At 72.0% G+C, this 57671-nt stretch carries 41 protein-coding genes and 3 pseudogenes; 28 read left to right on the top strand and 16 right to left on the bottom strand.

Annotated features, from left to right (window positions below; all coding sequences use genetic code 11):
• Nucleotides 1–70 precede the first annotated feature (70 nt).
• From ACFY8O_RS18560 to ACFY8O_RS18530, 7 genes and pseudogenes are all read left to right on the top strand, one after another.
• Nucleotides 71–793, top strand: coding sequence for a FadR/GntR family transcriptional regulator (locus ACFY8O_RS18560; protein ID WP_387903610.1), 723 nt, complete (start codon nt 71–73; stop codon nt 791–793).
• Nucleotides 794–1261: 468 nt separating this feature from the next.
• Entirely contained in the window at nt 1262–2068 is an 807-nt protein-coding gene (locus ACFY8O_RS18555) for a GTP pyrophosphokinase (protein WP_387903608.1), read from the top strand.
• A 608-nt stretch (nt 2069–2676) separates the two neighbouring features.
• A complete protein-coding gene (locus ACFY8O_RS18550; protein WP_387903606.1) occupies nt 2677–3306 on the top strand; it encodes a hypothetical protein in 630 nt (209 codons plus the stop codon).
• A 322-nt stretch (nt 3307–3628) separates the two neighbouring features.
• Complete coding sequence (locus tag ACFY8O_RS18545; RefSeq protein WP_387903603.1) at nt 3629–3979, top strand: hypothetical protein; 351 nt, start codon at nt 3629–3631, stop codon at nt 3977–3979.
• Between the two features lie 334 nt (nt 3980–4313).
• Complete coding sequence (locus ACFY8O_RS18540; RefSeq protein WP_387903739.1) at nt 4314–5303, top strand: endonuclease/exonuclease/phosphatase family protein; 990 nt, start codon at nt 4314–4316, stop codon at nt 5301–5303.
• A gap of 35 nt (nt 5304–5338) precedes the next feature.
• Nucleotides 5339–5563: pseudogene (locus ACFY8O_RS18535) on the top strand (dihydrofolate reductase family protein); the annotation flags it as partial.
• Between the two features lie 261 nt (nt 5564–5824).
• Complete coding sequence (locus ACFY8O_RS18530) at nt 5825–6988, top strand: TetR/AcrR family transcriptional regulator (protein ID WP_387903601.1); 1164 nt, start codon at nt 5825–5827, stop codon at nt 6986–6988.
• A gap of 88 nt (nt 6989–7076) precedes the next feature.
• On the opposite strand, the gene ACFY8O_RS18525 is transcribed toward ACFY8O_RS18530, so the two are convergent.
• Both ACFY8O_RS18525 and ACFY8O_RS18520 read right to left on the bottom strand, forming a co-directional pair.
• The gene (locus ACFY8O_RS18525; RefSeq protein WP_387903599.1) at nt 7077–8282 is read right to left on the bottom strand and encodes an oxygenase MpaB family protein; all 1206 of its coding nucleotides are present in this window, start codon (nt 8280–8282) and stop codon (nt 7077–7079) included.
• A gap of 665 nt (nt 8283–8947) precedes the next feature.
• Nucleotides 8948–9637 (bottom strand): SMI1/KNR4 family protein, encoded by a 690-nt coding sequence (locus ACFY8O_RS18520; protein WP_387903596.1) that lies wholly within the window; start codon nt 9635–9637, stop codon nt 8948–8950.
• 280 nt (nt 9638–9917) lie between these two features.
• On the opposite strand from ACFY8O_RS18520, the pseudogene ACFY8O_RS18515 reads away from it, so the two are divergent.
• Nucleotides 9918–12926, top strand: a pseudogene (locus ACFY8O_RS18515) (family 16 glycoside hydrolase).
• A 65-nt stretch (nt 12927–12991) separates the two neighbouring features.
• Here the strand turns inward: ACFY8O_RS18515 and ACFY8O_RS18510 are convergent.
• The 3 genes from ACFY8O_RS18510 to ACFY8O_RS18500 form a co-directional block, all read right to left on the bottom strand.
• Nucleotides 12992–13807: a hypothetical protein gene (locus ACFY8O_RS18510; RefSeq protein ID WP_387903593.1), complete on the bottom strand. Its 816-nt coding sequence runs from the start codon at nt 13805–13807 to the stop codon at nt 12992–12994.
• A gap of 251 nt (nt 13808–14058) precedes the next feature.
• Nucleotides 14059–14763 carry an NUDIX domain-containing protein gene (locus ACFY8O_RS18505; protein ID WP_387903590.1) on the bottom strand — a complete coding sequence of 235 codons (705 nt, stop codon included), beginning with the start codon at nt 14761–14763 and terminating at the stop codon, nt 14059–14061.
• On the bottom strand, nt 14760–15143 hold the full coding sequence (locus tag ACFY8O_RS18500; protein WP_167526264.1) for a DUF4406 domain-containing protein: 384 nt from the start codon (nt 15141–15143) through the stop codon (nt 14760–14762). Before ACFY8O_RS18500 ends, ACFY8O_RS18505 begins: the two co-directional genes overlap by 4 nt.
• A 49-nt stretch (nt 15144–15192) precedes the next feature.
• On the opposite strand from ACFY8O_RS18500, the gene ACFY8O_RS18495 reads away from it, so the two are divergent.
• The 3 genes from ACFY8O_RS18495 (at nt 15193) to ACFY8O_RS18485 (ending at nt 18716) form a co-directional block, all read left to right on the top strand.
• Entirely contained in the window at nt 15193–15948 is a 756-nt protein-coding gene (locus ACFY8O_RS18495) for a DeoR/GlpR family DNA-binding transcription regulator (RefSeq protein WP_387903588.1), read from the top strand.
• Nucleotides 15949–16316: 368 nt separating this feature from the next.
• The gene (locus ACFY8O_RS18490) at nt 16317–17204 is read left to right on the top strand and encodes an SAM-dependent methyltransferase (protein WP_387903585.1); all 888 of its coding nucleotides are present in this window, start codon (nt 16317–16319) and stop codon (nt 17202–17204) included.
• A gap of 234 nt (nt 17205–17438) precedes the next feature.
• Nucleotides 17439–18716 carry a lectin gene (locus ACFY8O_RS18485; RefSeq protein WP_387903582.1) on the top strand — a complete coding sequence of 426 codons (1278 nt, stop codon included), beginning with the start codon at nt 17439–17441 and terminating at the stop codon, nt 18714–18716.
• A gap of 410 nt (nt 18717–19126) precedes the next feature.
• Here ACFY8O_RS18485 and ACFY8O_RS18480 read toward each other — a convergent pair whose 3' ends face one another.
• Together ACFY8O_RS18480 and ACFY8O_RS18475 are read right to left on the bottom strand one after the other, a co-directional pair.
• A complete protein-coding gene (locus ACFY8O_RS18480) occupies nt 19127–19552 on the bottom strand; it encodes a DUF5959 family protein (protein WP_387903580.1) in 426 nt (141 codons plus the stop codon).
• 363 nt (nt 19553–19915) lie between these two features.
• On the bottom strand, nt 19916–22414 hold the full coding sequence (locus tag ACFY8O_RS18475; protein ID WP_387903578.1) for a hypothetical protein: 2499 nt from the start codon (nt 22412–22414) through the stop codon (nt 19916–19918).
• Between the two features lie 217 nt (nt 22415–22631).
• Between ACFY8O_RS18475 and ACFY8O_RS18470 the strand changes: the two genes are divergently transcribed.
• Nucleotides 22632–24416, top strand: a complete 1785-nt coding sequence (locus tag ACFY8O_RS18470) for a cholesterol oxidase substrate-binding domain-containing protein (protein WP_387903576.1) — start codon at nt 22632–22634, stop codon at nt 24414–24416.
• 33 nt (nt 24417–24449) lie between these two features.
• On the opposite strand, the gene ACFY8O_RS18465 is transcribed toward ACFY8O_RS18470, so the two are convergent.
• The 4 genes from ACFY8O_RS18465 to ACFY8O_RS18450 form a co-directional block, all read right to left on the bottom strand.
• Nucleotides 24450–25517 (bottom strand): polyprenyl synthetase family protein, encoded by a 1068-nt coding sequence (locus ACFY8O_RS18465; RefSeq protein WP_387903573.1) that lies wholly within the window; start codon nt 25515–25517, stop codon nt 24450–24452.
• Nucleotides 25514–26611 (bottom strand): tetratricopeptide repeat protein, encoded by a 1098-nt coding sequence (locus ACFY8O_RS18460; RefSeq protein WP_387903571.1) that lies wholly within the window; start codon nt 26609–26611, stop codon nt 25514–25516. The genes ACFY8O_RS18465 and ACFY8O_RS18460 overlap by 4 nt, the downstream gene beginning before the upstream one ends.
• Nucleotides 26612–26948: 337 nt before the next feature.
• Nucleotides 26949–30959 (bottom strand): hypothetical protein, encoded by a 4011-nt coding sequence (locus ACFY8O_RS18455; protein WP_387903569.1) that lies wholly within the window; start codon nt 30957–30959, stop codon nt 26949–26951.
• 57 nt (nt 30960–31016) lie between these two features.
• On the bottom strand, nt 31017–33893 hold the full coding sequence (locus tag ACFY8O_RS18450) for a hypothetical protein (protein WP_387903566.1): 2877 nt from the start codon (nt 33891–33893) through the stop codon (nt 31017–31019).
• A 60-nt stretch (nt 33894–33953) separates the two neighbouring features.
• On the opposite strand from ACFY8O_RS18450, the gene ACFY8O_RS18445 reads away from it, so the two are divergent.
• Complete coding sequence (locus ACFY8O_RS18445) at nt 33954–34319, top strand: hypothetical protein (protein WP_387903564.1); 366 nt, start codon at nt 33954–33956, stop codon at nt 34317–34319.
• 155 nt (nt 34320–34474) lie between these two features.
• Here ACFY8O_RS18445 and ACFY8O_RS18440 read toward each other — a convergent pair whose 3' ends face one another.
• Nucleotides 34475–35701 carry a hypothetical protein gene (locus tag ACFY8O_RS18440; protein WP_387903562.1) on the bottom strand — a complete coding sequence of 409 codons (1227 nt, stop codon included), beginning with the start codon at nt 35699–35701 and terminating at the stop codon, nt 34475–34477.
• Between the two features lie 69 nt (nt 35702–35770).
• On the bottom strand, nt 35771–36553 hold the full coding sequence (locus ACFY8O_RS18435; RefSeq protein WP_387903559.1) for a peptidoglycan-binding protein: 783 nt from the start codon (nt 36551–36553) through the stop codon (nt 35771–35773).
• Nucleotides 36554–37073: 520 nt separating this feature from the next.
• Between ACFY8O_RS18435 and ACFY8O_RS18430 the strand changes: the two genes are divergently transcribed.
• The 3 genes and pseudogenes from ACFY8O_RS18430 to ACFY8O_RS18420 form a co-directional block, all read left to right on the top strand.
• Complete coding sequence (locus ACFY8O_RS18430; RefSeq protein ID WP_387903557.1) at nt 37074–37772, top strand: peptidoglycan DD-metalloendopeptidase family protein; 699 nt, start codon at nt 37074–37076, stop codon at nt 37770–37772.
• 38 nt (nt 37773–37810) lie between these two features.
• A complete protein-coding gene (locus tag ACFY8O_RS18425) occupies nt 37811–38704 on the top strand; it encodes an AfsR/SARP family transcriptional regulator (RefSeq protein WP_387903555.1) in 894 nt (297 codons plus the stop codon).
• A gap of 15 nt (nt 38705–38719) precedes the next feature.
• A pseudogene (locus ACFY8O_RS18420) lies at nt 38720–39316 on the top strand (N-acetylmuramoyl-L-alanine amidase); the annotation flags it as partial.
• 86 nt (nt 39317–39402) lie between these two features.
• Here ACFY8O_RS18420 and ACFY8O_RS18415 read toward each other — a convergent pair.
• Nucleotides 39403–40278: a peptidoglycan-binding domain-containing protein gene (locus ACFY8O_RS18415; RefSeq protein ID WP_387903552.1), complete on the bottom strand. Its 876-nt coding sequence runs from the start codon at nt 40276–40278 to the stop codon at nt 39403–39405.
• A gap of 725 nt (nt 40279–41003) precedes the next feature.
• Here ACFY8O_RS18415 and ACFY8O_RS18410 point away from each other — a divergent pair.
• From ACFY8O_RS18410 to ACFY8O_RS18380, 7 genes are all read left to right on the top strand, one after another.
• Nucleotides 41004–42053 carry a PP2C family protein-serine/threonine phosphatase gene (locus ACFY8O_RS18410; protein WP_387903737.1) on the top strand — a complete coding sequence of 350 codons (1050 nt, stop codon included), beginning with the start codon at nt 41004–41006 and terminating at the stop codon, nt 42051–42053.
• A 160-nt stretch (nt 42054–42213) separates the two neighbouring features.
• Nucleotides 42214–43875, top strand: coding sequence for an ABC transporter substrate-binding protein (locus ACFY8O_RS18405; protein WP_387903549.1), 1662 nt, complete (start codon nt 42214–42216; stop codon nt 43873–43875).
• Between the two features lie 130 nt (nt 43876–44005).
• A complete protein-coding gene (locus tag ACFY8O_RS18400; RefSeq protein ID WP_387903546.1) occupies nt 44006–46135 on the top strand; it encodes an alpha/beta hydrolase family protein in 2130 nt (709 codons plus the stop codon).
• Nucleotides 46132–47205, top strand: a complete 1074-nt coding sequence (locus tag ACFY8O_RS18395) for an ABC transporter permease (RefSeq protein ID WP_387903543.1) — start codon at nt 46132–46134, stop codon at nt 47203–47205. The genes ACFY8O_RS18400 and ACFY8O_RS18395 overlap by 4 nt, the downstream gene beginning before the upstream one ends.
• Nucleotides 47202–48032, top strand: coding sequence for an ABC transporter permease (locus ACFY8O_RS18390; protein ID WP_387903541.1), 831 nt, complete (start codon nt 47202–47204; stop codon nt 48030–48032). The genes ACFY8O_RS18395 and ACFY8O_RS18390 overlap by 4 nt, the downstream gene beginning before the upstream one ends.
• Nucleotides 48032–49981 (top strand): ABC transporter ATP-binding protein, encoded by a 1950-nt coding sequence (locus ACFY8O_RS18385; RefSeq protein ID WP_387903539.1) that lies wholly within the window; start codon nt 48032–48034, stop codon nt 49979–49981. The genes ACFY8O_RS18390 and ACFY8O_RS18385 overlap by 1 nt, the downstream gene beginning before the upstream one ends.
• Before the next feature lie 73 nt (nt 49982–50054).
• Nucleotides 50055–50663, top strand: coding sequence for a helix-turn-helix domain-containing protein (locus ACFY8O_RS18380; RefSeq protein WP_387903536.1), 609 nt, complete (start codon nt 50055–50057; stop codon nt 50661–50663).
• Nucleotides 50664–50729: 66 nt separating this feature from the next.
• Here ACFY8O_RS18380 and ACFY8O_RS18375 read toward each other — a convergent pair whose 3' ends face one another.
• Both ACFY8O_RS18375 and ACFY8O_RS18370 read right to left on the bottom strand, forming a co-directional pair.
• The gene (locus ACFY8O_RS18375; protein ID WP_387903534.1) at nt 50730–51752 is read right to left on the bottom strand and encodes a bile acid:sodium symporter family protein; all 1023 of its coding nucleotides are present in this window, start codon (nt 51750–51752) and stop codon (nt 50730–50732) included.
• A gap of 105 nt (nt 51753–51857) precedes the next feature.
• Nucleotides 51858–52490: a DUF4232 domain-containing protein gene (locus tag ACFY8O_RS18370; RefSeq protein WP_387903531.1), complete on the bottom strand. Its 633-nt coding sequence runs from the start codon at nt 52488–52490 to the stop codon at nt 51858–51860.
• A 234-nt stretch (nt 52491–52724) separates the two neighbouring features.
• Here ACFY8O_RS18370 and ACFY8O_RS18365 point away from each other — a divergent pair, with 234 nt between their 5' ends.
• The 5 genes from ACFY8O_RS18365 to ACFY8O_RS18345 all read left to right on the top strand — a co-directional run bounded on the left by ACFY8O_RS18365 (nt 52725) and on the right by ACFY8O_RS18345 (nt 57539).
• Nucleotides 52725–53279: an NUDIX hydrolase gene (locus ACFY8O_RS18365; RefSeq protein WP_387903528.1), complete on the top strand. Its 555-nt coding sequence runs from the start codon at nt 52725–52727 to the stop codon at nt 53277–53279.
• 153 nt (nt 53280–53432) lie between these two features.
• The gene (gene manD, locus ACFY8O_RS18360; protein WP_387903526.1) at nt 53433–54647 is read left to right on the top strand and encodes a D-mannonate dehydratase ManD; all 1215 of its coding nucleotides are present in this window, start codon (nt 53433–53435) and stop codon (nt 54645–54647) included.
• A 99-nt stretch (nt 54648–54746) separates the two neighbouring features.
• Nucleotides 54747–55313 carry a PadR family transcriptional regulator gene (locus ACFY8O_RS18355; protein WP_387903523.1) on the top strand — a complete coding sequence of 189 codons (567 nt, stop codon included), beginning with the start codon at nt 54747–54749 and terminating at the stop codon, nt 55311–55313.
• A gap of 47 nt (nt 55314–55360) precedes the next feature.
• Nucleotides 55361–57079 (top strand): acyl-CoA dehydrogenase family protein, encoded by a 1719-nt coding sequence (locus ACFY8O_RS18350; protein WP_387903520.1) that lies wholly within the window; start codon nt 55361–55363, stop codon nt 57077–57079.
• Between the two features lie 103 nt (nt 57080–57182).
• Nucleotides 57183–57539: a hypothetical protein gene (locus tag ACFY8O_RS18345; RefSeq protein WP_387903517.1), complete on the top strand. Its 357-nt coding sequence runs from the start codon at nt 57183–57185 to the stop codon at nt 57537–57539.
• Nucleotides 57540–57671: the final 132 nt, after the last annotated feature.

The raw sequence follows: 57671 nt of genomic DNA, 5'->3' as shown, positions 1-57671 counted from the left end.
TCATAATTAATAACTGCGGCTACGATGGGCCCGGCAAGGGACGACCGCACGCAATCCACGGAGGACCTGTATGGCGGCCTACACCGGCAGAGGCGTGCACGGACAGGTCGTCCATGCGCTCGGTAGCCGCATCGTGGGGGGCGAGCTCCCTGAAGGGACCACCCTTGACCTGCGCGCCCTGGGTGAGGACCTGGATGTCAGCCTCACCGTGATGCGCGAGTCCATGAAGGTCCTGGCCGGCAAGGGCCTGATCGACGCGCGCCAGAAGCGGGGAACGTTCGTCCGCGAACGCACGTACTGGAACCTCCTCGACGCCGACATCATCCGCTGGCAGGTCGACAGTGGCGCTGGGCAGCGCCTCATGCGTGACCTGGCCGACGTGCGCTCCATCGTCGAACCCGCCGCGGCCCACCGGGCGGCGCTGCACCGTACCGACCAGGACCTGGAGGCGCTGCAGAGTGCCCTGGACGCGATGGCCCGCGCGCACATGCACTCGCCCGCCGACGCCGCCGAGGCCGACGCGGCGTTCCACCGCGCCCTGCTCAACGCCACCGGAAACGAGATGCTGGCGCGCATGGACCTGCTCCTCGAACCGGGACTGCGCGAACGTGACCGCATGGTGCACTCCCACGACCGGACCGACGACCCCGTCCCCAGCCACCAGGTGGTTCTGGACGCCGTCCGCGACCAGGACCCGACCCGTGCCGAGCTGGCCATGCTCGACCTGCTGGCCAAGGCCGTCCACGACCTCGACCAGGTGACGCACGTACCGGACTCGCCCCGGGAGCCCTGAGGGCGGAGGCGCGGTCCGGCTGCTCGGGGCGGTCGCGCGGGACCTCGCCGGCGCGCCGGCTGCCCTCCTTGCGCAGGGTCCAGCAGGTGCACCGTGGGGTCATCTCGACCGGGCGCTCCCGGCCCTCGGGGCCGAGGAGGCCACCTGCGCAGGCCCGGGCCGTCACCGTCGACAGCCGCGAGAGCAGCGTACCGACGGCGGCCGGTCCGCTGCGCCGGCTCCCCTTCGGGCCGGGACGCGCACCCGTCCGGAGGCCCGCGTATGCGTCCCCGCCGCCGAGGCGGGAGGCGCCCGCCGCAGACCGCCGCCGCATCCGCCGACATGGAACGGCACCACCGTGTCCCCGCGGCGCACGACCCTGGGATGCGGAGGCCGCGTCGCCGGTGCGAGCATGGGAGTGCGTCCGCCTCAGCAGCGCGTCAGGCGGACGCCGGAACACGCCTCCCGACCCGGGACAGGAGTACCGCCGTGGCCGACCCGGCTCAGGCACCCGCGGACCGCGGCGACGGGGAGTCGCCCCCACCGGCGGACGTGGCCTTCGTACGCCGGATTCGCAAGGACTTCCAGCGCATCCAGATGGAGCACGAGTTCGCCGTCGACGAGGTGCTGACCAAGGTGTCGATCCTGCGCAAGGAGTTCCTGCACCTGCACCGGTACAACCCGATCGAGCACGTCGGTTCCCGGGTCAAGTCCCCCACGAGCATCCTGCAGAAGGTGGCACGGCTCGGCATCGAGCCCACCCCGGAGGCGATCCGGGCGTCCATCCACGACATCGCCGGCGTACGCATCACGTGCAGCTTCATCGCCGACACCTACCGGGTCCTCGAAGCCCTCACCTTCCAGACCGACGTGCGGGTGATCCGGATCAAGGACTACATCACCCATCCCAAGCCCAACGGGTACAAGAGCCTGCACGCGCTGATCGAGATCCCGGTGTTCCTCAGTACCGGCCCGGTTCCCGTGACCGTCGAGGTGCAGGTCCGGACGATCGCCATGGATTTCTGGGCCAGCCTGGAGCACAAGATCTACTACAAGTACGACGGCGCCGTGCCCGCCGGCCTCGTCGCCAGCCTGACCGAGGCGGCGCAACTCGCCGAACTGCTCGATCAGCGGATGGAGGAGCTGCACACCGAGGTGCGGGGCACCGGGTGGGAGAGCGCCGAGGACACCGCGCCGGACGTGGAGGAGCAGATGCTGATACGGCTGTGGAACAGCGCGCGGGCGGGCGCCGAGGCCGAGGACGACGGTGGCGACGCCGGGGGACCGGAGGACTGACCGCCGCGCCGGCCGGTCCCCGCGCCGCGGCGTGGGTGTCCGTGGGCCGGGCGGTCGGCTCACGGGACGGCCGGCCCACGGGCACCGAAGGCTCAGCCCGGGGGATCCACGTTCCACGTCGCCGGCAGACCGCTGCAGCAGAACACGCACACGAAGTCGTCCTCGCGCACGAGGGAGTGCTCCTGGCAGAACGGGCACCGCCGGAACGCCACCGCGTGGGTGAAACCGGAGGGCCGCCCGACCCCCGCATGGTCCGGCGCGTGAGCGACTTCCGGCCGGGAGACCAGGTCGGGGCAAAGCCGGTGGACCGAATGCCGACCTCACTCACCGCTCACCGGCCCGGCTCGCGTACGAAGGTGATCGCGCCGGCCCCGAGGACATCGGCTCCGCCGGCACAGGCCACGTCCTCGCTGCGCCGCGAAGCCGGCCGCAGCACCCGGTCGGTTCCGGCCACGAAGGTGTACGGCTCGGCGAGTTCGGCCGTCGCCCGAGGGTGAGCGAAGCCGCGTCCATGGCCGCAGGACGAGGGGCCTCTCCGGAAACAGGCGTGCTCCTGAGGGGCGCGGGATGAGAGGGTACGGTTCGGCCCGGCGGAGGGGGGAGATCGGATGGGGCTCGCCTACGGCTACGACATCCACCTGCCTCCCGAGAACGTCGCCGGGGCGCTGGTGCATCTGGCCCGGCTGGCGCCACCGGGCCGTGACACTCCGCCACTCGAACTCACCCTGCCCGGCGGCGCCCTGCTCGCCCTCCCCTTCACGTCCGACTTCAGGAGCGGGCCGGTCGACTGCTCCACGAGCAGCACCGTCGATCTCGACCTGTCCCTCATGTTCGGCGTCGACGAGGCGGTGCGCGACTACGCGGAGGCCTACGGTCATGAGATCGAGGAGGACGGGCGCGTCAGGATCGGATACGTCTACCTGACGATCCGGTTCGAGTCCCTGCTGCACCCGCGGTACGCGGCACTGGAGTTCTGGGCGGCGACCTCGACGATGAGCCGCTTGTTCGCACGGTCGGCCCGTGTCAGGGAGGTGTTCACCGGCCTCACGGCCGCCAGTGGCGGAGTGTGCTGCGTGTTCGACATCGGCGACGGCAGCTTCGGGCCGGTGTGCTGGCGCGGCGGGGAGACGGTCCAGCCGACGGACTCCGACGCCGCTTTCCCGGATCGTGAGGCACTCGTGGCGAGTTGGCCCGACCCCGGCGCCGGCCGCGACCCCGGCTCCGGCTTCGGCCACTGAGCGAGCCCGGCGTGCGGAGCCGGAGCCCGCAGGCTGCGACCGAACGAGCCGCGGGACGAACGCTTCCGACGCGCGCCGCCGGGACCACGGGGACGGTGCCGTCCGCGCTCTCCCGGTTGCCTCCCCCGTGGTGGCGGAGCCTGTCTCGGGGTGGACAGTGAAGGCGGGCCACCGAGCCCGGTGGCCTCTCCGGGTGGGCGAATTCGTTCGATACGCAGGCGAGACCCTGGCACCATGAACCGCATGACGACGAACCGAAAGGTCCATGCCGCGTAGACGGCCAGGACAGATCCGTGCCGGCGCCCTGGGCGGCCACCGGTCAGTGGGTACGGATACGAGGCCGGTCATCGACGGCCTCTCCTCGCGAGCGCAGTCCGAGATCACCCGACTCGAGCGCACCCGCACCCATCTTCGCCCTGGCGATGTCGCCGACGCTGTAGGTCTGTGGAAGAACTACGTCCGCAGGTCCGTGCGGCAGCTGTGGCGCGACGACGAGCAGGGCGACGCGCATGAGTACTGCTGCGGCAGCCCTCTCGAAGCCCGGTCCCTGCTCGACAGCGTGATGCGGGCCCTGTCACCCCGGAGCGCCCGGGAACTGCGCACACTCGTCAGCCGGTCGGACGCCATGTGGAAGGTGCCGATCCCGCCCCGTGACCCGGACGGACGACGCTGAACACGCCGGTGGGAACGCCTGCCGGACCGGCCTCGCCGCGCAGGGAGGTTTTCGATACGCCGACGATATGCGCGGGCCCCTAGCCTCGGAACCATGCACGCAGCGATCGTCGAGAGCCCACCGCGCCGGCGCGACGGGTCCGTTCAACCGCCCCTGTCCTGGGCGGACGTCACGAAGCGGGAACTGCTCGGTGAGTAGACCGGCGCAGGGATCGACGGACGCGCCGCAGGGGGCCGTGGCGGAGCGCCCAGGGAACGTCGGAGCCGGGCCCGGGCCGGATGATGACGCCGGACGCCGGGGTGCCGGTGACCGGCGTGCGCGAATCCGCGGTGCGATCCGGGCCGCCTGCCGCCCGGGTCCCTGGAAGCGCGGTCCGGTGCTCGCGACGACGGCCCTGCTGCTCGGTCTGCTCATGCTGCTGCACGCGGAGATCACGGACCTCGGAGGTCTCGGCAGTCTGGTGGAGACCTTCCTGCCGTGGTTCGGCCTGCTCGTCCCGCTGCTCCTCGTCGGGGCTCTGTGGCGTCGTTCCGCATCCGCCGTCGTGGCGCTGCTGCTGCCCGGCCTGGTGTGGCTCGACCTCTTCGGAGGGCTGCTCGGCGGCACGTCCCACCAGGGCGCCGACCTCACCGTGGTCAGCCACAACGTCGGCGCGGGGAACCCCGATCCCGCCGGGGCCGCCCGCGCCCTGGCCGCTTCCGGGGCGGATGTGCTGGCCTTGGTGGAGATCACCCCGCAGGCCGGGGCCACGTACGCGAAGGAGCTCGCGCAGCGGTACCCCCACCACACGGTCCGGGGCACGGTGGGGCTGTGGAGCAAGCTGCCCCTCTCGGACACCCGGACGGTCGACGTCGCGATGCAGGGCATGGCCGGGCCGTTGGCGCGGCATCTGTCGGCCGAGGAGAGGAAGCCGACGCCCCGGGCGCTGCGCACCACCGTGACCACGGACCACGGGCCGATCGCGGTGTACGTCGCCCACCTGGGATCCGTACGGCTGATGCCCCGGGGCGGCTACCGGACCGAGCAGCGGGACGCCGGGGCGAAGGCACTCGGCAAGGCCGTCGCCGCCGAGCGGAACGAGCGGGTGGTGCTCCTGGGCGACCTGAACGGCACCATGGACGACCGCGCGTTCGCCGGTCTCACCTCGCGGCTCCGCTCGGTGCAGGAAGCGGCCGGTGACGGCTTCGGCTTCAGCTGGCCGGCGGCGTTCCCCGTGGCGCGGATCGACCAGATCCTGGTCCGCGGTTTGGAGCCGAAGAGCTCCTGGGTGCTGCCGGCGACCGGCAGCGATCACCTGCCCGTGGCGGCCGGAATCAGCTGGTGAACACTGCGGGAGCGGCCTGAGGGACGGTCCACGGGAGCGCCCGGCTGGCCCGGTCCCTGCTGGCCGCCGGGCTGATCGACGAACTGCGCCTGGCGATCGCCCCGGTGGTGGTGGGCGAGGGACGCCGTCTGTTCCCGGACGGCGGCGCCCCGGCCGCTCTGCGGCTCATGAGCAACGAGACCACACCGGGCGGGCTGACCGTGCAGGTGTACGAGTCGGCGGGGGCCCCGGAGTACGGGACGTACGGGGCCGGCGCGTAGGCCGCCGCGCGCCCGGCCCCGCAGATCCCCGGAACCGCGGGACGGTCGCCGTCGCGCCGATCAGGCCCGGCGGCGCCGAACCGCCCTGGGAGGGCCTCCCGTACCGCCCCGGAGGCCCGTCGGGTTCCGGGCCTCGCCGCCGAGCGCACCCGTCGGCCGGATTCGTGTCCCGTGCAGCCGCGCCGGGAGTACCCCGGACCGCCGGACGACGTGTGATTGACTGATCCGCATGGCCCCGTCTCCACACCCGCGCGTTCGGCCGTGACCGCCGATCCGACCGCGGCCACTCGGCCCCGCAACCGCAAGCAGCTCATCGTCGAGGCGGCCGGCCGGGTCTTCAGTGAGCGCGGCTATCACGCTGCGTCCATGGAGGAGATCGCCGCCGGGGTGGGCATCACCGCCGCGGCCCTGTACCGGCACTTCCCGAACAAGTACGCCCTGTTCGCCGAGTGCGCCGACGTGATGGCGGACCGGCTCGTCGCCGCGATCGACGAGGTGCCGTCCGGGGCGGCCCTGGCGGATGTGCTCACCGCCGTCAGCCGGGTCACCGTCGCGCATCGAGCGTCGGGCGGGGTGTATCGATGGGAGGCCCGGTTCCTCAACCACGACGACCGCCGGCTCCTCACGGCGAAGTTCGGGCACGTCGTGGGACGGGTCGACGAGGCGGTCCAGCGCGCCCACCCCCTGCCCGACGGGCGTCTGCGGGCGGCGGCGGCCCTCGGAGCGATCGGGTCCGTCACCATGCATCACACCTCGATCGCCCAACGCCGGGCCGAGGAAATCCTGTCGGCGTCTGCCCTGCGTGTCGCGGCGACCGATCCCGGCACCGCGCGGAGCGGAGCCCGCCCCGTCAAGCTGCCCGCCCAGCCGGTGCCGCGTACCCGCCGTGCGGAGATCCTCGCTGCCGCCATCCCGCTCTTCGCCCGGGACGGGTTCGCCAGCGTCACCAACGGGCAGATCGCCGAGGCGGTGGGACTGGCGCCCTCCGCCCTCTACCGTCATTACCCCGGCAAGGTGGACATCCTCCAGGCGGCGTGCCTCCAGGCCGCAGGACTGCTCGCCCAAGGTGTGGAGCAGAGTCTCCACGAGGTGACCGGTCCGCGCGACGCCATCGTCGCGCTGGCGTCGACGTACGTCGCCTACAGCTTCGAGTACACGGCCCTCAACAGCGTCGCCGAAGCCGAACTCGCCGGTCTGCCCTCCGATCTGCGGCGGTCCCTCGTTCTCGCCCAGCGTGAGCACATCGCGGTCTGGGAACAGCAGCTGAGACTGGCCCGGCCTGAGCTCGATCCGCGTCAGGCCCGGCTGCTGGTGCACGCGGGCTTCGGCGTGGCGGTCGAGGCAGGACGTGTCCTGCGGTGGCGCGACAGCCCTGCGAACCGCGATTCGGTGACGGCTCTGGTCGTGGGCGCCCTGGGCGTCTGAACGGGGGCCGGTACGGCGCACGCCGCTGCGGCGCGGAAGCCCGTTCCCCGGCGCGGGCGCCGGGGAACGGGGCTGCGGTGCCGGTGGCTCAGCCGGGCCTGTTCCCGGTCGGGATGGTGATCGGGGTGGTGGTCGTGGAGGAGCCCTTGTTGAGAAAGGCCATGGCCACGCCGCGCAGGAACTGGTCGAAGACGTAGAAGGCGCCGGGCGCGATGGGCGAAAGTCCTTCACGGAAGAGGATGAAGGCCGGCCACACGGTACGGACCAGGGTCGCCGCGGCGTAGTCGCGCGGCAGTTTCAGCCAGTCACCGACCTGATCGCTGAGTGCGTAGCGTACGAACTCGTTCAGGAAGCCACGCGTCACACCGAGGTCGATCTCCGCGGTCAGGCCGAGCAGGACCTCAGCCAGGTCCAGCCCCTCGGGCGTGGGGGCGAGGATCGGGGTGAGTACCTGCGCCGACTGCGCCTCGGCGGCCGCCCAGGTCTGCGGGATGTACTCGGCCGGCACGCCGAGCAGGTAGATGGCCACCTGCCAGGAGTGCAGGAACGCCTCCTCGTCCGCCCTCGACATCGGGATCTTCCAGTCCAGCATCTTGCGGTGCACGTAGGTGCCCAGGCTGTGGAAGGTGACCAGGATGTCGGCGACGCTGATCGGGATGGTCTGGTCGGCGCCCGCCTGCCAGTGCGGCGACTGCGGCAGCAGGTGGCGCACCGCACCGTGCACCAGACGTGTCTTGTTGGCGGTGACGATGAACTGCCCGGTCGGCTTGAAGGCGTCCAGCTGGGACAGGTCGTAGCCGAACGTGAAGGTCTTGGCGGCCCGGTCCTTCATGTCGGCGCCCCCGACGGACCAGTACACGCTGCGGGCCTCGCGCGGGATCACGGTGCTCATGATCCCGCTCCCGAGGCCGTACAGCATGAACAGGTAGGTGTCCTTGCGCCGGTTGAAGTCGGCGGCGCGCGCGAGCTTGACGGGGTCGGCCCACGAGGGCAGCTTGTTGTACGTCGCCAGATGCGCCCTGAGTTCGGCCGGCAGACTGCTGGGCAGGGCGTCGTTGTTGTTCACCCACGAGGCCATCGCGGTGTTGACCGCGGGAACCTGGCCGTTCTCCAGCAGCGAGACCATCAAGGGGTCCGTCGCACTGTCCCAGATGTACTCGGGGTCGGCGCCCGTCCCAGTTCCGGCGACCGAATTCGTGGGTGCCCACGCCCACGCCTTGGAGGGAGCCGCCACGCCCACGAGGCCGAGCGCCACGCCCAGGGACAAGGCCTTCCGCCTGCTGAGATTCTCCATTGACTTACCCGCTTCCCTGAGGACCAGATGGCGCTGTGCGCCGTTTTCTGGCGCGCCAGTTGCGTGAACATGGCGAGTCGGAACGTGCTGAGCCATGTGATTTTCAATTAACATAGCGGGGTGTCTCGCCGTCGGCAATGGTGGTGACCGACGTCAGATTCCCGGTTGCCGCCCGTCGCCCTCCGCGGCGCTCCCGGTGCGATCCCCGGGGCGGGAACGGGACGGAACCGAGGTGTCCGTGGATGGGCCGGTCAGCACCTGGAGGAATCCCGCCCCGTGTGGTGCGTGAGATCCGGGAGAGCGCGGCCCGAGGCTGTAGGGGGTTTGGCGGACCAAGCGGCTGTGCAGGGCGGACGCGGTGTACCGGGGGAGCGCGGCCCGAGGCCGTGGGTGACGGCAACCATGAACGTGTCTAGGTGAACTGGCGTGCCGTCAAGAAGCCGGTGTCCGGAAACAGTCGGTTCAAGGTCCGCCCGCTGCGCGGCCGACAGCAACTCCTCGAGCTGCCCGCCCTGTCGTCGCGGACGCTCTCGGCCACCACCGCAGGACGGGAGCCCGGCCGGACGTGGAGCCGATCCGCCACTGGTGAGCACAGGGGGTCACCAGCGGGGCGGGTTCCTCCGAACGGGCAAGCCCTGGGCGACGTGCTGTCCGCCCTGCGCTGTTCAGCCACCCGCCGGTGCTGAAAGCGCCTGGCGCTCGCTCTCATCAAGCCAGGTCAGATACCACCGGGAAAAGGTCATCGGCTCCCCCCGCTCGTCCAGCAGCGGGGCCAGATCCTCGTCGTCCACCCGGTTGTCGGACCAGATCCGTCCGCGCTCGGGCCCGCTGAGGATCAGCCACTGGCGAGCGGCACAGCCGATGTGCGAGATCACGACGGCGCCCACCGTGCGGCCCGGGGAGAACATGACGGGCTCCCACCGCTCGTCCCACGCCTCCATGGCGTCATCGAAATCCTCGATCTCCTCGAAGTGCTCCTCCTCCGGGCGTTCTTCCAGCAGCCGCCTCACCTGCTCAGGATCAGGGCCCTGCTGAGGGAAGGGCTCAGCCAGCCTGGACAGGTCCGCGAGGTCGGCGCCGTCCCCCTCCCAGCGCCAGCGTCCCTGGACGCGCCGGACCGGGAAGACGCCGTACGACGGGCCGGCGCCGCCGGCCCCCACCCGGAGAAGGAATTCTCGGTACTCCTCGGGCAGGACAACGCCCACCTGGGCCTCAAGGTCGGCTATTTCCTCCGAGGTCAGCGGCTCGTCCAGAAGGAATCGGTGCCCCATCGAGCCGAACACACCCGCGCTGCCGGGATCAGCCCCCAGTGCGTGCGTACGTTCCCTCACGCCGGCCCACATCGAGTTCTCCATGGGCGGAGCCTACGAGGCACCCCTGACACCTCGGGTGACCAGACCGGGAACGAGTCCGGAGGGTGGACGCCCCGCCCGTGTCGCCCCGGGCCGGCCCAGGCCGGCGCCTCCTCCCCGTCGCATGGGGGGGCTCGGGGTCCGGCCCGGCACTTTGAACTCAGAGATGACAAAGTATGGACTTCTCCAGCAGAAGCCCCCTAGCGTGGCGGCGCAACCGCAGGCGATCCCTGTTCGCGGACCAGTACAGCCCGTCCGGAGTGCCCCCGTTTCTGGAGGACCGATGCATCCACGGCTGTTTCCACGTGCCCGAAGACACCTCACCACCCTGCTCGTCGGGAGCTTCCTCGCCGGAGGGGTCTGGGCCGGGCCCCCGGCCGCCGCCGCACCCGACGACATCCCGCCCCAGGAGCCCGGTGTCACTCTGCGGGTGTTCGACACGCAGGTGACCCTCAGCAAGCTGTGTGCGCTCAAGCCGGGGCAGACGCCCAACCACGACAAGCTGATGCCCACCGTCGACTGGTCCACCGTCGAGGACTTCGGCGGCTACGCCGACAACTTCGTCGCGGAGGTGTCCGGTTACCTGGTCGTCCCGGCCGACGGCACCTACACCTTCCGCCTCGAGAGCGACGACGGCTCACGGCTCACGATCGACGGCCGGCAGGTCATCGACCACGACGGTCTGCACGGCGCGGAGCCGAAGGACGGATCCGTCCAACTCGCCGCGGGATCCCATCCATTCCGTGTCGACTACTTCGAGCGTGGTGGAGAACAGCAGCTGAAGCTCGCGTGGAAGCCGCCGGGGGCGGGCGACTTCGGCATCGTCCCGAGTGAGGCCCTGAGCACCGACGCGGGGGTCGTCCGGGTCACGGCGCCGGGCCGCAAGGAGTGCGAATCGGGCGCCGACACCCCCGGCGACGGCCTGCCGCTCACCGGCGTACGCCCCGACCTCGACCTCACCGATCTGCGCCCGGAGGGATTCGAGCCGCAGGTCACGGGAATGGACTGGCTGCCCGACGGGCGCCTGGCGCTCTCCACCTGGGGCGGCTCCGGGACCACCGCAGGGGAGGTGTACCTCCTCGGCAACGTCACCGGTGAGACCAGCCGCGACAAGGTGACGGTGGAGAAGATCGCCGAGGGACTGCGCGAGCCGATGGGGATCGCGTACGTCGACGGTTCGCTGTACGTCTCGCAGAAGCATGAGCTGACACAACTCGTGGACGCCGACAAGGACTTCGTCACCGACGAGTACCGGACGGTCGCCACCTGGCCGTACGGGGGGAACTTCCACGAGTTCGCCTTCGGGCTCCTGTACCGCGACGGCTCCTTCTACGTGAACCTCTCCGTCGCCATCGACTACGGCGGCGCGACCACCACGCCGCAGCCCGCGGAGGGCCGCGGCACGACGTACAAGGTCAGCAAGAAGACAGGCAGGATCCAGGCCGTCGCGGGCGGCCTGCGGACACCGAACGGGATCGGCTGGGGGCCCGGGGGCTCCCTCTTCACCACCGACAACCAGGGCGGCTGGCTGCCCGCGTCGAAGCTGGTCCAGATCAAGCAGGACCGATTCTTCAACCACTACACCCAGCCGTCCGGTGCGTTCGACGACCGGGTGCCCACCCAGCCGGTGCTCTGGCTGCCGCAGAACGAGATCGCGAACTCCCCCAGCACACCGCTGTACCTGAAGGAGGGCCGGTTCGCCGGGCAGATGCTGTTCGGCGACGTCACCTACGGAGGACTCCAGCGTGCCTACCTGGAGAAGGTGAAGGGGCAGTACCAGGGTGCGGTGTTCCGTTACACACAAGGGCTCGAAGCTGGTGTCAACCGCATCACCATGGGGCCCGACGGTGCGATATACGCGGGCGGTCTCGGCGCCGACGGCAACTGGGGCCAGGAGGGCAAGCTGAAGTTCGGCCTGCAGAAACTCGCGCCGAACGGTGGCAACACCTTCGACATCAAGGAGATGCGGGCCGTCCCCGGCGGTTTCGACCTGGAGTACACCCAGCCGCTGTCGCAGGCCACCGCGGCGGAACTGGCCGCGCACTACCAGGCGGAGCAGTGGCGCTACACCCCCACCTCCGACTACGGCGGCCCGAAGATCGCCGAGGAGCGGCTCGCCGTGCGCTCGGCGACCCTCTCCGACGACAGCCGCACGGTGCGGCTGCGTCTCGACGGACTCGAGCCCGACCGGGTCGTCCACCTGCGCTCACCGCGCCCCTTCTCCTCCGCGTCCGGTGAGACGCTGTGGAGCACGGAGGCCTGGTACACGCTCAACGCCCTGCCCGGGAAGCAGCCGCCACCGGCCACGCTGTACGAGGCGGAGGAGGCGCGGCTCACCGGCACGGCCGGTGTCAACACCGACCACACCGGCTACTCGGGAAGCGGCTTCGTCGACCGCTACCACACGGAGAACGGGACCGGCACGACCTTCGACGTCACCGTGCCCAAGGCCGGGGACTACGACGTGAACCTGCGGTACTCCAACGGACCCAACCCCTTCCAGGGCACCAAGTCCCTCTCCCTCCACGTCAACGGGAAGAAGCTGAGACAGACGGAGCTGGCCTCCACCGGCACGTGGGACGCCTGGTCGACCCAGACCGAGCGGATCCGGCTGAAGGCGGGCCGGAACACCGTCTCGTACCGCTTCGACTCCGGTGACACCGGTCACGTCAACCTCGACCTGATCACCGTGCGGCCCCACGGCGCCCCCGTCCCCCTCTTCGACGGCACCACGGCCTCCCAGGAACAGTGGCAGCACACGGACGGGCGGCGCGTCGCATGGCCGCTCACCGACGAGCGGTCGATGGAGGTGTGCTGCGGCGACATCCGCACCAAGGACGCCTACCAGGACTTCTGACTCCGTATGGAGTTCCGGGTGCCGCTGCTGCCGGACGACGTGACCGGTCAGAACCGCGGCAACAGCGGCGTCTACCTCCAGGACCGTTACGAACTCCAGATCCTCGATTCGTTCGGTGACACCACCCTCGGCACCGACGAGGCGGGGGCGATCTACCAGAAGAAGGCTCCGGACATCAACGCGGCGACCGCTCCGGAGACCTGGCAGACGTACGACATCACCTTCCGTGCCGCCCGCTTCGACGGCAGCGGCCGGAAGACCGCGGACGCGCGCGTCACGGTGGTGTGGAACGGCAGGAAGGTCCACGACGACATCGCGATCGACGGACCGACCGGTGCGGGAGCGCCGGAGGGCCCGTCGGCCGGGGCGATCCGGCTCCAGGACCACGGGAACGCGGTGAGGTTCCGTGACATCCGCATCGAACCACTGAGCTGAGGCGCGGACTCCACCGTCGAGCGGGGCGCCTGCGGACCGCAGGCGCCCCGCTTCGGTGCGGCGCGTCAGTCCGGCGTTGTTCCTGACGCGCTCCAGGCGGAGCTGAGGCCTTCCAGCCACGCAGGTGGCAGCTCCGCCTGGTCCCACTCCGCCCGGAGTGCCGCAGGAGCGGTGGTGAGGCGTTCGAGCACCGCGATGCTGGTGGGGGAGTGCAGGAGGGAGTAGCGGCCGTGCAGGGAGATGTGACTGCGCGGCCCGTAGCGGGCGTACAACCGGACCATCCGCTCCCGGTGGGACGCGGTGAACTCCTCCAGCTGCCCGGCGTAGCCGACCCGTCCCACCACACCCATCGTGCCGAGCACCGCGGTGAGGACCTCGTCCGAGGCCTCCGGCTCCAGGTCCGAGACCTCGTTGAACGAGAGGTAGAGCGGCGTCACGGCGACCTTCGCGCGCTCCACGTCCACCCTCCCGACGGAGTGGTGAACCCCCGGGACGCCGTCCCCGCCGGAGCCGGCCGGCGCTGTGCCGATGGCCCGGCCGAGGGCCCGCTCCGCCATGCCGGCGAGCGCGTCGGTGACGGCCCGCGCGCCGTCGTGCCAGCCGGCGGCGTACGACTCTTCTGCCTCGCCCGGGGCGCGCTCCGCCTTCCCGGCCTCGCTGTGCGCGTCCGCGATCGCACCGGCCTCCACGAGCGCGATCAGCTCGTCGGCCTCGTCACGGAACACCCCTGCGCGGCCCAGGAGTTCGAGGAGGGTCTCCTTCGCGTTCAGGACGCTTGCGGAGTCCAGCGAGTGTCCGGTCTTCTCGGTGGTGTCGATCGTTTCCTCCTCGTCGGCCTCGGCCCGGTGCTCCTGCCGGACGTGGCGCTCCGTCGGGGCCACGTGCCTCGGCTGTGAGGCCTTCCGCCGGCAGCCGCCCCTTCCAGCATCTCAAGTCTCCACGACATGGCCGGTCACCGCCGCGTCCTGGGCGGATCCGGACCACCCGTGTCCGCACGTACACCTGCGGTACGGGTCCTGGCCGCCGTCGGGTCGGCTGTCCGCCGTCTGCGCGCCGTAGGCCGGGAGCGAGCGCGCACGGCGTCCCCCTCACCCCCGGGTGCCGGGGGTGAGGGGGACGCCGTGCGGTGAGGTCAGCGGTCGACGGCTCCGGGGGCGAACGGGCCGTCCAGAGCCGCCCACTGCAACAGCAGGACGGTCTTGCCGTCGACGATCCGGCCGTCGCGGGTCATGGCCAGGGCCTCGGTGAAGGGCACGTCGAGGACCTCGATGTCCTCGCCGTCCTCCTCCAGCCCGCCGCCCGCCCCGGTCCGGTCGGCAGGAGTGTAGGGAGCGGCGAAGAAGTGCAGCCGCTCGGTGACGGAGCCGGGACTCATGTAGGCGTCGAGGACGTGGGTGAGCGGACCGAGCGTCACGCCGAGCTCCTCGGCGCTCTCGCGCCGGATCGCTGCCGGCGGGTCGTCCGCGTCGAGCAGCCCCGCGGCGGCTTCGACGAGCATGCCGTCGGGGTGGTCGTTGACGTAGGCCGGGTAGCGGAACTGGCGGGTGAGCAGGACGTGGCCGCGCTCGGTGTCGTAGGGCAGGACGACGGCGCCGTTGCCCCGGTCGTACGTCTCGCGCTGCTGGGTGGTCCACCGGCCGTCGCGACGGCGGTAGTCGAACGTGGTGCGCCGCAGGACGTGCCAGCCCTGGGAGGTGAGTTCGACGTCCCGGATCACGACGTCGGCGTTGCGGTCCAGATCGCGCCCGGAGCGGTCGAGGCCGGTACGTCCGCGGTGGTCGGCGATCTCGATGCCGGGCCGGGGGCCCCCGGGCTCCACCGTGGGGCGAGGGCTCACGCCTGCTCCTGCGGGGCGAGGGAGGGGATCTGGTCGACGTCCTCGTACACGGGCAGGCCCCGGCGGCGGGCGGTGGCGACGTCCTGGTCCGCTCCTGCGGACTCACCGGGCAGGCGCAGCACGGCGTCGCAGTGGGCCAGCAGGCGGTCGGCGGCCGGGTACAGCACCTGGTCGGCGAGCGGGTCGGTGGGACCCGCGCCCGCCGAGCGCAGGACGGGCAGGGCGATCCACTCCCCGATCACCGGAAGGTGCCCCGCGGCGAAGATTGGCCAGGCGGCCTCTTCGAGGCGGGCGAGATTGGCGGCCATGGCCCGGGGGTCGCCGTCCGTGCCGGAGCGGTAAGGGCCGGCGATGAGTATGAGCATGGGCTTGTCGGTCATGTCGAGGTACGATACACGCAGAAACGTGCAAGAACATGGGAGAGTGTGGATGCTGGCTGCTGAACGACGCGACCACCTGCTGGGTCTGCTGGCGCGCGAGGGCAAGATCGTCGCCAAGGACGTCGCCGCCGAGCTGGGGATCTCCGAGGACAGCATCCGTCGTGACCTGCGCGACCTCGCGGGTGAGGGTCTGTGCCAGCGGGTCTACGGCGGCGCGCTGCCCGTGTCACCCGCCGTGGTGGACTACGGGGCCCGCCAGGCCGTGTCCCCGGACGGCAAGCGGAAGGTCGCCACGGTGGCCGCCGGGCTCGTCCGGCCGGGCGGCGCGCTGATCCTCGACGGCGGGACCACGGCCCTCGCGGTCGTCCACGCCCTCCCGAGGGACCTGGCCTGCACCGTGATCACCCACAGCCCGACGATCGCCGCCGCCCTGCTCGACCATCCGCAGGCGGAGGTCTTCCTGCTCGGTGGCCGCATCTTCAAGCACTCCGCGGTGGCCTGCGGTGCGGCGGCGGTCGAGGCGGCGCAGAACGTCTCCGCCGACCTCTGCCTCCTCGGCGTCACGGGCGTGCACCCGGACGAAGGGCTGACCACCGGTGACGCCGAGGAAGCCGCGATGAAGCGGGCCCTGGCGGCACGGGCCGCGGACACCTACGTCCTCGCCTCGTCCGAGAAGATCGGCACCGCTTCCCGGTTCCGTGTCCTGCCCTGGGAGGAGATCAGCGGCCTGATCACGGACGCCCCGCACCACCCCGTGATCGAGCAGCTCGCGGCGCGGGGCGTCGAGGTCCTGGCGGAGGGCTGAGGGCCACCGACGGTCCGCGGCCCTCCGGTCGCGGACCCGGTCCGCGTGCGGCGAAAAGCCTTTGCGCTCCGGCGGACACGTCCTTATCGTCGGCCTCGTGCGCCCGTGATCCCGACGTCCCCGTGCCAGGTGGTCCGCAGCTCCGCCGTGCCCCGTCACGGACATCCGTGAGCCGGACCGCCCGTTCGGTGCGTCCGCCGTCAGGCAGGCACCCGTCCCGCGACACGGCGCCGGGCACCCCCGAGCCGACGTCCCCGGGCATGCCGGCCGCCCTTCCCTGAACGCCGGGACCCTCGCTGACGCGGACCGACCGCTTCGCTACCGCGTGTGCGAGAGACCGGCTCCGTAGGACCGATGTGGAGATTCTCATGTTCGAGGAGCTTTCGGCTCTCCATGCCCGCCCCGCCCTCCACTCCGTGGTGACGACCCCGGCTCTGTGGACCGACACGCACATCTCGGAGCGCATGCTGGCCGCGCACCTGGACCCGCAGGTGGACCTTTCCTCCTACAGGGCGGAGTACCTCGAGAAGATCGCCGCCTGGATCATCGCCCGCTTCGACATCCGCGCGGGTCGGCGCATCGCCGACTTCGGCTGCGGCCCGGGGCTCTACACCACCCGCTTCGCCCGCACCGGGGCGCGCGTCACCGGGCTGGACCTCTCCGCGCGCTCACTCGCGCACGCCGAATCGCTCGCCCGGGAGGAGAGCCTGACCATCCGCCATCTGCGCCAGGACTACCTCTCCTACCGCGACGACGAACGGTACGACGTGATCGTCATGGTGATGCGTGACTACTGCGCGCTCACTCCCGACGGACGGCGCGCCCTGCTGGCGACCGTCCGCGAGCATCTCGACGCCGGTGGCCGTTTCGTCTTCGACGTCGACTCCGCCTCCGCCTTCGCGGGGGTGCGGGAGCAGGTGGTCCACGCCCGGGACCTCATGGACGGATTCTGGTCCGCCGACGCCTACTTCGGCTTCCACCACACCTACCGCTACGACGCCGAGCGCGTGTCCCTGGACACGTACGAGATCATCGAGGCGGAGCGGCACCGGACCTTTTTCAACTGGGTCCGGTACTTCACCCCGGACGAACTCGTCGGCGAACTGAACGACGCCGGATTCGACGAGGTCGACATCCTGGGCGATCTGACCGGAGCTCCCTACGACGCTGCGGCACCACACTTCGCCGCCGTCGCCTCGCGGCGCACCGCGTCCGGGGGTCACCCGACACCACCGTCGCCGTCCCTGGAGACGTGATCCCGCACGGTGGGCAGCGGTGCGTGCAAGAGATGTACGCGACTCCGGTCCAGACCAAAGTCTTGACAGGCCCGGCGTTCATTCCTTAAATCACGTACTGAAGTAAGTGCTTCCCCTCCTTCGCTTCCCCCGGCCGGTCGGCCGGGGTCCCGGGGGAGCGCTCCTGCGCCCCACTCGATCCCCTATGTGTCATGCGCGCGTCACCCCCCTCACGCTCCCCGAAGGGAGAAGGCAATGAGTTCCCCGCGCTTTCCCAGACGCCTGGTCCTGTCCCTCGTCATGGCGCTCGGCATCGCCTCACTGACCACCGGCCTGGCGCAGAACGCGCCCGCTGCGACAGCCGCACCCGCCTCCGAGACGACGACCGCCGCGGCGACGGCCGCCGTGGCCTTCGCCGACGAGTTCGACGGGCCTGCGGGCTCGGCGGTCGACGGTGGCAAGTGGCTGACGGAGACCGGTGACAATGTCAACAACCATGAGCGGCAGTACTACACGGCGGGTACGAGCAATGCGGCCCTGGACGGTCAGGGCAATCTGGTCATCACGGCGCGGAAGGAGAATCCGGGTAACTACCAGTGCTGGTACGGGAAGTGTGAGTACACCTCGTCGCGGCTGAACACCTCGGGCCGGTTCACGTCGACGTACGGGCACGTGGAGAGCCGGATGAAGATCCCGCGCGGGCAGGGGATCTGGCCGGCGTTCTGGATGCTGGGTGCCGACATCGGCAGTGTGGGCTGGCCCAACAGCGGCGAGATCGACATCATGGAGAACGTCGGTTTCGAGCCGGGTATGGTCCACGGGACCCTGCACGGGCCGGGATATTCGGGCTCGGGAGGTATCGGTGCGGGGTACTCGCTGCCGGGCGGGGCGGCTTTCGCGGACGCCTTCCACACCTTCGCGGTGGACTGGGCTCCGGGCTCCATCACCTGGTCGGTGGACGGCACCGTCTACCAGCGCCGGACACCGGCCGATCTGAACGGCAACCGGTGGGTGTTCGACAAGCCGTTCTTCCTCATCCTCAACCTCGCCGTGGGCGGCTACTGGCCCGGTGACCCGGACGGCAGCACCAGCTTCCCCCAGAAGCTGGTCGTCGACTACGTCCGCGTGACCACCGGCGAGGCCTCGTCGGGCGGCGGACCCATCACGGGGCTCGCGGGCAAGTGCGTGGACGTCGCGGGTGGCGCGGCGGCGAACGGCACGGCCGTGCAGCTGTACGACTGCAACGGGACCGCGGCGCAGAAGTGGACCGTCGGTTCCGACGGCACGATCCGTGCGCTGGGCAAGTGCCTGGACGTCGCCTCGGGCGGCACGGCGGACGGGTCTTTGGTGCAGTTGTACGACTGCAACGGGACCGCGGCGCAGAAGTGGGCGACCCCGGCGGCCAAGGACATCGTGAATCCGCAGGCGAACAAGTGCCTCGACGTGTCCGGCGGCAGCAGTGCCAACGGGGCTCGGTTGCAGATCTGGACCTGCACCGGTGCCGCCAACCAGAAGTGGACCGTGACCAGGTGACCAGGCGTCACGCGCCGGCCGGGAGACGATGACGGGGGCGCGCCCAAGGGCCCATCCGGTTGCGGGCTCCGTCCGCCGACCATGACCGGCCGTCCACCTGACGAGGACGCCCTCTCACCGCCCGCCTGCGGGCGGTGAGAGGGCGTCCTCGTCAGATCCAGTGCCTCCCCGCCCCTGTCGGAGCGGGGAGCCGGCGAGCATGCGTCGCGGGGTGATCCAGCGGTTCTCGGTGAGGGCCTCGATGTCCGCCTCGGCCCCGCCGTGGCGCGATCCGGTGCCCGATGCCCCGCCTCGCCGAGCGGCGTGTTCGCCCCTCGTTCCCGGTCCGGCGGTTGCCGTACGCGATGCCGACTGTCGTATCGCCGTGGCCGGCCCCGTGGCCAAGCCTGGCCGGATCGGGGCAGGCAGCTCTATGCGGACAGCAAAGGGACCCAGTGGTCCACCACCTGGCGAAGGCGACGCCGGTGCTCCGCGATCCAGTCGTCCGGGGGTACGAGCGGAACCCGCACGGTGACCATCGACGAGTCGTCCTCGACGACCACCTCCGGGCAGTCGCGCTCGCCCGTGAGCTGTATCCGGACGGAAGGCCCCCGGTCCCATTCCATCCAGGCGACGTCCTCGCCGGCTTCCAGTCCGTTCAGCGCCTCTGCCCAGGCGTTCAGCCTGGAGACCGACAGGACGAGGTCGGTACGGCCGGAGACGAACGGCGTCCGGACCACGATCTCGGCCCGCAGTCCGCCGCTCCACGCAGGGAGCCGCCCCAGGACCACGACGGCGACGCTGTTGCCCTCGTCATCCGCCAGGGAGACGAGCTCTTCCGGTACCGACGCGCTCACGACTGCCCTTTCCTCGGCGAGTACCGCGATCTTCCGCCCTCCGGAAGGGGGCTGCCACTCCCTTTCGGCTCGCGGGGCGCACTGTCAGGCGTGACCGAGGCTGCGGCAGCTCCCCGTGTACGCCGACCGCCGGACGCTCGGCATCCGTTCGTGCACGGGATTCCGCTTCCGGACGGGGTGGCCATGGCCCCGGCGTACGTACGACGGGAACCTGTAGCGCGATGGGGCAGCCGCATGCCGATGCCGCAGGCGCGAGGGCGACGGCCGAGGAGGCCGCCGCCCTGGCGGTGTCCCGTCTGCTCCGGCCGGTCGCTCAGCAGGAGTGCCCGGGGCGCAGCGGGTGAAGGGTCCTCCTCCGGGTGGTCATCGGCGCCTCCTGCGCGCCATGGCCAGCAGCAGGACGGTGCCCGCGACCACGCATCCCAGCGCGGTCAGCGCGAGCGGGGTGCTGCTGCCCGCACCGGTTTCCCCGAGGCCTCCGTCACCGTGGCCGCCGCCGTGGCCACCACCGGTGCCGCCGTCCCACGGGGGTTTCGTGGGGTGGGTGCCGGTCGGGTGGGGAGACGGGGAGGGGGAGTGTCCCCGGTCGGTGTTGGTGAGGGTGCAGGTGACCGCGTCACCCGGCGCCACCGTCACCCGGCCGTCGGTCGCGGGCAGTTCACCCTCCGTGCCCGCACAGGCCCAGCCGGTGGCCGTGTACCCCTGAGGTCCGCCGGACTCGCCGAGCGTGTACGTCCCTCCGGGCACCGGCACCTCCGTGACCGCGGGGGTGCCGCTCGCACCGGAGAGGTCCTCGGGCCCTGCGGCCGTCAGAGTCCAGTCCTCGGGCGTGGCCGTCCCGCCGTGCTCGTTGACGACGCGCTTGACGAGCGTCAGCCGCGCCTCGCAGGTCACGGTGTTGCGCACGGTGAACGCGTTCTCGGTGTCCGTGAGACGGGCCTCGTAGGGCAGGCTCTCGTCGACGCTCTCCCCGTTCGCCGTCGTGACCCGGCTGCTCCCCACGGTGCACGCTTCCGGAACGCTCGTCGTCTCGGCGATCGTCGCGGTGTCACCGACGGCGTATCCGTCGCGGGCCTCGCCCCACGGCTGTGCGGTGGCGGGGCCCGCGCCCGGGCCCGTCAGCGTGAGGGCGGCCTCGAAGCCGTCCGGCCGGTCACGGTGGGCGTACGTCTCCCCGTCGATCTCCCATTCCTTCCCGACGGTGATCGACGCGTCGTCCGGGGCCGGCCGCGGCCGGTTGTACATGGTGCAGCTGATCGCGGAGAGCCGTGCGACGTCCACGGAGAAGGCCGGTTCCGCGGCCGTTCCCGTGTTGGTGACCTCCACGGGTGCGCCGGTGTCGAGGTCGGTACAGACGGCGTTCCGGCCGTCGCGCGTCACCAGGTCGTAGCCGCTCCGCTGGGTCTCGGCCACGTCGACGGCGGCGGAGTCGATCCCCGCCGGATAGGTCGGCTCGAAGGACACGGCGCCGGTGCCGTCCTCGGAGGTCTCCTGGGTGTCGGGGAGCCCGCCGACGCCGGAGGTGGAGGTCGTCGCGGTGAACTCCCAGCCCTCACCCGCCGGGGTGGCGCCGGTGACGTCCTCGCCCCTGTTGTCCTCGGGCACGATCTGCTTGACGACGGAGAGGGTCCCGGCGCAGTTTCCGAGCGCGAGCTCGGTGAGGGCCTCGCCCGCTCCCGCGAAGTCGTCGGTCTGGTAGTGGTCGGCGGTGGTCGGGTTGGTGCCGTCGAAGGCCTCCGGGCCCGAGATCGCCCGGAGGTTCAGCCCCGACACGCCCTCGACACCCCGGCCGACGCCCACCGCGACGACCCGGGAGCCCTCGGCCTTGACCGCGTTGGCGGCGAAGATCCCGCCCTCGGTGTCGGCGAAGTGGGTGTGGGAGCCGTCGCCCGTGCGCGGGTCGTTCCAGTAGGTCGGATTGCCGTCGGTGAGGACGACCACCGCGTCGTAGTGCGGCTCCGCCCGGGCGGCGGCGTACAGGCCCTGGTCCCAGTTGGTGCCCGATCCCAGCGTCCAGTCCGCGTACAGGTCCTTGAAGGTGTCGGCACCCGCCTGGGTGGAGACCGGCATCAGGCCGGGGTGGTTGGCCGTGCCCGTGCTCGGTGATCCCCGGTCGAAGGAGAAGAGCGCCATGCGTGAGGGAGTTCCGGCCAGCGCGTCCGTGAATCCGTCGGCCGCCGCCTTCAGGGCCGGCAGCGCACTGCCCACGGAGGCGGAGAGGTCCAGGACCAGTGCGACGTCCAGCCCGCAGCTGTCCGGCAGGTCGGGGTTGTCGCGCGACTGTTGCCAGATCCCGCCGGAGGCGACGTACGGGTTGGCGGCGTAGTCGGTGCTGAACATGAAGTCGCCGGTGGAGGAGTACGTCCGCCCGCCCTCCAGCGCCGGTGTCCGGAACCGGTACGGGGACTCCACGGAGCCCGATCCGCTGCCCGCCCCGGTCCGCAGCGCCGGGTTGGTGTACCAGCCGTCCGGGACACCGTCCGCGACCTGGCGGACGTGGTACCGCCGACCCGCGTTGCCGCCGCCGGCTCCGGTGTCAGGGACGACGAAGCTGCAGTCGCCGTCGGCGTCCGATGTGCACTGTGCCCAGGTGTCGTTGACCGGTGCGGTGGCGTCGTCGGAGGCGTACAGAGCCAGCCGCACTCCCGCGAGTGGGCCGACGACCGCGGGGGCGGTGCGGTCGCCGCCCGTTTTCACGGTGACCACGGAACTGCCCGGGGCCGGTGCCGGCACGGTCGCCGGGGCGGCACCCAGCAAGGAGGCGAGCGCGGCGGTCCCCGCCAGGGTGCGGGCCACGGCCCGGCGGGCGCCCGTACCGCTGCCGGGGTCCCGGCCGGCCACCGCTCTGTTCAGCACGCGCATGAGTTCCCCTCTGACGAAGTACAGGCGCTCATGCAAACAGGCGTTAGGCCCATCATCTGATGATTGGTCCGTTCGGGGGCGGTGGCGGCCGGCCACCCTGTCGGACGATCTTCCCCGCGAGGAGACTTCGCGGTGCCTTACACCGGTCGGTGAGGATCGTGCAGGTGTTTCGGTCTACCCGTCTGCGGGACCGGCGGAGCCGCCTACGTTCGTGCCCATGCCTGAATCTTCTGACTCCACGTCACCGGCCGTCCCCTCCCGCCGTGGCGTGCTGCGAGCGGCGGCCGTCGTCGGCGGGGCACTCGGTGTCCCCGGCGGGCTGGCGGCGGCCGGGGGGCAGCCCGCCGCGGCGGCGACGCCCTCGACCGTCCCGTCCCCGCCTCCCGAACTGCCCGCCGGACTGGAGGCCTACCGCACCCCCTACATCAACTGGGCCGGCGAGATCACCCACACCGGGCTGTGGGCCTGCGCCCCCCGCACGGGCCAGGACCTGGCCGACCTCGCGAACTGGGCGCACGCCAACGGCTGGCGCCTGCGTGCTCGCGGCAAGGCGCACACCTGGTCGCCCCTCACCATCACCGGGCCCGACGAGTCGGACCGGCGCGTCCTGCTCATGGACACCACCGAGCACCTGACCCGGATGGAACTCGCGACGCCGCCGCCCGGTGCGCCCGGCGCCGTCCGGGCACAGACCGGCGTGACGCTGGAGACGCTGACGGCCTTCCTCGCCGAACACGGCCTGGGCGTCACCAACACCCCGGCACCGGGCGAGCTGACGCTCGGCGGGACCCTCGCCATCGACGCCCACGGCACGAGCGTGCCCGCCGTGGGGGAGAGCCCGCGCCCGGGGCACACCTACGGAACCCTGAGCAACCTCGTCCTCTCGCTCACCGCGGTCGTCTGGGACGCCGCCCGCTCCGCCTACGTGGTGCGCACCTTCCACCGGGGCTCCGACAAGGAGTGCGAGGCTCTGGCGACGCACCTCGGCCGCGGCCTCGTCGTCGAGGCGGTTCTCCAGGCCGGCGAGGAGGTACCGCTCAGGTGCCGGAGCCGTGTCGACCTCACCAGCGACGAACTGTTCGCCGCCCCGGGCAGCGCGCTGGCCGCCCGGGGCAACACCTTCGCCGACTTCCTCGACCGTGCGGGGCGGGTGGAAGCGATCTGGTTCGCCTTCACGGACAAGCCGTGGCTGAAGGTGTGGAGCCTCAGCCCGGAGCGTCCGGCGACGGCGAGGGCCGTGCACCACCCGTACAACTACCCCTTCAGCGACTCGCTCCCCACCCCCGTCGCCCGGCTGGCCGGACGCCTGGTGGGGGAGGGCGCCTGGTACCTCGCCCCGGCCTTCGGGGCGGCGCAGTACACCGTGGCGGCCACCGGGCTGGCCGCCACCTTCGCCACGGACCTCTGGGGCGCCGCGCACAACCTGCAGTTCTACCTCCGTCCCACGACACTGCGGGAGACGGCCAACGGATACGCGATCCTCACCCGGCGCGCCGACGTGCAGCGCGTCATCGCGCGGTTCGCGGCGTACTACAGCGAGCAGCTCAAAACCCGGGCCGCACGCGGGGAGTTCCCCGTCAACGGCCAGGTCGAGATCCGGGTGGGCGGACTGGACCGGCCCGAGGAGTCGGCGGCCCCCGGTGCCCGGCCGCCGCTCCTCTCCGTCGTACGGCCCCCCGCGGACCGGCCGGACTTCGACTGCGCGGTCTGGATCGACGTCCTCACCCAGCCCACGACACCCGGAGCCCACGCCTTCTACCGCGACCTGGAGCGCTTCCTCCTCGCCACCTTCGACGGGGACTACGCCCTCACCCGTGTCGAGTGGTCCAAGGGCTGGGCCTACACGGACACCGAGGCCTGGGCGGACCCGGAGGTCATCGGGACGACGGTGCCCGCCTCGTACGGCCCCGGGCAGTGGGCGGAAGCCGTCGGTGTGCTCGACCGGCTCGATCCGCACGGCGTCTTCGGGAACGCCTTCACCGACCGGCTGATCCGGACGTGAGCCCTCCGCGCTGACGGACCCGGGTTCCGCTCCTCACACCTCGCGGTGGAGGAGGAACGCGAGCAGCCCCTCGATCTCGCACGCCGCGCGCGGGGCGAGCGGCACTCCCCGCAAGCAGGTCCGAGCGGCATCGAGGTGGTGGCGGGCCTCCTCCAGGGTGGCGGTGCGCCCGCCACACGCCTCGACCAGTGCGGTCGCACGCACCGCGCCGGCATCGTCGAGGGGGAGCGGCGCGTCCAGAAGGGCGGCCAGCTCCCTGGCGTGGCGCCCGCTCCCGGCGAGAGCGGCGAGCACGGGGTAGGTCTTCTTGCGCTGCCGCAGATCGCTGTGCACGGGTTTGCCTGTCACCGCCGGGTCGCCCCAGATGCCGAGCAGGTCGTCCACGGCCTGGAAAGCCACCCCGAGGTGACGCCCCGCCCGGTCCAGAGCGGACACGGTCCGTGGCGGCGCGCCGCCCAGAAGGCCGCCGAGGGCCGCGGCACACCCCAGCAGGGTGCCGGTCTTGAGTTCGGCCATCGCGCGGTACTCACCGGGCCGCACGGCATCCGGCCCGGTCCAGGGGCGGGCGGCGAAGAGCAGGTCCTCCGCCTGGCCGCGTACGAGGCCGGTCAGCGTCCCGGACAGCCGGCCGACGGCCGCCGCGGCATGCGGTCCGGGCGTCCCGGCGAGGATCTGCACCGCCAGAGCGAGAAGCGCGTCACCCGCGAGTACGGCGGGCCCCGTGCCGTACGCCTTCCACACGGTGGCGCGCTGCCGGCGCATCCCGTCGCCGTCCATGATGTCGTCGTGCAGCAGCGAGAAGGTATGGACGAGTTCCACGGCCACCGCCCCGTCCAGGGCCTGCTCCCCGGGCGCCCCGGCCCCCTCCGCGCACAGGACGGCGAGGGCCTGGCGCACACCCTTGCCCTCGACGCCCCCTTCGGTGGGACGTCCGCCGACCTCGCACCAGCCGAGCGAGAACGCGGCCATCTCGCCCGGCCACGGGTGGAGTCGCTCCACCGCGGCGGCCAGGGCTGGACGCACCAGGTCACGGCAGCGGGTGAGCGTCCGGGCAGCGGCGACCGCGGCCTCCGGCCGTGCGTCCCGCGCGGAGACGGTCATCGCGTCACCGCCTCCTCGGCGCGGGCGGTGGTCCCCGGCAGAGGGCCCACCCCCAGCTCGGCCGTCGCCTTGTCCACCATGTCCCGGGCGTGCCGCAGCCCGATCCGGTCCAGGGCCCGCCGGAGATCGGCCAGTTCCACGACGGTCTCCGCAGGGTTGCGCCCGAGCCGGGCCAGCGCCTTGGTGAGTCCCAGCCGCGAGAGCGCCGCCCCCCGTGGCTCGTCGATCTCCTCGAACTCCGCGAGTGCCAGGGCGTAGTCGTCGCGGGCCTGCTGATACCGCCCCGCCCGGTAGCGCACGTTGCCCCGCATCTTGTGGTTGTAGGCCAGCGCGCTGGACAACGTCATCTCGCGGCAGATGGATTCGGCCTCGCCCAGCAGCGCGAGAGCGCGCTCCACGTCACCGTCGCGTACGGAGACCACGTCGGCTATGCCGCGCAGCGCCCACGCACGCCCCCGCCGGTCGTCGGCCCGGCCCGCCGTCGTCGCCGCCTCCTCGAAGAGCGCGAGCGCCTTGTCGTAGGAGCCGGTGTTGCGGTGCATCTGCGCGATGCCCTCCAGCGCCCAGACCGTGTGCCGTGCCTCGCCCCGGCGCCGGGCCTCGGCGAGCAGCTGCTCGTGCAGTTCACCGACGGCCTCGTAGTCGCCCTGGATGCGCCCGGTCTCCGCGAGACCCGCCAGCGAGTACCCGCGTACGACCACGTCGCCGCCCCGTTCGCCCAGTTCTGCCGCGAGCCGGAGCAGCCGGTAGGCCAGGGCCAGCGAACCGCGCTGACGGGCGAGTGTGCCTCCGCTCCACAGCGCCCAGGCCATCGCCCCCGTGGCCTGCGCCGAACGTGCCGCACGGTAGCTCGCCTTCCACGCGGCATCGGCCTCCTCGATCCGCCCCAGGCGCCGGCAGGCCTCCGCGACCGCGAGCCCGCAGCGGGCCATCTCCTCCAGCTGTCCGGCGCGTTCGGCCGCTCTCAGCTCCTCGACGCCCTTCGCCAGCACCTCGGTGAGGGAGGAGTTCACCGACAGGGAGCCGAGGGCTCCCTGGTACTCGGGAGCGAACGCCTTGCCCGCCGGACGGTCCTGCTGAATCACCCGTGCCACCTGCTCACTGTCTCGCCTGTCCACGGCACCGCTGCCGTGCGGCGGTTGTCCCACCGCCTTGATCACGACGGTAGGAGCGAGCGGGGGTCCGGCGAATCCCTCTCCGTTCCCGTCATGGGTCATACCTGAGTGCCACGGCGAGCCGCCGGTCTGGTCACCAGGACGGACGGCGCTCCCGCAAGAGGCCCCCCATCGCCGTCGCCGACGGTCGCCCCCCTCGGCGTTTCGGCCGCCCACGGCCGACTCCGGGCTCCCGCCCGCCTCCGAGGACGGCGTCCTCCCTGCGAGGGACGCGGCAGGAGGACGCGCGGGCGGCTGACGGCCCGGCCGACCGGTCTCAGCCGTCCAGGTCGATGTCGCCGAGGTCGACGAAGTCGCAGTAGATCACCCGCTCCTGAGCCTCGCCCGTGCCGTCCGTGCTGATCGACTCGGTCTCCTCGACCGTCAGGCGCAGGCCCTGGCCCCGGCCGCCGTCAGGGTCGCCATGCCGGCCCCACGGCCGGCCGCCGGTGCCCCACCGCCGGTGACGCCCGTGCCAGCCGTGCCCGCGCTGCGGCAGCGCCACCTCGCCGGTGAAGACCGGCCGGTCGGAGGTGTCGGCGTCCGCGGACACCAGCTCGACGGCGCTGCCCTCGACGGTCACCCAGCCGAGGTCCTCGTCCTCGATGCGGGGGTGCCGGCGTTCCAGACGGGCCCTGACCCTGGGCGGGGGCGCACCTTGCGGACGGTAGGACGGACCGGTCAGCGAGATGCCCAGGGGCGAGTCGCCGCTCACGGTGAGTTCACGCTCGGGCAGCGTCCGCACGAGATCGGAGAGCACCACCGCCGAGATCTCCGCCCCCGCGATCGACTCCGGCTGGAGGCGCACGAGTGCCAGGCGCACGAAGGGGAAGTAGCTGTCCCCGGTGTCGAGATCGAGGTCGCAGAACCAGCGTCCCCGTGCCGGGTCGAACTGCGGGGCGAAGCCGAGCGCGGTGACCGTGGAGGCACCGGCCGCGACGCCGCTCGTGTCACGGCACAGGCGGCGGAGCGGGCCGACGGACGCGACCTCGTTGGTGAACGTCGCGGCCGTCGCGGGCCCCACGGAGGCCGACAGGTGGATCGGGTCCCGCCCGATCTGTGTGACGACCGGTTCCTCCCCCGGCACGCCCGGGCCGGGTGCGTCGTCGATGAGGACGCCCAGGAGCTCACCGTCGCCCGAGGAGAACCAGGGGCGGTCCAGAAAGACCCGGATGCCTCCGCCGCGCCGGCGTCGTACCACGGTGCCGGGAGCGCTGTCCGGTTCCTCGAAGGTCAGGGTGGGCATGCAGTAGAGGACCCCGGGCGCCGCCGGAGGAGCGCTGCTCGGGACCGAATGGCTCACCGCCTCGCCTCGCGGCTGACCGTCCGCCGAGGACTGCCCGGAGAAGTACTCGCCGAACCGGGTGGTGGCGACCGGCCGGTAGCGCACCACACGGTGCTTGGTGTCACCGAACTCCTGCCGGCTGTAGGGCGGAGCCGCCGGGGGAGTGGCGTTCTTCGCCAGGGTCTCGGCCAGTTCCGTACTGAAGGTCAGTACACCCTCGGTCAGCGTGCAGGAAGGAGGAACCCTGAGCGGCACGCCGTGCGCGTCCACGGTGTCGGCGAGGGAAAGCGGAAGGGCGAGCACATGTGCCGTGCCCGGCCGCTCGGTCCTGCCCTCCGGCCCCTCGTCCGTGACGTCGGTCCACTCGGCGAACACGTCGACGCGTTCGGTGCTGTCGGTGTGCACCGTGACGGCACCCAGCAGGTGCTCGGTCGTCGCCGACGGGGCGCGCACCGGAGCGGTGCCGAGTTGCAGCAGCGGGTCCTGCAACGGGCGCGCCACCGCGTGGACGAGGGTGAACTCCTGACCGGGGGTGAAGAGCCAGTGGCGGCTCTCGTGCGCCGACGTCATCAGCTCACCGACCTGGCCGTCGTCGGTCGCGGTCGACTCGCGGCACCAGTCCGCCAGGCCCAGCACGGCGTCCTCCACCGCGATCCGCGAGGAGACCTGGACGGAGCGGACGGCGGCCTTGGGCAGCTGCACGGTCAGGACCCGCGCCTGCTGGTCGAACCGCGGTGGTCCTTCGCCCTCCGTGACGCGGATACGGAAGGACGCCGGGTCGTGCCAGGAGGTCCCGTTCCAGTCCACGGGGAAGGGCTGACCCGGCGGCAGGCCGGGCAGCCCGAAGAACACGGCGCCCGTGGACAGTGGATCGGGGAGGTAGGGCATCGGCACCTGCTCGCCCGTGTGCAGGACCAGCGGGGGCGACTTCCCGCCGTCGGCGGCGTCGACCCCCTCCAGCACCCGCGTTCCTGGCAGCGTCGCGTCGTCCAGCGATCCGCTCTCGTGCAGGGCGAGCCGGTACACGGCGGTCCGCACGGCCGGGTCGGCCGAGCCGATGGCGGTGTCCAGCAGCCCATGGCGTTCCACGCATTCGAGGGAGGCCTTCGGCGCCACGACATGGCGTTCGTCGTGCGGTGTGTACGGCGGGTGGGAGCCGCCGGTGACCGAGGGGGAGGCGTTGAAGGCGGCGGCGTACTGCTCCGTCGTCACTCCGCGGTCGCTGCGGACGACCAGCCGCTGCGTACGGGCGCCGTCGGTGAGCGGCAGACGCGGCACCAGCACGGGGGAGGGGACCGTCTCGAAGCGGCGGAAGAGCTGCGGACCGTCGGCCGGGAGTGCCAGATCGGTCCTCCCCGGTTCCGCCTGCATCAGCGCGTCGGCCTGTGCGGGCGTGAGTCCGTTGCCCGCCAGGTCCACGGTGCGTACGCGGATGCGGTAGGACCGGCCGAACCGCAGCCTGGGCAGAGTTCCCGGGCGGGCGACGGACGTGATCTCCAGCGGGATCCCGGGGGCTGCCGGATTGCCGATGCGCTGCGGCTGGGTGGCTTCGTCCTCGGGGTCCGGAGCCCGTTCCGTCGCGCTCACCACCTTCCCCGGCCGCGGTGCGGCCAGTGACCAGCCGTCCCAGGTGATGACGTTGTCGTGCAGATAGAGCCGTTGCGCGGTCTCCGGCCGGGTGGCCAGGCCGACCTGGAAGAACCCTTCGTCGGACGCGGCGAACAGTGGGGCCTGCGGCAGTCCTGGCGGGCAGTACGCCACGTCACGCTGGTGCAGGGAGAACCACTGGGCGCGGCTCTCGTCCCAGATGTCCAGCCGGTGGCCCCGCACGAGGTCCTCGGCGAACAGCTTGACCTGGCCGGTGGCGGGGGTGGCCGCCACGAGCTCGTCGGCCTTCTGCCTCTGCTCTGCGGCAGCCTGGAAGTCCTCGCTGATATGCGCCATGCGGTCCTTGCGCGCCAGGGTGAGACCGCCGGTGCGTACGACCGGAAGGCCCACGGACTCCGCTTCGGTGGCGTCCAGTTGGAGAAGGGCGCCGTCGGCATCGGCCTGCTCGATCGAGAACTCGTCCGCAGGCAGCGGCACCAGGCCCTGGGCCGGAGGTGCGAGCGGGTCGGCGGGCTGCGCGTCGCGGCCGCCGGCCACGAAGGCACGCTTCGCCCGGTCGAGGACGTAACTGGTGTGCGGGGTCACGTCGTGGCTCAGTGGCGTGCCGGGATCGGGGCCACGCAACAGCGGCTCCCAGGTGGGCCGGACGACGATGAAGAGACCGCCCGCAGAATCGGGAACGGCGTCGGCGGGAAGCGCGAAGTCCAGGACCAGCCCCAGACGCCGCAGCAGCGCCGGGTGGTCACCGAGCGAGCTGAGCATGGTGTGGAAGTCGGGCACGGGCGGTTCCAGCGGGGGATCGGTGTTCTCCCTGGGGCGCACGAACGAGGCCGAGGCCGAGGGCGGGTGGTGGAAGCCGCGCAGCTGCCCGAAGGTGTCCAGCCCTTCGGCGGGCGACGGCGCCAGGCCCTGCATGCCGCCCTCCGCGCTCATGGTGTCCAGCTCACTCCGTCGCGGTGGACCGTCGGGGAAACGGGTGGCCGCCATGGCGTAGATGTGCCGGGCACTCTCCGTCATGGCCCGGGAGGAGCACGTGGTGACCTGACGGTCCTCGTACCGGTCGAACGTGAAGGAGTCCAGTACCGTCTCCGCGCGGAAGAGACGCTGCCACAGGACCGAGTCGGGAGGCGCGCCGGTCGGTTCGACCGGCCCGACCGGGAAGTCCTGCGGCTCCGTGACGCCGTCGGTGGTGGCGAACGCGAACTCCGCCGAGGCGACTTGGTCGGGCCACCGCAGGAAGTCCGGGAAGGGGCCGAGCGTGCCTCGGGTCCCGGGTGCCTGGGCCTCGCCGGTGGACAGCTGCGGCGACACGAAGAGTGAGACGAGGAGTTTCGTCCCGTCGGCCGAGAAGCCGCCGGGGAGGACGGTCCAGTGGATCCGCTGTTCGAGGGCCATGGCTGGATGTCTCCTTTGGGGCCGGGCCCGCTGCGGGGGCAGCGACGGCGGGCGGGCTCAGGCCGCGTAGGCCAGGCAGTACGTGTCCCAGTCGTCCGGCTCCACGCACTGGGCGAAGGTGGGGTCACCCGGTGCGCCGGCGAAGCTGCGCTCCAGGGTGAGCGAGACGGTCTTGCTGAAGAAGGCGATCCGTACGCTGACGGAGAGGGTTCCTCTGCCGCGTATCACCGATTCGCCCCCCGACTTCTGATAGCTGAGCTCCAGATAGAACTCGACGGACACGCTGACGATGCCGAGCACCGACAGGTAGCCGTTGCAGCGCAGATAGCCGCTCAGAGTGATGTCCTGGCCGCCCTGAGCGTTCTTCTCGAGCTTGAAGTAGACACCGGCCATGATCGAGACACCGCCGCTGGCGACACCCAGATTCAGCGACGCCGTGCCTCCGAACTCCAGGGCTCCTTCCACGAGCTCGATGCCCCGGGAGGAGACCTCCATGGCGAAGAAACCGCCGCCGCCGAACAGGGAGACGCTGACGACGAACGGGTTCTTGCGCTCGCTGATCCCGAACCTGAAGCGGATGGGCGAGGCCTCGAAGGGGATCGTCAGCCCGGCGGTCAGGGCGAGGTTCTGCAGGCTGAAGACGCCGACACCGATGCTGGGGATCGCCAGCGAGTAGCCCGCCCTGATCCCGGCCGGGTCGATGTCGATGTACGCGCCCTTGCCGAAACCGTCGGCGGGCAGGAGGCTCCGCAGATTGTTGATGAACGACAGCGCGCCCTCGAACACGAGCTCCAGGCCGGAAGCATCGATGTCGGGTTTGCCGCCGGGTGTGGAGGTGAAGGAGAGGCGAGCGATCCTCACCTCGGCCAGGCCGGCGAACCTCAGTGTGAGGCCGGTCAGTTCGCCGCGGACGCTGGACTTGTCCAGGCCGTCGGTGGACACGGTCGTACGGGAGTCGAGCACGAGCGAGGCGTCCTCGAGACCGACGATGCCGGAGCTCTTGATGGACGGCTTCCACACGTAGCGCAGTTCCTTGCCCGCCCCGTCGGCGAGTTCCTTGACGCGCAGGACGGGGACGGGCAGCAGCGTCCGGGGGTCCCCGCTCCTGATGATCTCCTCGATCCTGCTGTCGGAGAGCTGCGCCAGATCGGTGACGGCCGACCGGGGGATCGTGCCCAGGATGTCCGTCAGGCTCACGATGCCGAGCAGCTTCCCGATGTCGAACGCCTTCTTGACCTCGTCGACGGGTAGCTCGGGGGTGGCCGGAACCTTCGAGAAGGTCTCGGGCAGCACCCCGGCACGGCCGGTGATCTCGGAGACCGCGGAGTTGGGACTCGCGAGCCCGCCGGCCTGTTCCGCCTTGAGCAGGAGCTGCACCGGCGTGTTCATGGTCAGGTAGGCGCCGGACGGGTTGTCGGTGAACCCGCGCTCCAGATAGCCGGCGTTCATGCGCACCTGTACTCGGCCGCCGCCCGGCGCGAAGGCCTCGACCGCGGGTTCGCGGACCTCGGCTCCTGCCACGAACAGCACCGCGTCCAGCGGATGGTCGCCGCCTTCCCCTCTGGGCTGTACGTCGAAGCGCAGCGCGTCCACGGGGTGACAGGTGCTGCCGGGCGCGCCCGGCAGGGGCTCCGTGATCGCCAGTTCCTGTCCCTCCAGCTGCGCGATCGCGCGCGCGTCACCCGGACCGAACGTCGCCGGGGCGGGCGAGGCGTGCGGGAAGGAGGCCGCGATCGAACCGTTGGCTCCGCTTGCCGACGGGACGAGAAGGAGGGGCATCCGGAAGCTGACCTTCCGGCCTTCTTGGTCGATTCCGGTGACAGGGAGCAGATAATCGGCTCCGGTCTCCTTGAGCACGGCGAAGAAGGGCCCGGACGCCGGGTCGTCGACCCTGAGCAGCGGGGTGACGCGCTCGTCGATGTGCAGCGACCGGAAGGGCATCTCCCGCCCCTGGTGCGCGTAACCGGTGGTCGCCCCGTAGCCGATGTCCGGCTGCGGGAACTCGACGTGCGTCTCCGACTGAAGGCCTGCCACCACGGTGCCGTCCTCGGCTGCCGTGAAGACGCGCCGCGTCTCGGTGATCAGCAGGGCCTGATGACCGGTGTGACAGAAATAGCGGCTCGCCGTCCGGACGAACTGGTCCCTGCCCAGACCGGTGATGTGGTCGTACGAGGCCAGAGGGGCCGTCCGGCCGGCCTCGACGAACTGGTCCAGCGACGTCTTGTCGAGGGTCCAGCTGCCGTGCAGGTGGGCGGAGGCACCCAGCGGCGTGAGCATGAACTGCTCGGCGTGCAGCGGATCGTTGCTGATGGCGATGGGAAGCCCGTTCTTGTCGAACACCTCGTGCCTGCTGGTCTGGATGACGATGCCGTCGAGATGCTCCTGAAGCAGGGGCAGCCCGGGCGGCAGCGTGCCCGCCGTCGCCACGGCACGCAGGAGTGGCGCCCCACCCGCTTCGGGACCGCGCAGGCTCGTGTGCCAGAGCTCGGAGCGGCCTTCGGAGACGAACGGATCAGCCAGGTGCTCCCAGCGGGAGAGGGTGTCGTCGTGGGTCAGCAGGAGACGCAGCGGGAACTCGACGGTGGTCCTGCGGATCCCGCCGAAGACGTCCGAGGTGCCGGGGTCCGGCGCTCCGACGACCGGAACCGACTGGGGGACCAGCCGGGTCCAGTCGAGGAGCGCGGCGAGGGAGAGGCCGACACCGTCCATGTCGTCGGGCAGGGAGAAGGCGAGGGTGGAGGGACGTGCGGAGAAGGACGGAACGCGTGAACTCGCCGTGGGAGGCAGGGGGAGAGCCGCTTCGGCGACATGCTGGGGCGGCAGGGTGACCAGGATCTGGGCGAGGCCGGGAGCCTGGCGTACGAGCCGGTCCCCCTCCTGACGGAGGTTCACCAGACCGATCTCCAGGACCAGCATGTCCTGCGGCCTGAGCACGCGGAACGGACCAGCGACAGGCGCGACGTCCCCCGGAGCGGGCCGGTTCGGTTCATCCTCGTGCCCGGGGCCGTGCGGGCCGTCGGGGCCTTCTCCGGGGCCGTGCGGGCCATGGGGGCCGTGTGGGCCGTGTGGGCCGTGGGGGTCACCGTCGTGCTCGGGCCCGTGAGGTCCGTGTCGGCCCTCCGCGCCACGCTCCCCGCCGCCGCCCCGCCGGAATTCACCGTCGTCGCCGCGGTTTCCGGCACGTCCGCCCTCACCGCCGCGGTCTCCGCGGCCTTCACGTCCTCGGTCCCCGCGGCCGAATCCGCCTCCGCCGCCGCGGGGACCACCCCCGCCGTGCCGTGTCAGGAGCACCTCCCTCCACAACCTCAGGAGGACGAGCTGGGTGCCGAAGTGGAACATGACTGTCTCCTGGCACGGTAGGGACCGAAGGACCGGCCGGCGCACGAGGCGTATCGCCTCCCGCCCTCCGAGGACGGGAAGCCGGATCAGGGGGCATCCGGAACGGCGCGGGTGTGCCCCTGGCGGACAGAACGGGGAACGGGGGTGGCTCGGGCTCGGCATCGCGCACCTCGCCCTCACCCTGTGTCGGGGGACGAACTGCTCCGGCTGCCCGGACCACGGACGGAATCGAGCAGAGCCTGTCCCTGATGGTCGACGTATTTGGTGAACAATTGCTGCGAGTAACCGAAGACGATGGCCCAGGCGATGATCTGGGCGGTGGAATCGAGCGCGCTGAGGCCGGGGACGAATCCGCCACGCACGAGCAACAGCCCGAGCACGGCGGTCAGGGCGCCCAGCGGCAGCTTCAGCAGGGCGAGAACCACGGGGACGTTGTAGGGCAGGGACGTGCCCCTGATGCGCCGCAGCGCCGCGGCCGACGCGACGGCGGCGGACAGGACGCCGATGATCTCGATGACGAGGTAGTCCCCGGCCTGTGCGACACCCGCGGTCATCTCGCTGGTGACGGGCGAGCCCGGCGGGACCGGGACCACGAACCGGCTGCGGGTCGGGCACACGACGTTGAATCCGCCGTTGATCTCGGGCGTGAAGCACAGCGGGACCAGCGCCTCCCAGATGACGGTGATCACGGCTATCGCCACCGCGGCGATCGTCAGGCCGATGGTGACGGTGCCCACGATGCGTACGAAGCTCCGTACGCGCAGCCGCTCGTTCCACAGGAGTTTGCGGGCCAGGCCGACCGTCTCCGCCAGGAAGGCCCGTTCGCTGGGCCGGAGCCTTCGTTCGGCGTTGTGCTGCATCCCGCGCGCGATGTCGATGACCCGCACCCGCCGGGGGTCGCCGGCCGCGAGGTGTTCCTCGACCAGGGCCACGATCTGGGGAAGCATGGCCTTGATGTCCTCGGCGGACGCCATCCACACCATGAGGTTCAGCGCCGCGTCCATGTGTGCCTGCGCGACGCCCAGGTGGGCCGCACGCCTCCTGCCGGGCTGCCTGACGAGGAGGGAGCGCTCGGCCTCCGCGAGTTCCCTGCGCGCGTTCGACGCGTAGTTCCGCACCACCCGGCGCCGGTCGGAATCGACGGACGCCCGTGTGCTCAGCGCGTCGATGATGGCCTCCAGCTCCGTGATCCGGGCCCGTAGCCCTTCCTTCTGCTCCCACGGGCCCATGTCGTCACGCGGGTTGAGGAAGTGCACCCAGGTCTGTGGCTGCTCCCCGCCGGCGACGGAGGGGGTCGGTCCCGCCGCCTCCGCGGCGAAACCGGGGCCGGGGCCGCCCTCCTGGGCGGCCGTCCGCGTGCGGGCCGCTCGTCTCCTGGCCGCGCCGACGGTCCAGGTGGCCATGGGAACTCCTCCTCAGGGGTCTGCCGGTGCTCGCGAGCCTGTGGGGCGCGTCGGCGGAGCCACGGTCGGTCACACCCCGTCCACCTGATGGCCGCCGGCGATGAGCAGGGACGCCAGCGTCGCCAGCGAGACATCGGTGCACTGTCCCGTCTGGGGCAGTCCGTGGTCGGCCTGGAACGCGATCACGGCGGCTCGGGTGTTCGGCCCGTCGATGCCGTCGACCACTCCGGGGGAGTAACCGAGCAGGACCAGGCCCTGCTGGACTCCCCGTACGGTGGCGAGGTGGAGGGGCGCGGGGCCGCCTCCGTCACCGCCGTTCCCGACGACCGGGGGCGAGCCGTCCTGCTGGAACCGCACGTCGGTGGCGGCGTCCGAACGGGCCGTCTCCAGGAAGAAGTCGTACATGTTGTCCACGCCGCGGTAGCGGTCGTCCGGCGCGGGCGCGCCGCCGAGGATCTCGACCAGCGCCATGTGGAGGTGGGGTGCGGTGCCGGGGAACTGGAGTACGGAACCGAGCTCGTCGCCACGGCTGACGGCCGAATCGGCACCGAGACCGGCCGGCACGTCCTTCATGTGCGTGTAGAAGCCGCCCATCATGTCGTTCGGCGCGCGCACGAAGATCTGGGCGCCGTAGATCCTGGACGTGTCCGCCGCCGGGTCATGCGGGTGGAACACCGTGACGTGGCCGTCGAAGGCGGCGCGGACCGTGGACCCCTCCTGGGCGCCCAGGTCCATCCCGTACTCGATGTACCACTTCGCGGGCGGTGTGTGTGTTCCGACGTGGGGACCGCCGAGTCCGGCTGTGAAGCCTGCGGCGACGGGGCTGGACACTTCGATGTCGAACGCTGCCATGACGTGCCTCCGAGCGCGCGTTTCCCTCGCGATGCGGTGGTGCCGTCCTCGGGTCCGTTCGCCGGGCCGGGCCGACGCCTTGTAAGCGTATGACGCCGAAGGTGCCGTCGCGACCCGATGGAAAGGTGCGTTCGGGTTTCTTCAAATGAAGTGTGGAATCAGAGAAGTTGGAGATTCATCGACCGCTGACGGAGAGCATTGTTTCGCCTTCTACCGTATGGCCGGGGAGTGAACGGGTGCGTGGCGTACGGTGCGTGAAATGCGGTTGAAGATTATAGTGGCCGGTCGCTCCGGGCGGGTCTATAGTCGGAATTGAACCGGCTCCGCCCTGCGTGTCCGCACGTGAACAGTGCGGTGCGGGCGGGGACGGCGGACACATTGAGGCAGCGTCAGTGCATTCTCCGCAGGCTTCCGCGGCGCTGCCACCTCTCCCTCCTGGCCGGCCCTCCGTGACGACGGCTGACATGATGCGGGAGCTGCGACGACGGGTCGGCACCCCTGCGGCTGTCAGGAGCCCATCATGGCCACCACGATCGATCTGTCGGAAATCCGTTTCGGAAAGACCAGCGAACAGGTCCGTACCGTCCAGCGTGCTCTGATCCACCGGGGTTTCGACATCCCGGACGGTGCCACCGGTCACTTCGGCGAGCAGACCAAGAAGGCCTACCGCGCGTACCAGATCAAGCAGGGATTCAAGGGCGACGCCGCAGACGGAGTGCCCGGTTGCCGCTCGCTCACCGACCTCGGACGCCTGGAGCACTTCGAGGTGGACTGCGGCAAAGCCGCGGCAAAGGCGAAGGAGGCGTCCCCGCACGGTGGACGTGTGGCCACACCCGTACCGGGGCACAAGGTCTCGTTCGAGTTCTTCCGGCCGGGTCCCTACGCCTGGAAGCCCGACGGAATCGGCAGGCACACGGGCCAGGACTTCGCGGCGGCGGCCGGTTCACCGGTCGTGGCCGTACGCAACGGAACCGTCGAGTGGTCGAACGGGGAAGGCGGCGCGTACGGCCAGTGGATCGGCCTGCACGCGGACAACGGTCATGTGTACACCTATTGCCACCTCTCGGCACGGCAGGTGAAGCGAGGCCAGAGGGTGAAGGCCGGGCAGCGCATCGGCAAGGTCGGCAGCACAGGCAACTCGACGGGCCCGCACCTGCACTTCGAGATGTCCAAGGGCTCCCGGTGGGCCTACGGCCAGGTCGCGAAGCCCGGGTGGTGACGCCCGGAGGGACGGACATGGGCCGCGAGCCCCGCCCCATGAGCACCGAACGACGTGCCGGCCCTGAAGGGCCCCGGGCACGGATCGGAGTCCTGGGCGGTTTCGGACTGTGGGTGGGCGGGGATCCGGTGACCGTACCCGTGGGGTCGGAGAAGGTGCTCGCGTTCCTCGCGCTGCGGTGCCGGGCCGCGGTCCCCAGGCCCCTCGTCGCCGGCACCCTGTGGCCCGAGGCCTCCGAGCGGTGCGCGCACGCCGATCTGCGCGCGGCACTGGCACGCCTGAACCACAGGGGCCGGCAGGCACTGGACGTCACCGCCGCCGAGGTGCGTCTCGCGCCCGGGACGAGCGTCGATCTGCACCACGTGCGCCGGACGGCGCAACTCCTCGTCGATCCCACCGCCGAGCCCGCCGGGGCGGCCGGGGTGCCCGGCGCGCCACTGGAGATCGTCCGCGTCCTCTCGGCCGAGCTGCTGCCCGGCTGGTACGAGGACTGGGCCCTGTCGGAGGCCGAGGAGTGGAGGCAGTTGCGCCTGCACGCCCTGGAGACCCTGGCGGGGCGGCTGCGTACGGCAGGGCGGTATGCCGAGGCCATCGCCGCCGCGCAGGCCGCGGTGCACGCCGAGCCCCTGCGCGAGAGCGGCCAGACCTGCCTGGTGATGGCGCACCTGTCCGACGGGAACCTCTCCGAGGCCCTGAACGCGTTCACCCGCTACGCCCGCCGCCTGCGCGACGAGTTGGGTCTGGATCCGCCGGAACACCTGTACCGGCTGGTGTCGGGATGCGCCCGGGCGTCCGGCACGGCGACGCCGGGCGAGAGCGCGGCACGAGAGCCGCCTGGTGCCGGGTCACGCGGCCGTCACGCGACGGTCACGCCCGCCGGTGAAGAGTGGCAGGGGCAGAGGCCGGCCCCGTATCCGGGGCGGGCCCGGTAATTCCCGAGGAGAGTCATGGCCACCCCACTCTCAGCCGACCGATTCCTCGCCGCGCTGCGCTCCGAAGGGCTCACCGTGGTCGAGCACCGGTCGTGGCGTACGCACAACCGCAATCACAAGGGCCCCTGGGGTCCCGTGCACGGCGTGATGATCCACCACACGGTGACCTCAGGCACGACCGGCAGTGTGGACCTGTGCTGCAAGGGCCACTCCGCTCTGCCCGGCCCCCTGTGCCACGGAGTCATCGCGAAGGACGGCACGGTCTTCCTGGTCGGCTACGGCCGCACCAACCACGCGGGCAAGGGCGACCAGGACGTCCTGCGCGCGGTGATCGCGGAGACCGCTCTGCCGCCGGACAGGACCGCCGACACGGACGGCAACACCCACTTCTACGGCTTCGAGTGCGTGAACCTGGGTGACGGACGGGACCCGTGGCCGAAGGAGCAGGTGCAGGCCATGGAGAAGGTGGCCGCCGCCCTCTGCCGCGCGCACGGCTGGAGCGAGCGGAGCGTGATCGGCCACCGCGAGTGGCAGCCCGGCAAGGTCGACCCCAAGGGGGTCGAGATGACGGACCTGCGACGAGGGATACGCGGACGCCTGGCCGGTGTCCCTGCGCACTCCTGACAGCGCCCGGCACAGCCGGTTCCCGCGGACGGCTTCCGGTGGCGCTGCCACCGGAAGCCGTCCGCGGGAACCGGTCAGACACCCACCACCGTGAAACCCGCCTCCGCGAGCCGGGCGCCGAGGGCGCCCACGGTGGCCGGGTCACCGAAGGCCCCGTTCTGTTCGAGCCCGTGGTCGGCCTGGAACTGACGGACGGCACTCTGGGTACGAGGGCCGTCCCCGCCGTCCTGGCGGCCCGGGTCGTAGCCGAGGGCGAGCAGCGCACCCTGCACCCCGAACACGTCGGACACGTCGAGTGCCAGCCGCTCGGCGGGCAGCCCCTGGCTCTCCACGGTCTGGGCCAGGAGGAAGTGCGCCCGGTCGAGCTTGTTCCGGATCCTGATCGTTCCCTCGTCCGGAGTGAAGTGGCACTCGTCGGCCGCACCGCTCCAACTGCGCACCGACACATGCTGCTGGAGCTTGGGGAACCTGAACGCGGGCCCCAGCGCCCAGCACATGCTCAGCGTCGCCAGTTGCGCGTTCGCGGGCCAGGTCCCGAAGTCGGCGAACTCCGGCCTCCCGACGAGGACGGACTCCATCTGGTCCAGCTTGGCGAACACGTGCCGGTCGATCTCCGCGTCCTCCACGTGCAGGGACGTGAACGGGGGCTGGAACGCGTGATGCCCCTGCGGGGCGAGATCGAGGCGCTCCTTGACCTTGTCCCAGTCCACGGCGACGAGGTCGGCGGAGGCCGGGGAGCCGCTCGCGTCCAGCCACAGCAGCTCGCCGGCCAGGGCGAGTGAGGCCGCGCGCTCCGCCGCACTGGGCGCGGAGTTCGGCGCGGCCGTCTGATCGATCTTGTTGCCTATGCCTGTGCTCACCCACCCCTTCTGGTCGAGGTACATGAAATCGACTCGCCCTTCGAGCGGGTCGTTGAACCTGATCCACTGGTCACGCACGGATTGATGCATGATGTCGGCCTCTCTTCCACCACATCGAGGGTGGATCCGTCCGGTCGGCCGGGTCCTGGCCGCCGCGGGGAAGGCACGGCCCGGTTCCGGGGGGACGGACAGCGGTACCTTCGCACCCTCGCCGAGGAGAAGCGGCCGGTCGTCCCTGCCGATGTACGGGGGTCTTTCCTCCGGGCCGGATGCGCCGTCGACGAGCCGTTCCGCGGCGTCGAGCCGAGCGGTCGGTACACGCGGTGAGTCATGCGCCCTTTCGCATCATCGACCTGCGGCGGAAAGACCGCCGGGGGCGCCGAACGTCACTTCAAGTGTAGGTCCGGGGTGGGGTGCGGACCACCCCGGACCTGGGCGGGGCTCCCCGCGCCGGAGCGTCCCGGATGTGGGCCGACGGGGCGTCAGCGACGTACCGGAGACCGGGCGGCGGGGGCCCGCGGCCCGGGGTGCCGTGCGTCGGGACGGTCGGCGCCGCCCGCCTTGGCGGCCCCGGCATCCCCGCGCGTGCGAAGGGCGGGGTTCGCCGAGCGCCAGGTGGAGGTCGCGGCCGTCGCGTCGGTACCTTGCCGCGTGCGCCCGGGGGCGGTTTGCGGCGGCGACGGGTGCGCGGGCCCCCGGGGTGACGCTCCGTAGGCTGTCCGGCCGCCCGGGATGCGCCGGAGCGTGCCGGAAGGCAGCGTGGGGGAGTGCCGCAGCTGCCGAGAGTCCAGTGGATCCCCGTGGGTCTCATCGTCATGGCCGTGGTGCTCGACCTGGTCACCCCGCACGAGGTGACCTCGGCGCCGCTCCTCATGGCGGCGCCCGTCGCGGCGGCGCCACTCTGCGGCGTCCGCGGGATCATCGGTGTGGGCCTGGCCTCGATGGGCGTACACGCGTTCCTCGCCTGGATCGACGGGACCTTCGGCTGGCACGCCGGCGCGGCCAACCAGACCGCTCTCGCGGCACTCACCGTCCTCGCCGTCCTGATCCACCGCACGCTGCGCAGGCAGGACGCCCGCACCCGGCGCGCCCAGTACGTCGCGGCGGTCGCGCAGCAGGCCGTGCTGCCTGACCCGCCCTCGCGCCTGGGGGACCTGCGCATCGACGCGCGGTACGTCCCCGCGGAGAGCGAGGCCGCGATCGGCGGTGATCTGTACGTGGTGCAGAGCACGCCGTTCGGCATCCGCGTCATGGTCGGTGACGTGCGGGGGAAGGGGCTCGGGGCGGTCAGGGCCGTCAGCGCCGATCTCGGGGCCTTCCGTTACGCGGCGGACGAGGCCGAGGACCTTTCGCAGCTGGTGGACCGGCTGGAACGGGCCCTTCTGCGTGAGGGCGACCGACGCGGCGGACAGGAGCAGCAGGAAGGCTTCACCACCGCGCTCGTCGCGGAGCTCTCCGCCGACCTGGGTGTCGTGCGCCTGGTCAACCGTGGCCACCCGCCGCCGGTACTCCTGGACGCGAAGGGCCGCGCCACGCTCCTGGAGCCGTCCGAGGAGGCACCCCCGCTGGGAATGGGGGCCCTGGGCACCTGGTCCGCTCCGGTCGACAGCTACGCGTTCCCGGCCGGGGCCACCCTGCTCTGTTACACGGACGGGGTCACCGAGTCCAGGGACCCGGACGGAGTCTTCTACGACCCCGTCGCCCGCCTGCCGATCGCGCTCGGCAGGACGGCGCGCTCCCGCCACCGCCTGACGCCGGGACAGATCCTGGACACCCTGATCGAGGACGTCCGGCGGCACAGCGGCGGCCGGCCGCAGGACGACCAGGCAGTGCTCGCACTGCACCGCGCACGCCCCGAAGCCTGACGGCGGCCCCCTCGGGACGCCGTGCTGTCCTCCGCTCTCCCTTGAGGCCAAACCGGTCATACGTCGTAATTTGGGGCACCCATAAGGCGCACATTGACGCTCTCAAAGAGATTCGTATACTGACGAAGCCCAAGTGGGCAGCGACAATGGACATCTTGAGATGGGTTGGTTCCTGATGAACTCGGAGCCGGGCGGCAGCCTCAGCCGACGGAACGTGCTGCGGATCGCTGGAGCGGGCATGGGTCTGCTGGCCGCTTCGGGTGTGCTGGCCGCCTGTGCGCCACAGCCTGACGGCGCCGAGGACGGCGCCGGGACCGGGTCCGGGGCCCAGGGCGCCGACGCGACGATCGGCCTCCTCACGCTGGCGCTGCCGTCGTCCCTGTCCAGCCTCGACGTGGGCCGCGAGTCCGGCGTGCTGAACTATCTCGTCGCGGCACTCGCTCAGGAGTCCCTGCTGTCCGTCAGCCCGTCGGGCGAGCTGGGACCTGGTCTCGCCGCTGCCTGGAAGCAGCCGGACGCCCGGACGTACGTCTACACCCTGCGCCGGGGAGTCGTCTTCTCGGACGGCACCCCCTTCACCGCCGACGACGTGGTCGCCTCCATCGAGGCCATCCGTGATCCGGACAACGGCTCCGCGCTCTCGTACGCCTACGCGGGCGTCAGCTCGGTCAGGGCCACCGGCGACCTCGAGGTGACCATCCGTCTCACGGCTCCGGACGCGATGTTCGCCTGGACCACCACGGCGGGCGGCCTCCTCGTCAGCAGCCGTGCCTTCCTCACCCGCAACAAGGGCAAGGTCGGTACGGCGCAGACCCTGCTCCTCGGCACGGGCCCCTACAGGATCACCGAGTTCGCGGCCGACGACCACGTGCTGCTGGAGCGCAACGACGCCTGGTGGGGCGAGAAGCCCGCCGTGCGGAAGATCAAGCTCTCCTTCGTGCCGGACGCCGGCACCCGGCTCGTGGCGATGAAGTCCGGCGCCGTGGACGGCGCGCTCGGCCTGGCGTCGGACGAGGCACGCAGCTGGGAATCGGCCGCGCGCGTCACGTACACCGGCGACCGCTCGGTCGTCTCCCTGGCCTTCGACACCACCAAGGCCCCCTTCGACGACATCCACGTCCGCCGCGCCTTCGCCCACGCGGCCGACCGCGCGGGCATGGTGAAGGGGCTGCTGCACGGCAAGGCCGAGGTGGCCGATGCCCTGCCGTCCCCCGACATGTGGGGCGACCTCATGCCGGCGGGCGACGTGCGCTCCGGCTACGGGGCGATCCCCGTCCCCTCCTTCGACCTGGACGCCGCCCGTGCGGAACTGGCCAGGTCCTCGGCGAAGGGCGGCTTCACGGCGGAGCTGCACTACCCCGGCAGCGGGCCGCAGCTCGGCAAGGCGGCCCTGGCCCTCGCCGCGTCGCTGAAGAAGATCGGCATCACGCTGGAGGTCAAGGAGATCACCCTCGAACAGTGGGTGTCGGAGCTCGGGTCCGGTGAGCAGCCGCTCCAGTTCCTCTGGTACTTCCCCGTCACGGGCGATCCGGCGGAGCTCGCCGACCCGTATCTCAACGCGGCCGCCACCGCCACGAACATCGCCCACTACGACAACGCCGCAGTGAACTCGGCGCTCGACAGCGCCAAGAAGTCCACGGACCCGGCGGAGCGCGGGAAGCTGCTCATGAAGGCGGTGCAGGAAGCCGGTCCCGATCTTCCCTACCTGCCGCTCTGGTGGGCCCAGAGCGCGACGGCGCTGTCGAAGGACCTCGTGCTCCCGGAGCAGGGCCCGTACGCGCTCATCGGCCCGTGGGCGACCCGCGTCCGCAGGGCGGCCTGACCCCTCGTCACCCCGGCCTGGGGCCTCGCCGGGCATCCCGGCAGGCCCCCTGGCAGGCCCGGCAGACCCCCTGCCGGGCGGACGGACGGGGCGGACACCCCGCCCGCCCCAGCACCACGAACGGAGACACATGACCGGCACTGTCGCGCCGGCGCAGCCCGCCGCGCTCACCGTGCGGCGCGCCCGCGAGGCGACGCTCCGGCTGACGCACCCGGTCGAAGCGCGAATCAGTCCCGACGGCCGTACGGTCGCGGTGACCTCCGCCGGCCCGCAGCGCACGGAACTGGTGCTGGCGGCCGTACCCGAGGCCCTCCGCGACGCACCGGGGTCGGCGGATCCGTCACCGGAGGCCCCCCGCGGCCACGACGTGGACCGTCACAGCCCGCGCTGGCTGCCCGACTCCCGGACCCTGCTGCACATCGCGGAAGCGACGGGCGGCGGCCACCCGGAGCTGGCCGCGCTGGACACGCGGACCGGAACCGTCCGCACCGTCGCCACGGCCCCCGGAGCGGTGGAGGAACTCCTCGTCTCCGACGACGGGACCCGGGCGCTGCTCCTGTGCGCGGAGGACGGTGCCGAGCGGGACGGGATGAATCTCGGACTGCCGGTGCGGCTCGGCCCCGCTCCCGTCCCCGAGCGCTTCGCCGCGGGCGGTGGCCGCCGCTCGGTCTGGACGGTCGAGCTGTCCGACGGATCGCTGCGGGCGGCGGGCCCGGCCGGGCTGACCGTGTGGAACGTTGCCTGGCGCGGCGGCGCCACCGCCGTCGCCACGGTCTCCGAGGAGACCCTGCCGGCCGGCTTCTACGACGCCCGGTTCGCCGAACTCGACCTGGTGGGCCGGACCGCACGCACGCTCCACACGCCGGACGGGCAGCTCGCCGCGCCCGCCCTCTCCGCCGACGGGCGGCTGGCGGCGGTGTGCGAAGGGATCTCGATCGTCTCCGGGCGGCCTCTCGTGGTGGACCTGGTCACCGGCGGCGTACGTGCGCAGGAGGAGGTCGACGACGCCACCTGGCTCCAGTTCGACGATCACGCCGCCCCGGGAACCCTGTGGTTCGCGGGGTGGGACGGCACCGGCTCCCGGGTGGGCCACGACGGGACCTGCCGCTGGTCCGGCGAGGTGACCCTGAGCGGCGCCGGCTTCCAGCCCGCATTGTCCCTCGACGCCTCGGGGCGCGTGGCCGCGACCGTCCTGGACGCACCGGGACGCCCGGCCGAGGCGGTCGTCGCACGGACGTACGGCCACGGCGCCTGGGACTGGACGGCGGTCACCTCCCTCAACTCCGAGGCGCAGGACGGCCCGGCCGGGCCCCTGCGCACCACAGCGACGACCTGGAGCTCCGGCGACGGCCGTCCGGTCCGGGGACTCCTGGTCCAGGCGGACCAGGACCGCGCGGCGTCGCCCCGGCCTCTGGCGGTGCTCGTGCACGGAGGCCCGGCCTGGCTCTGGTCCTCGATGTACGCGCCCGGAGACGTGCTCGGCCTGGCCCCCGCGCTGGCCGCCGCGGGCTACCTCGTCCTGCTGCCCAACCCGCGTGGCAGCAGCGGGGCGGGCCGGGAGCACGCACGGGCGGTCGTCGGAGACGTCGGCGGGGGCGACCTCGACGACGTGCTCTGCGGAGTGCGCCACATCGTCGCCGAAGGCCTCGCCGACCCACGACGCGTCGCCGTGCTCGGCCACAGCTACGGCGGGCACCTCGCCGCCCTCGCAGCCGCCAGGACCGATGTGTTCGGGGCGGCCGTGGTCGTGTCGGCCCCCACCGACTGGCTCAGCTTCACGCACACCAGCACCATCGGCGGCGGTTACGACCGCACCTACCGCATCGGCTCCCCGCAGGACCCGATGGAGTGGTGCCGGCGGTCCGCGGTCTTCGCCCACGGCGGCAGCGGAACGCCGACGCTGATCCTGCACGGTGCCGAGGACCGGGTCACTCCGGTGGGCCAGGCCCACGAGCTGTACCGCTCACTGGTGCGCGCCGGCCGGGCGCCGACGGAACTGCTGGTGTACGCGGGCGAGGGGCACGAGTTCACCGAGCCGGACCACGTCCTCGACGCCGTCACCCGCGTCGCGGAATGGCTCGACACCCATCTCGGCGGGGCCGACGCGGCGCCGCCGCCCACAGCCGCCGCCCAGGGACCGGTCTCCCCCGGACCGGACCCCGGTGCGGCTTCCCCGGCCGTGCCGGAGCGCGACATACCCCGGTCGACCTCCGGCACGGCCGACACCTCGTCCTCCGGCACGTCCGAGGAGGGCCGATGACCGCCGTCTGCGCGGGCGCACGTCTGCGCGCCGGACTGCCGCTCGGCTTCGTACTCCGCAGGGTCGCGGGCACGGCGGTCCTGCTTCTCGTCCTGTCCGTCGCCGTCTTCGCCCTGCTCCAGGCCGCCCCCGGCGACCCCGCGCAGACCCTGCTCGGCCCGCGCAGCGCGACGCCCGAGGCGCTCTCCGCCGTGCGGGCGCGTCACCACCTCGACAGTCCGCTGGCGGCCCAGTACGGGTACTGGCTCAGCGACGCCGTCCGGCTCGACCTGGGTACCTCCATCCGCACCGGGGAGAGCGTCGCCTCCGCGATCGGCGACCGGCTCGCCCTTACCGGCCAGCTGGTCGGCCTCGGCCTGCTCGTCGCCCTCGTGCTGGGACTCCCGCTGGGTGTCCTGGCCGGGGTGCGCAACCGCCGGACGGCCGATCGGACCGTCCAGAGCCTCGCTGTCGTGGCCCTGTCCACACCCGCCTTCGCCGGTGGTCTGGTCCTCATCTACGTCTTCTCGCTGATGCTGGGCTGGTTCCCCGCGTACGGGCCGGGCGAAGGCTCGGGCGGCGACCGCCTCGCGCACCTCGTGCTGCCCGGCGTGGCCCTCGGCCTGGCGGTCACCGCGGTGCTGCTGAAACTCACCCGGGCCGCCGTCGTAGGCGAACTGGAGCGTGAACACGTCACATTCGCCCGCGCCCGGGGCGTACGCGAACGGGACATCCTGCTCCACTACGTACTGCGCGGCACCCTGGTCCCCGTACTCACCGGCGTGAGCCTCGTCATCGCCTATCTCCTCGCCGGGACCGTCATGGTGGAGCAGGTCTTCGCCCTCCCGGGCCTCGGTTCGCTCCTCGTCGACTCGGTCACCTTCCGCGACGTGCCCGTCGTGCAGGCGGAGGCGCTCCTGCTCGCCGCCCTCGTCTGCGTCGCCAACCTCGTCACCGATCTCGCCCAGCCCCTGCTGGACCCGCGACTGCGGTCGGCCCCCGCGCCGAAGGCGCCGCGCCCCGGGGCTCCGGCCGTGCGGGACGTGCCGGGGCCCGCCGTGTCCGGCGCACCCGAGAAGGTCGGCCGATGAAGAACCGCCCGCGCCTCTTCCCCCGCATCTCCCCGTCGGCTCTGTTCGGCAGCACCGTGGTGCTCCTGCTGGTTCTGGCCGCCGCCCTCGGACAGGTGCTGCTGCCCGGCTGGGACACCCAGGACCTGGCCACCGGCGTCACGATGCCCGGGGGCGGGCACCTGCTGGGGACCGACGAACTGGGACGTGACATCGCACAGATGGTGGTCGCCGGCGCGCGCTCCACGCTCGCCGGCGCGGCCCTGGTGGCGGTCGGCTCGATGGTCATCGGCAACATCCTGGGGCTGCTCGCCGGCTACCGGGGCGGCTGGGCGGACGTCCTGGTCCGACGGTGGGCCGACCTGCTGCTCGCGCTTCCCGCGCTGCTGGTGACGATCGTCGTCGCCGGGATCGGCGGAGGCGGCTACGCCCTCGCGGTCGGCGTCCTGGTGGTGCTCACCTCGCCGGCCGACATCCGCCTGGTCAGGTCCGCAGTCCTGGAACAGCGCCACCGCGCCTACGTCGAGGCCGCCGAGACGCTCGGGCTGTCGCGGTTCGCCGTGATGACCCGGCACATCTGGCCGAACGTGCTGCCCGTGGCCGTGGCCAACGCCCTGCTCAACTTCGCGGGCGCCGTCGTCGCGCTCAGCTCGCTCTCCTTCCTCGGCCTCGGCGTGCCGCCCGGGGCCCCCGACTGGGGGCGGATGCTCTCCGAGAACCGCACCCTGCTCTACGACAACCCGTCCGCCGCGCTGGCGCCCGCCGTCCTCATCGTCGTGGCGGCCGTGGCACTGAATCTCCTCGGCGACCGGCTGTTCGAGGCGTTCTCCGACCGAGGGAGGTCCTGATGACAGCGCACCGGGCGACCGCGTCCGCCGTTCCCGGCGGAACCGCCGAACCGGGCGAGCACCCGCTCGCCGGCCGGGCACCGGAATCCGGCGGGCCCCTGCTCGTCGTGGACGGGCTGCGGGTCGCCGCGACGGCGGGTCGCGACGGTCCTGTCCCCATCCTCGACGGAGTCTCGCTGACCGTCGGCCGGGGCGAGTGCGTCGGCATCGTCGGGGAGTCGGGAAGCGGCAAGTCACTGGCGATGCGTGCCGTGGCCGGGCTGCTGCCTGCCGGCACGGCCGTCACCGGCGGCGCGGTGCGGATCGCCGGCGAGGAGGTGCTGGAGCTCACCTCGCGAGCCCGTCACGCCCTGCGCGGACGCCGGGTCACCCTGCTGATGCAGGACCCGTTCACGATGCTGCATCCCCAGCTGACCTGCGGACGTCAGATCGCCGACGGGCTGCGGGAGCGCCACGGGGTCCTGGGTGGCCGCCGGAACGCCGGGGCCCGGCGCGCCGAGGTGGCCCGTCGGCTGGCAGAGGTGGGTCTCGGCCCCGAGATCGCCGAGCGGTATCCGCACGAACTGTCGGGCGGCATGCGCCAGCGCGTCGCCGCCGCCGCGGCGCTCGCCGGAGACCCCGAACTGCTGATCGCCGACGAACCCACGACGGCGCTCGACGCCGCGAACCAGCAGGCCGTACTGGACCTGCTGCGCGGACTGCAGCGTGACCGGGGCATGGGGCTGGTACTGATCAGCCACGACCTGCGCGTCGCGTTCTCCGCCTGCGACCGGGTGTACGTCCTCTACGCGGGCGCGGTGCTGGAGCACGGCCGGCCGGCCGAGCTGGAGGCGGCGCCCTCCCACCCGTACACGGCCGGACTGCTGGCCTCCGAGCCCTCGGTCCGCACCCGTTTCGCCGAACTGCCCGCCCTGCCCGGCTCCGTGCCGCCGCCCGGCCGTCGTGGCGGCGGCTGCCCGTTCGCCGCACGGTGCGCGTACGCGGCTCCCGAGTGCGGGACCACGCCCCTCGCGCTGAGGACCGTGACCGGGGACCGCCGGTCCGCCTGTCTCCGCCTGGAGGAGATCGGCGACGCGCTCACGGCGCCGGGAGACCGGCGGCCCGCCGGCGGCGAGGCTGCCGCCCCCGCGGAGAACGGGGAACCGGCACTGGCCGTCACCTCCGTGCACCGCACGTTCCGCTCGTCGGGCGGTGACCACGAGGCGCTGCGGGACGTGAGCCTCACCGTCGCGCCCGGTTCGGTGGTGGCGCTGGTGGGGGAGTCCGGCTCGGGAAAGACCACGCTCGCGCGGATCGCCATCGGACTGGAGACGTTCGACGGCGGAAGCGTGCGCACCGGAGGCATCGCCCTGCCGGCCGGCCGCCGGCCCGGCACGGCGGACCGGCGCAGGCTGGCCGGAAAGGCGCAGATCGTCTTCCAGGACCCGTACTCCTCGCTGAACCCCCTGCGCACGGTGGGCGCGACCCTGCGCGAGGCGCTGGCCGCCCGAACGGGAGGGCGTGTCCGTGACGTCGCGGGGGCGGACGTGGACGCCCTGCTCTCCCAGGTGGGCCTGCCGCTGCCGTACGCCTCCCGCCGTCCCGCCGCACTCTCGGGCGGCGAACGGCAGCGGGTCGCGCTGGCCCGGGCCCTGGCGGCCAGGCCCGGCCTGCTCATCTGCGACGAGGCGGTGGCGGCCCTCGACGTCTCGGTCCAGGCCCAGCTGCTGAACCTGCTCGACTCGCTGCGGCGCAGTGAGGGCTTCGCCATCCTGTTCATCACCCACGACCTCGCCGTGGTGCGGCAGATAGCCGACCGGGTGGCGGTGATGTATCAGGGGCGGGTCGTCGAGGAGGGCGGTGTCTCCGAGGTGCTCGACGCGCCGCGGCACCCGTGGACCCGCCGGATGCTCGACGCGCTGCCGGCCCGTGCGCCCGGCGGCGGGCCGACGGGCGGCGGCGAGGGCTGACGGCCCGACAGACACACCGCTAGAGTGGTGCGCTGACCTGCGCCTACCCGAGACCGCGAGGAGGAACGCGACGGTGGAGACACCCAGCACGGCGACACTGCCCGCGCCGACGCGCCCACAGACTCCGCCCGCCGCGCCCGGTACCGTGCGCGCGTCACTGGCGTCTAACCTCAACCGCCGCCGGCTGGCCCGCGGTCTCAGCCTGCGCGAACTGTCGGCGGCCACGGGCGTCAGCAAGGGACTGCTCTCGCAGATCGAGCGCGCCGAGGCGAACCCGACGGTGGACGTGCTCGTCAGGATCGCCGACGTCCTGGAGGTCGGCGCCACGGATCTGCTGCGGCAGCCGATGCTCCGTCCCGAGATCGTCCGGGCCGGGGACCTCCACGAGCCGGACGACGAGACCTCGGTCAACCTGCTCTTCGCCGGCCGGGGAGAGGGCCGCATCGAGATCTACCGGTCGCGGCTGCACCCCCACGACACCAGCCAGGTGAGCTCGCACGGCACGGATTCGGTCGAGTACGTGACCGTGCTGTCCGGCCGGGCGACCCTGGTGGTGGACGACGTGCCCCACCAGCTGGAGACGGGCGACACCGCGCGGTTCTCCGGGCTCAGTGCGCATTACTACACGACGCAGGACTCTCCGGCCGTGACGCAGACGATCGTGAGTTACCCCGGCGACTGACGGACCGTAGAGCTCACCGGGCGGGCAGGTGCCCGGCGCGGGCGGTCCCGGCCGGGCACCTCGGGGTCAGGCGTTGCCGACGGCGGCGCCGTCCGGCGCCCGCCGCGCACCCGCGGGCGTCACGTCCTCGTCACGTCGCGAACGGTGGGCCATCCAGGCGGCCACCAGCGCGCCCGAGATGTTGTGCCACACGGAGAACACCGCGGCCGGCAGAGCGGCCAGCGGACTGAAATGGGCGGTGGCCAGCGAGGCGGCGAGCCCGGAGTTCTGCATGCCGACCTCGAAGGCCATGGCGCGGCTGGCGGGCCGGCCGAGCCGGGCGGCCTTGCCCGCGGCGTATCCGAGAGCGAGTCCCAGGCCGTTGTGCAGGACCACGGCGATCAGGACGGTGAGTGCGGCCGACTTGATCATGTCGGCGCTGCCCGCCACGACGGCGCACACGATCGCGGCGACGGCCAGCGACGACAGCCACGGCATGACGCCCAGCACCCGGTCCACCAGACGGCCGGCGACGAGCCGCACCACCAGGCCCCCGAGAACCGGGAGCAGTACCGTCTTGAGAATGTCCGTGATCATGGAGCCCGCGTCCACGGGCAGGTACGAGCCGGCCAGCAGCAGCGTCAGAGGGGGCGTCACCAGGGGGGCGACCAGGGTGGAGACGGTCGCCACGGACACCGACAGCGCCACGTCGCCGCGGGCGAGGAAGGTCACGACGTTCGACGCCGTGCCGCTCGGTGCGCAGCCGACCAGGATCAGCCCGGCCGCCAGCTGCGGGGGCAGCCCCAGCAGATGGGCGATGACCCAGCCGAGTCCCGGCATGATCACGTAGTGCGCGACCAGGCCGATCGCGACAGCCCACGGCCGTCTCGCCACCCCCCTGAAGTCGAGTGGGGTCATCGTCAGCCCCATGCAGAACATGACGACGCCGAGAAGGTAGGGGACCGATTCGGTCCAGCCGGCGAACGTGCCGGGAGTGAGGAGACCGGCTGCACCCGCCACGAGCACGAGGACGGGGAAGACCGTGACGGCGCGCCTCGCCCCCTTGTCGTCGGATGCGGTGTGATCAGGGGTTATCTGTTCGTTCTGCACAGGCGCGATGAGACGCCGTATGCCCCGGGCTCCGCAAACTCGTCTCGGAATACGGACGAGATGTCCAGGATGCGGCGCCGTCGACAGCCTCCGGGCGCCGCGCGATCACTTGCCCGAGCCGACCGGATCCACCGTGACCCGGTGGGTGGTGCCGGCCTCCACGGGGACGGCGACGGCGAGCGGCATGCGGTGCGCGTGGGTCTCGTTCGGTGGGGTCACCAGGGCCGAGGTGAAGGTGGCACCCGACCCGTCACCGGGGCCGGGCGGGAAGTGCAGGGAGAAGTTGGTCCGCTCCCCGGGCGCCAGGGTGACGGGCGGGGCGGACCGGTCGCTGCGCTCCGCGCTCACGTTGCCGTCCTTGCCCACCAGGTCCAGCCCCGGGAATCCGCGCATGGAGCAGGAGGCGGAGCCCGTGTTCCGCAGATTGATCAGTACCTCACCCTCCGCCATTCCCCCGGAACTGCTGAAGGAGAGGTCCGAGGTCCGGCACGCGCCGTCCGCCACCCGCGGGGTGCCGGACGCGGAGGCCTGGGTGTCACCTCCGCCGGCCGCTTCCGTCGTCTTCGCGGCGCCGGGGCTTCCGGCGCCGCCGTCGGGGGAGGGCGGCGTGTCCGGGGTGGCCGACGCGGACGCGCCGGCGGGTGCGCTGTCGGATGTGCCGTCACCTTCGCACGCGGTGAGGGAGAGTGCGGCAGCCGCGGCGGCGGCGATGACGGCGGATGTCCTGCGAAGACGCATGATGTCCCCTGGGGTGAGAGGCGTCGAGTACTCCGCGCGAACACGTGCACAGGTGGGGCACGCGATACACGCGCGGACGGTTGCGGGCCGGCCGAAGGTCGTCGTACGTCGAAGGGCGCCGCCTCCAAGAAGGCTCGTGCCCGCTCGTGGGCGCGCCATGCGTCATACCGGGCGCAGCGGTGGCCGCGGCACGGGACTGTTTCGCCGTGCCGCGCGGGGGACATGCTTCCGCTCATGACACGGAGCCGTGACGCACTGGAGTGGACGCTGAGGAGCGAGCGCCCCGGGCCGGCGGGGTACCTGGACGTGCGGTGCCGCACCTATGTGCAGCCCGACGGCAGGGAGTCGGACTGGGACATCCTCCACGGTCCGCGCACGGTCGCCCTCGTGGCCTTCACCCCGGAGGGACGGGGCCTGCTCGTGCGCCAGTTCCGACCCGGCCCCGGCAAGGTGCTGGCGGAACTCCCCGGCGGCATGGTCGAGCCCGGCGAGGACGTGCTGCGCGCGGCGGAGCGGGAACTCCTGGAGGAGACCGGATACCGGGCGGGAACCGCCGAGGTCTTCCTGCGGACGTACCTGGCCTCCTTCGCCACCCACGTGCGGTACGGGGTGCTGGCGCGGGACTGCCGCCAGGTCGCCGACCCCACCCCCGACGCGGAGGAATTCCTCGAGCCGCTGGTGCTGGAGCGCGACGCCTACACGGCCCACCTCCTCGGCGGCGCGTACACGGACGCCGACCTCGGCCTCGCGGGCCTCGTCGCGGCGGGCCTTCTGCGTACGGGGAGCTGAGGCACCGGCCTGCGGCGGCCGGCCCGCCGTGGCGCCCGGGGTCTCCGCGGCCCCGCCGCGCCCGTGACGATCACCGTGGTGCAGGGTGGACGCCGGGTGCCGCCCAGGGCTGAGCCGATTCGCCCCACCCCTCGCATCGGAGAGTGCATCCGCATGAAGATCGTCGACGCCACGGTGGTCGTCACCAGCCCAGGCCGCAACTTCGTCACGCTCCGGGTGACGACCGACGAAGGGCCGACGGGACTGGGCGACGCCACGCTCAACGGCCGGGAACTGGCCGTGGTCAGCTACCTCAGCGACCATGTCATCCCCCTGCTCATCGGTCTCGACCCGCACCGCGTCGAGGACACGTGGCAGTCCCTGTACCGAGGTGCCTACTGGCGGCGCGGACCGGTGACGATGGCCGCCGTCGCCGCCGTCGACGTCGCCCTGTGGGACATCAAGGGCAAAGCCGCCGGGCTCCCGCTGTACCAGCTCCTCGGAGGCGCGAGCAGGGACCGCGTGCGCACCTACGGGCACGCCAACGGCAAGGACATCCCGGAACTGCTCGACTCGGTGCGGGCCCGTCTCGCCGAGGGGTACCAGGCCGTGCGCGTCCAGTCGGGCGTTCCCGGCCTCAAGGCCGTCTACGGGGTCCACACCACGCACGAGGACGGCTCCCCGGTGCTCCACCAGCAGGCCAGGCCCCTGGTCGAGGACTGGGACACCGACGCCTACCTGCGCCACGCTCCCGCCGTCTTCGAGGCGGTCCGCGCGGAGTTCGGGGAGGAACTGCCGCTTCTCCACGACGCGCACCACCGGCTCACGCCCGTCCAGGCGGCGCGGCTCGGCAAGGACCTGGAGCCGTACCGGCCGTTCTGGCTGGAGGACTGTACGCCCGCGGAGAACCAGGAGGCCTTCCGTCTGATACGCCGGCACACCACCACACCGCTGGCGGTGGGCGAGGTCTTCAACACGGTCCACGACTACCAGACGCTCATCACGGAGCAGCTGATCGACTACGTCAGGTCGGCCGTCACCCACTTCGGCGGCATCACCCCGCTCCGAAAGCTGGCCGACCTCGCCGCGCTCCACCAGATCAAGACCGCCCCGCACGGACCCCAGGACATCTCTCCGGTCGGAATGGCGGCGGCCGTCCACCTCGATCTCGCCGTGCACAACTTCGGCATCCAGGAGTACGCGGGCCACGAGCCGCTCACGGACGAGGTCTTCCGGCACGCCTACACCTTCACCGACGGACACCTGCACCCCGGTGAGGCGCCCGGCATCGGCGTGGAGCTCGACACGAAGGCGGCGGCGGCCCACCCGTACGACGCGGCGTACCTGCCGGTCAACCGCCTCCAGGACGGCACGGTCCACGACTGGTGAACCCGGCCGGGCGTGGCTCGGACCGTGGCGGTGGGTGAGGCGTGTCTCACCGGGCCGCCTCCGCTTGCTATGCAACGAATTGCATAGAACCATCGGGGCATGGCGCTCGACCACGCGATCCTCGTCTCCCTGCTGGAACAGCCGGGCTCCGGCTACGAGCTGGCCCGGAGGTTCGAGCGGTCCATCGGCTACTTCTGGACCGCCACGCACCAGCAGATCTATCGCGTACTGAAACGCATGGAGAGCGACGGCCTGCTCGACGTCCGCGAGGTCCCGCAGGAGGGCAGGCCGGACAAGAAGGAGTACTCCGTCGCGGGGCCCGGCCGCGCGGCGCTCTCCCTGTGGCTGCACGAACCGATCGAACCCGAGAGCCTCCGGCACGATCTCGCCGTGAAGATCCGCGGAGCGGCCTTCGACGACCCGGCGGCACTGGTCCGCGAGGTCGAACGCCACCGCCAGGTCCACGGCGAACGGCTCGCGCACTACCTCGCGGGGGAACTGCGTGACTTCACCGGGCCCGAGGCCCCCGTCCCTCTCGACGCCGGTCAGGAACTGCAGCACGTCGTGCTGCGCGGCGGCATCGCGTACGAACGGATGACGGTCGCCTGGCTCGACGACGTCCTCGCCACGCTCGGCCGGCTCGGCCGTGGTGGCCCTCGCACCTGAACCACCCGCACCCTCCCACCCGTACCTCCTCCGGAAGGCGTACAGCCATGGCCGACCCGCTGCTGTTCAACCCGAGCACCTACGACCCGGCGCACTTCGACCCCGAGACACGCCGGCTGCTGCGCGCCACCGTCGACTGGTTCGAGGAGCGCGGCAAGCGCCGGCTCGTCGAGGACTACCGCTCCCGCGCCTGGCTGGGCGACTTCCTCGACTTCGCGGCGAAGGAGAGCCTGTTCGCCACCTTCCTCACCCCCGCGTCCGCGTCGGACGGCGAGGACCGGCGCTGGGACACGGCCCGGATCGCCGCGCTCAACGAGATCCTCGGCTTCTACGGACTCGACTACTGGTACGCCTGGCAGGTGACCATCCTCGGGCTCGGACCCGTGTGGCAGAGCGACAACGCCGCCGCCCGCAGCCGCGCGGCCCAGCTCCTGTCCGAGGGCGAGGTGTTCGCGTTCGGCCTGTCGGAGAAGGCACACGGCGCCGACATCTACTCCACCGACATGCTCCTGGAGCCGGACGGCGACGGCGGCTTCCGGGCGACCGGATCCAAGTACTACATAGGCAACGGCAACGCCGCCGGACTCGTCTCCGTCTTCGGCCGCCGCACCGACGCCGAGGGCCCGGACGGCTACGTCTTCTTCGCGGCCGACAGCCGCCACCCTGCCTACCACCTGGTGAAGAACGTCGTCGACTCCTCCAAGTACGTCAGCGAGTTCCGCCTCGACGGCTACCCGGTCGGCCCCGACGACGTCCTGCACACGGGCCGCGCCGCCTTCGACGCCGCCCTCAACACCGTCAACGTGGGCAAGTTCAACCTCTGCACCGCCTCGATCGGCATCTGCGAGCACGCGATGTACGAGGCCGTGACCCACGCGAGCAACCGCATCCTCTACGGCCGCCCCGTGACGGCCTTCCCGCACGTACGCCGGGAGCTCGCCGACGCCTACGTCCGGCTCGTCGGCATGAAGCTGTTCAGCGACCGCGCCGTCGACTACTTCCGCTCGGCCGGCCCCGACGACCGCCGCTACCTGCTGTTCAACCCGATGACGAAGATGAAGGTGACCACGGAGGGCGAGAAGGTCATCGACCTCATGTGGGACGTCATCGCGGCCAAGGGCTTCGAGAAGGACACCTACTTCGCCCAGGCCGCCGTGGAGATCCGGAGCCTGCCCAAGCTGGAGGGCACGGTCCACGTCAACCTCGCCCTCATCCTGAAGTTCATGCGCAACCACCTGCTGGAGCCCGCGGACTACGCGCCCGTGGGGACCCGGCTGGACGCCGCGGACGACGCGTTCCTCTTCCGCCAGGGACCGGCCAGGGGGCTGGGCTCCGTCCGCTTCCACGACTGGCGCCCCGCCTACGACGCCTACGCCGGGGTGCCCAACGTCGCCCGCTTCCGCGAGCAGGCCGACGCCCTGTGCGACTTCGTCGCCCACGCGGCGCCCGGCGAGGAGCAGGCCCGCGATCTGGACTTCCTGCTCTCCGTCGGCCAGCTCTTCGCGCTGGTGGTGCACGGCCAGCTGATCCTGGAGCAGGCCAGGCTGACGGATCTGGACGAGGACGTGCTCGACGAGCTGTTCTCCGTCCTCGTGCGGGACTTCTCGGCGCACGCCGTCGAACTGCACGGCAAGGACTCCGCCACCGGGGAACAGCAGGCCTGGGCCCTTGCCGCGGTACGCCGTCCCGTCGTCGACACCGCGCGCGCCGCACGGATCTGGCAGCGCGTCGAGGCGCTGTCGGGGGCGTACGGGACGGCGCGATAGGCCGACCGGGGCATCGGGAGGGCTCCGGGCCGCTTCGACTCCGCTCACGGGGGCATATGGAAGTCCCGCGGCCGGATTCGGCCCCTGCCATGAGGAGATGACCATGGAAACGGTCTGGGCCTGTCCCGCACAGCTGAACCGCTCGCTGGACGACGACCTGATCGAGTACGCGGTGGAAGCCCAGGACGGAAACGTGGGCGTCGTCGTCAGGATCTCCCAGGTCCCGGGATTCGATCACCTGGTGGTCGACACCGGGGTCTGGAAGTTCGGCAGAAGCGTCGTCGTGCCCGCCGGCACGGTGACCGCCGTCGACGATCCCGCCCGTGTGGTCAGGGTCGGGTGCACCAGGGAGCAGATCAAGGAAGCCCCGCGCTTCGAGCGGGACCAGGACACGGGTGACCTCTTCTACCTGCGGAAGCTGGGCACGTACTACGAGTCCCTGGAGACCGCCCCGGAATGAGGGCGCATGCCGGCGCCGGGGGGGGGGCCCCCCCCCCCCCCCCCCCGGGGGGGGGGGGGCGGGGGCCCCCCCCCCGCGGGGGGGGGGCGGCCCCCCCCGCGGGGGGGGGGGGGGGGGGGGGGGGGGGGGCCG

The sequence above is a fragment of the Streptomyces argenteolus genome, assembly GCF_042902585.1.
GTDB lineage: Bacteria > Actinomycetota > Actinomycetes > Streptomycetales > Streptomycetaceae > Streptomyces > Streptomyces argenteolus.
This window is presented reverse-complemented; position numbering and strand designations above follow the sequence as displayed.

Excerpts from the sequence above, each read along its gene's own strand:
- ACFY8O_RS18560 (WP_387903610.1), top strand. The coding sequence starts at position 71 with ATGGCGGCCTACACCGGCAGAGGCGTGCACGGACAGGTCGTCCATGCG.
- ACFY8O_RS18550 (WP_387903606.1), top strand. The coding sequence starts at position 2,677 with ATGGGGCTCGCCTACGGCTACGACATCCACCTGCCTCCCGAGAACGTC.
- ACFY8O_RS18525 (WP_387903599.1), bottom strand. The coding sequence starts at position 8,282 with ATGGAGAATCTCAGCAGGCGGAAGGCCTTGTCCCTGGGCGTGGCGCTC.
- ACFY8O_RS18520 (WP_387903596.1), bottom strand. The coding sequence starts at position 9,637 with ATGGAGAACTCGATGTGGGCCGGCGTGAGGGAACGTACGCACGCACTG.
- ACFY8O_RS18500 (WP_167526264.1), bottom strand. The coding sequence starts at position 15,143 with ATGACCGACAAGCCCATGCTCATACTCATCGCCGGCCCTTACCGCTCC.
- ACFY8O_RS18495 (WP_387903588.1), top strand. The coding sequence starts at position 15,193 with ATGCTGGCTGCTGAACGACGCGACCACCTGCTGGGTCTGCTGGCGCGC.
- ACFY8O_RS18490 (WP_387903585.1), top strand. The coding sequence starts at position 16,317 with ATGTTCGAGGAGCTTTCGGCTCTCCATGCCCGCCCCGCCCTCCACTCC.
- ACFY8O_RS18485 (WP_387903582.1), top strand. The coding sequence starts at position 17,439 with ATGAGTTCCCCGCGCTTTCCCAGACGCCTGGTCCTGTCCCTCGTCATG.
- ACFY8O_RS18475 (WP_387903578.1), bottom strand. The coding sequence starts at position 22,414 with ATGCGCGTGCTGAACAGAGCGGTGGCCGGCCGGGACCCCGGCAGCGGT.
- ACFY8O_RS18470 (WP_387903576.1), top strand. The coding sequence starts at position 22,632 with ATGCCTGAATCTTCTGACTCCACGTCACCGGCCGTCCCCTCCCGCCGT.
- ACFY8O_RS18465 (WP_387903573.1), bottom strand. The coding sequence starts at position 25,517 with ATGACCGTCTCCGCGCGGGACGCACGGCCGGAGGCCGCGGTCGCCGCT.
- ACFY8O_RS18455 (WP_387903569.1), bottom strand. The coding sequence starts at position 30,959 with ATGGCCCTCGAACAGCGGATCCACTGGACCGTCCTCCCCGGCGGCTTC.
- ACFY8O_RS18440 (WP_387903562.1), bottom strand. The coding sequence starts at position 35,701 with ATGGCCACCTGGACCGTCGGCGCGGCCAGGAGACGAGCGGCCCGCACG.
- ACFY8O_RS18435 (WP_387903559.1), bottom strand. The coding sequence starts at position 36,553 with ATGGCAGCGTTCGACATCGAAGTGTCCAGCCCCGTCGCCGCAGGCTTC.
- ACFY8O_RS18430 (WP_387903557.1), top strand. The coding sequence starts at position 37,074 with ATGGCCACCACGATCGATCTGTCGGAAATCCGTTTCGGAAAGACCAGC.
- ACFY8O_RS18425 (WP_387903555.1), top strand. The coding sequence starts at position 37,811 with ATGAGCACCGAACGACGTGCCGGCCCTGAAGGGCCCCGGGCACGGATC.
- ACFY8O_RS18415 (WP_387903552.1), bottom strand. The coding sequence starts at position 40,278 with ATGCATCAATCCGTGCGTGACCAGTGGATCAGGTTCAACGACCCGCTC.
- ACFY8O_RS18410 (WP_387903737.1), top strand. The coding sequence starts at position 41,004 with ATGGCCGTGGTGCTCGACCTGGTCACCCCGCACGAGGTGACCTCGGCG.
- ACFY8O_RS18405 (WP_387903549.1), top strand. The coding sequence starts at position 42,214 with ATGGGTTGGTTCCTGATGAACTCGGAGCCGGGCGGCAGCCTCAGCCGA.
- ACFY8O_RS18400 (WP_387903546.1), top strand. The coding sequence starts at position 44,006 with ATGACCGGCACTGTCGCGCCGGCGCAGCCCGCCGCGCTCACCGTGCGG.
- ACFY8O_RS18395 (WP_387903543.1), top strand. The coding sequence starts at position 46,132 with ATGACCGCCGTCTGCGCGGGCGCACGTCTGCGCGCCGGACTGCCGCTC.
- ACFY8O_RS18390 (WP_387903541.1), top strand. The coding sequence starts at position 47,202 with ATGAAGAACCGCCCGCGCCTCTTCCCCCGCATCTCCCCGTCGGCTCTG.
- ACFY8O_RS18385 (WP_387903539.1), top strand. The coding sequence starts at position 48,032 with ATGACAGCGCACCGGGCGACCGCGTCCGCCGTTCCCGGCGGAACCGCC.
- ACFY8O_RS18370 (WP_387903531.1), bottom strand. The coding sequence starts at position 52,490 with ATGCGTCTTCGCAGGACATCCGCCGTCATCGCCGCCGCCGCGGCTGCC.
- ACFY8O_RS18365 (WP_387903528.1), top strand. The coding sequence starts at position 52,725 with ATGACACGGAGCCGTGACGCACTGGAGTGGACGCTGAGGAGCGAGCGC.
- manD (WP_387903526.1), top strand. The coding sequence starts at position 53,433 with ATGAAGATCGTCGACGCCACGGTGGTCGTCACCAGCCCAGGCCGCAAC.
- ACFY8O_RS18355 (WP_387903523.1), top strand. The coding sequence starts at position 54,747 with ATGGCGCTCGACCACGCGATCCTCGTCTCCCTGCTGGAACAGCCGGGC.
- ACFY8O_RS18350 (WP_387903520.1), top strand. The coding sequence starts at position 55,361 with ATGGCCGACCCGCTGCTGTTCAACCCGAGCACCTACGACCCGGCGCAC.
- ACFY8O_RS18345 (WP_387903517.1), top strand. The coding sequence starts at position 57,183 with ATGGAAACGGTCTGGGCCTGTCCCGCACAGCTGAACCGCTCGCTGGAC.